Here is a 57,671-nt window from a genome sequence, read left to right on the forward strand (position 1 = left end):
GGACCAGGAGGGCCGACAGCGCATCGTAGGCGCCCGGAACAATCAACGGGCCGGGTCCCGTGAGGAGTTGGCGCAGTGCCCGACGAGCCATCATGCCTCCATTCCGGGCTGGATGACCGCCTTGATCGGCTCATGACGTCCGACAGCCTCGATTGCGCTCTGCGCGTCCTCCAGCCCGAATCGATGCGACACGACGTCGGTCAGTGGCAACTGCGCGTGGTAGCGCTGCGCCAGTTGGATCGTCTTGAAGATGTGCCGGGGCCGCGAGAGCGCGGATCCGATGATTCGGACGTTGTCGTTGTTGATCTTTCGAGGTTCCAGCATCGTTGTACCAGGGGCCGACCATAGGCCGACGATGAGGTAGCGGCCACCACGTGCAACCAGTTGGTTTCCCTCCCCGAACGCCGCGAGCTTTCCCGCGGCCTCGATCACGATGTCGGCGCCCCCGTCCATGATCTCCCTTGCTGCTGCAATGCGATCCGCGGAGGTGGCGTGCACGTCGAGGTCGATGGTCGATGTCGCCCCCAGTCGCTTTGCCATGTCGAGTCTCGACGCCGGGGCTCCGATCACGACCACCTCGCCGGCCCCGGACAGGCTGGCGACCAAAGTCGCTGCCAGGCCGACGGGCCCAGCGCCCTGGACAAGCACTCTGTCCCCGAAACGGATCTGGCCCAGGCGCTCCATGGCGTGCAGCACTGTCGGCATCGCGCAACCGAAGGCGATGACCGCCTCGGACGGGGTGTCCTCCGGAACCTTGAAGAAGGTCATCCCGTTCGGAAGAAGCGCGAAGTCGGTGTACGTCGCGAATGGCGTGAGCTTTGGATCCCGGAACCGGCCGGGGGACTGGTTAGGGCACAGGGACGTGTCTTCCAAGACCGTGCATGCGTGACACCGGTGACATGGTTTCAGGGGAACCCAGTAGACGCGGTCGCCCTTCGCGAGGGGATTACCGGCGCTGTCGGTTGTTGCTTCGGGCCCGCACTCGACCACTCTGCCGATGCCTTCGTGACCGAGGACCATCGGCCCGGGCATGGGCACTTCACCGAGATAGAAGTGGTAGTCAGTGCCGCACACTCCGGCCATTTCCACCGCCACCAGCACGTCGGCACCGGAGGGCGGGTCCACCGGGGACTCCCAGATCTCCAGGGGTTTGTTGGGCTCGACCAGGACGGCCCTTCTGCCAGTACGCATCTGCTGCATTACCGCCTTCTTCACGTGAGGTTTCAGATCGACAGGCCACCGTCAGCCACAATTGCGCTGCCGGTGATGTAGGAAGCGGCAGGGGATGCCAGGAAGCCGACAACCGAGGCGATCTCGCTCGGCTCGGCCATGCGCCCGAGGAGCACCCGCGACACGAGGCCCGCCGCTCCATCGGCTGCGCCCGTAGCATGCACGCGTTGCTCGCTCAACGAATTCATCATGCGCGTATCGACCGGCCCCGGGCAGACCGCGTTCACCCGAATGCCGTGAGGCGCCAAGTCACTGGCCGCCGATCGGGTGAGACCCAGGACAGCGTGCTTGCTCGCCACATAGGGCGCCAACAGCACCGACGAGCGGAGTGCGGCAACCGAGGCGACGTTGACGATGGAGCCGCCGTCCGCGAGCAGCAGCGGCACCACGTGCTTGATGTTGAGCCAGGTTCCGCGTGCGTTGACAGCCCACACCCGATCGAACTCTTCCTCGGAGTACTCATGGATCGCGCAGACGCGGCCCTCGATGCCTGCGTTGTTGACCAGAAGCCGGATCGGGCCGAGTTCGGCCCCCGCGCTCTGCACGTATTGCGCCACTGCCGCGCCATCCGTCACATCGGCGACGTACGTCCGGAGCTCCGCAGTCGGAACCTCTGCACGGACCAGATCCGCCACCCGATCCAACTGCTTCTGGTCGCGGTCGACGAGCGCCAGTGCGTAGCCGTCGTGGGCAAGTTGGACAGCGGTGGCGGTCCCGATGCCACCACCGGCACCGGTGAGGATCGCCCCGCGCGTACGTGCCGATTCAGATTCAGTCATTCAGTGTGTCCTCCGTATCATCGTTACTTGGTGTCCCAGTCGGTGAGTATCGAACGCAGCGCAGAGAGCGCCCGCTCCGGTGCGTCCCAGAAGACCATGTGGCCTGCCTCCGGCACTTTCACGAATCGCGCCTTCGGGTTCGACAGCGTGGCTTCTTCGATGGATTGCCCGGATGCCATGGGGCTGTCGGCCCCGTAGATCAGCACGGTCGGCGCTGGGACTCCCGGCCAGAAGTCGAAGAAGTCGTCGCTCTCGAAGCCCTCGTGCGTTCGAGCGATGGCTTCGTCTACGCAACTGGACAGCCAGCGAGCACGAAGTCCCAGTTCGCGTGGCGGCCAGGTCGGCCAGGTGCGCGCCATGTCCGCCGGGTCCAAGCCGCGCCTCGCCGCGGCGAGTTGGTCCTCGAAGTCGTGCAGCGTGACGGGGTACGGCCCGCGGCCCGGGCCGCTCGTCATCGGCGGGTCGACGAGGATGGTGCCGGCCAGTTTCTCCGCATCGAGGGATGCTGCGAGTCCTGCTACTCGAGCACCCATCGAGTGCCCGAACAGGATCGGTGATTCAAGATGCAGGGAATCGATCACCGCTCGCGTGTCATCGACATAGTCCTTCAAGGAGTACGACTCGGCGCTGTCCGAGAGTCCTCGCCCTCGCATGTCGACGACAACGGGGCGGACGAGGTCGAGCAGCTCGCTCGCCACGAAGTCCAGTGTGATTGCAGGACTGGTGATTCCGGGCAACATCACCATCGGCGGTTTGTTCCCGCCGTAGTCGAGCACGTGGAGTCTCAGTGTTCCTGTGTCGATCCAGCGGCTGGTCGCCCGCAACGATGCGAGGTCGGCGAGGGCCGTTTGGAGGACGGCCCTCGGGCGGCGGACTTTATCTGCGGACAACGGCTGCTCCTCGGCGGAGGTCGGGCGAACCCGAAGATAGTTTGTCCACTGATCATCTTGTGTGGCGCAGCCGTTGTCAACCCACATGTCCAGCGCTGGAGCGATTTTTCAGGGGCACAGGTGCGGAAGTTGTAGCCCCGTGCTGTGCAGGGACGGCCAGCCCACCCACGCAATGATCAGTACGCAGAGCAAACTCCGCTTGCGACCATCTGCGTTAGGCACTCGTCTTCGGACCGGCTCGGTTCGAAGACCTCTCGCATAAGAGACTTCCGAGGGGGGCATTCGCCGCCAAATCCTTCTAGACCTGCATAGATGCGCGATCGGACATGGCACAACGCCGCCTGGGCCCGGCTCGCGGGTCCCGTGTGAGCCTTCGGAGAATTGGTTGCCCGAATCCGCCCAGCATCCCTTGCGGTTGGAGATCGTCCGTGTTCCAATTACTTCCTCACGCTGCGAGACGTACATCACACAATTCGGGCGGGTGAAGGAAAGGCTGGCTACAACCAATGTCACAAACCGATCTTCCAAGGAGCGCCATGGCGACGGAATCAGCAGCGGCGAGGTCTGCACTCGAGTCCGGTCCCAGTGCCCGCAACCAGCGCCGCGCGTACCTGGCAAGTCTCATCGGCAGTGTCGTAGAGTTCTACGACTTCGCCATCTACGGGACTGCCGCAAGCCTGGTCTTCGGTTCGATCTTCTTCTCCGGCATGTCCCCGGCTGCTGGAGTGATCGCCTCGCTGGCGACATTCGCAGCCGGGTACCTGGCGCGTCCGCTCGGTGGGGTCGTGTTCGGTCACTTCGGCGACCGAACGGGACGAAAGTCCGTGCTGATGATCACCCTCGTCCTGATGGGTGTCTCCACGATGCTCATCGGACTCCTGCCGACTACTGCGCAGATCGGCAGCCTCGCGCCGGTACTGCTCGTGACCCTTCGCCTGATCCAGGGGCTTGCCGTCGGTGGCGAGTGGGGCGGTGCGGTGCTGATGTCGGTTGAAACCGGTCCGCAGAAGTCTCGCGGACTCTTCGGAAGCGCGACCGGAGTCGGAGCGGCGCTCGGGGCACTTCTCGCTACTGCGTCGTTCGCCGTCCTGGGACTTCTGAACGAGGATCAATTCATGACCTGGGGATGGCGCATCCCGTTCCTGGCTTCGGTGGTTCTGATTGCAGTCGGTGCCTACATTCGAATGAACGTCCAGGAGAGCCCGGTGTTCGAGGCTTCGGTCGACGAACGAGAGAATGAGACGAAGACCCGCAAGCAGGCACCCTTCGTCCACTTGATTCGCAACCACCCGGGACGGCTCGTGCTGGCGCTGTGTGTGTACGTCGGCCCCGTCATGGCTCAGTCCATCGTCAAGATCTTCGTCGTCTCGTGGGGAACGACCCACACCGACGCTTCGCGAGGACTCATGCTGAACGCCCTGACCGTGTCGCTAGCCGTGATGGTCGTCGGTGTGCCGCTCTTCGCCGCGCTTTCGGACAAGGTCGGGCGACGCGTTGTCTACGTGCCGGCAGCGATCCTGTTCGGAATCTTCTCGTTCTTGATCTTTCCCATGATCGGCTCGGGCTCTGCAGCACTCGTGTTCCTGGCCTTCTTCATCTCCATGGGTGTGATCGAATCCGCGTGCCTCGGTCCCGTCGGCGCGATCCTCAGTGAGGTGTTCCCGACCGAGTCTCGTTACACCGGTACGTCCTTGGCGTACCAGTTGTCCAGTATGATCGGCGGTGGATTCGGCCCCCTCGTCGCCGCGGCGTTGGCAACCACCCTTGATCTGGGCGTCATTGCCGTATCGCTAATGATTGCAGTGTTCTGCGCGATCAGTGCCGGCTCCACGATGATGCTCGGAGACACTCGAAAGGCCAACCTCACCAAGGTGTGAGCGTCCGGATCGTGACGCCCGAGAATTGACTCCCCACGTTAGTCCGTGTGCAGAATATTCTGACGGTCGAGCGACGGAGTCGGGCGGGCGCCGCGGGGACAAACCAAATCCAGCCTTCGAGAGGCTGCAATGCGCGATCACGGGAACCCGCGAGGTGGGGACGGCACACCTGCTGTTTCCTTCGTCGCGCTTTGTCACGACATGCCCGGACATACGGGCAGTATGAATTCATTCGAATAGACACAAGGGAGCTCGAGGAAAATGACGCACTGGTCTGCTGATTATGGTTGGCGTGGCAAGGTCGGGTTGATCTCTACACCGGTTATCGAGAACGCTCATGTCGAGCTCGCGCGTGTCGCTCCGGAGGGAGTGGGTGTATACCAGACCTTCCCGTACGTACCGAACTTCCGCGTGGATGCCACGAATATCAAGCGGGCAGTCGAGCAGCTCGAGACCTCCGCCGCTGCACTCGGCTCGGCCGGCGTCGATATCGTCGGCCAGGTCGGCACGCCGTTCTCGTTCGCCGGCGGTACGGGTCTCGAGTGGGCCGAGGACATTTCCAAAAAACTGGAAAAGGCGTCCGGGAAACCTGTCGCATTGATGGGCCTGTCCATCGTCGAGGCACTGCAGGAGCGGGGGTACAAAACCGTCGCCATCTCGTCGACCTACTACAGCCGAGAGCTGAGTGAGCGGTACACGCAATTCCTGGAGGCCGGTGGCATTCGCGTGCTGACCATCAAGAACTGGGTCGACCAGAAGCGCTTCCCCGACGAGGAGTCGGTGGACGGTAGGAACCTCTGGTACCCGGCCAGCTACGCGTACAAGAGTGCGCGTGAGGTCGCGGCCGAGGCTCCCGAGGCGGACTGCATCATCATGTCGGGCGCCGCTGTTCACACGATGGACATCATTGCGCCGCTCGAGGCAGATCTCGGGAAGCCCGTGATCTCCAGCGACTCCGCATTCTTCTGGAAGATCCTCAGTCTCCTCGGCGTTCGCGAGACCTCCGGTGGCTGGGGCTCCCTCCTGGACAGCCTCTGATGCGTGTGCGGCGCTTTACCATCCGTCCGTCATCGAGCGCGTGGACCGGTCGCTGACACGGAGGCCCGTCGGGCGACGACTCGGGAAGGAGTTGTGCCCGACGAGGCGACCCGGCTTGCCGTACACGATTGTGAGGATTGAAATACGTGTGTGTCAGGGCCAGGCCCGGGAACCAGTGACGTGCGCACGTCGGGTTCCGCTTGCGGGCGGAGATAGTGTGTGATCGGATTACCTCCGAATCGATTGCTGGTGAGCATGTCTCGATAGCCGCCTGGACAGATCGAATCAGGACATATCACGCCCCGTGTCAGGAGTAGCCGGGTGTCGTGGTGGCAATTGAAGGAGGCATTGCGTGGAAATCAATGACGCGCGGACGATCGAGCCCGAAGGGGAGAGGGTCGCGACCCCCCGTGGGCAGGCTGCCCGGATCTATGCCGCGAGTTTCGTCGGGACCACCATCGAGTTCTTCGACTTCATCGTCTACGGTACGGCGGCAGCGTTGGTGTTTCCCCAGGTCTTCTTTGCCGGGGTTCCCTCCGCCATGGGCATCGTGTTCTCCTTCGCGACGCTTGCGATCGGTTACGCTGCCCGACCGATGGGGGGCATCATCGGTGGTCACTACGGCGATCGGTACGGCCGCAAATCCGTGTTGGTCGCCACGATGGCCGTCATGGGTGTGAGCACGTTCCTCACCGGGTTGTTGCCACCGTCGACAAAGATCGGCATCCTGGCACCGATCCTTCTCATCGTGCTGCGCGTGGTGCAGGGTGTCGCGGTTGGTGGTGAGTGGGGCGGTGCTGTGCTGATGGCGGTCGAGCACGCCGGCAAGAAGAAGCGAGGGTTCTCCGCCACTGCCGTTGCCATGGGCTCGGCATGCGGTGTCTTCCTGGCCTACGCGTCGTTCGCTGCTCTGGGCTTCCTTTCCGAGGAGCAGTTCGAATCGTTCGGGTGGCGCATCCCGTTCGTGGCGTCGATCGCGCTGGTGATCGTCGGCATGTACATCCGACTGAAGGTCGAGGAGTCTCCGGTTTTCCTGGAAGCGAAGAAGGAGGCGCCGGCAGAGTCCGAGCGGCGGTTGCCGATTTTTTCCCTGATCAAGGAACAGCCAGGCCGCACCGTCGTCAGCATTCTGACCTACACGGGGCCGTTCATGGCGCAGGCGATCCTGACGACCTACGTAATTACCTATGCAACAACGGAGTTGGGGCTGCCGAGGCAGGTCTTCCTCAATGCCATGATGATCTCGTTGCTGGGGATGATGGCGATGGTCCCCGTGCTCGGTGCACTCTCCGACAGGATCGGACGGAGGGCGATCTACGTTCCGGCTTGCCTGGCCTTCGGTGTCTTCTCGTTCTTCACGTTCCCGATGGTGGGAACGGGCGAAACGTGGGTCATTTTCCTGCTCTTCATCGTGGGGATGAGCTTCCTGAACGCCGCAACGCTCGGCGTGGTCGGCTCGATTCTGTCCGAGGTGTTCCCCACCCGGCACCGGTACACCGGTGCGTCCGTGGCGTACCAGTTCGCCGGCCTGATCGGCGGTGGTCTGGGGCCGCTCGTCGCAGCGGCAATGGTCGGAAGCGGCATGCACGTGGTGTCGGTCGGAATCATGGTCGGGGTGTTCTGCATGATCAGCGCGATCGCCTGCTACAGCCTCGGCGACACCCGCAAGCATGAACTCGCGGACTAGTTGGAGGGCGACACGCCAAAGCCTCGAGTGCCCCGAGCCTAGTGGCTCGGGGCACTCGGGGTCGAAGGGCGGATGACATCGACGACGTGTTCGTCCTCAGGGCACTTCAGGAGAGCCCTAGCGCGAAGGTCCCTGGACGACTGGGCCGGCTACCGTGACGCCACCGGTCAGGTGTCCGGTCCGGAACCAAAGTGTTGACCTGCGATATCCCGGGTTGACACCGCATCAGACCTGTCGGTCCGCGACGTCCTCCCAGCGCTGCGCGAGGGAATCCATCATCGAAACGACGATGTCCATCCCCAGAGGACCGAAGCCCTCCATGAGCAAGCCGTCCAACTTCTGCGCACGTCCGACAAGATCCTTGACGGCAACCTTCCCCTCATCGGTGAGGTACAGGAGTCGCTTGCGGCCGTCGTCGGCCGGTCGGATCCGATTGATCAGTCCGCGCTCCTCCAAACGGGTGACGATGCTGGCCATGGTCGAGCGATCCAACGAGATCGACGCTCCGACCATCCCCTGTTCGACTCCCGGATAGGTGCGGATAGCCATGAGGACGGCGACCTGCGGTCCGGTTGTCGTCGTGTCGACATGAGCGAGCCAAGCCGCTTGGTACGCCTGGTTGAGGCGCCGAAGGAGGTGCCCCGGTGCCGACATCATGTCGGGTGGGGTCGGGTACTCACGCTTCTGATCGTGATGGTTCATAGCCGGAGTATCTCGCTGCTTGGCCATGGGCGGAGGGTACGCGCACCTGGTGCCTCAACTTTGGACCCGTCCACGGGCGAGTCGGTACCCGAGGGCGATCACCACTGTCGCCAGCGTCGCCAGTGCAGCCACACGGAGTACCGGGACCGCGGCAGCGCCGAGGATGTTGAGTGAATCCTCTTCCTCTGACGCACTGGATGAGGCTCCCGGCTCGCCCGTGGTCCCATTGAGCTTGTCGGCCAATCGTGCGGCGAACTGGCCGATGATCTTGTCGGCGACGTCCGACATGATGCCGCGGCCGAACTGCGCCGGCCGTCCTGTGATGTTGAGATCGGTCACCATGGTGACATTGGTCCGCGCGGCACCGGCGGACTCCATGGAGCCCGTGACGATCGCGCGCGCGGATCCATTGCCGCTGGTGTCTCGCCCCTCGGCCTCGATCACCAGGCGTCGGCTGGACTCGTCACGCTTGATGTAGACCCCGGCGCCTTTGTACTTCAGCGAGACCGGTCCGAGCTTGACTCGTACGCCTCCGGTGAACGAGTCACCCGTGTACTCGGTCAGGTCTGCTCCCGGGAAGCAGGGTGCGACGAACTCCGGATCGTTGAACGCCCTCCACACATCGTCGATCGGCGCCTCGATAGTGAACGTATTGGTCAGTTCCATGATGCTCTCCTGGGTCTTGTCGTATCAGCGACGCGATGCGGGCCGGAGCTCGGGGACCGCGAGGTCGCCTTTGTCGACGATCAGTTCGTCGTCGAGGTACAGCGAGCAGTTGCGCATCGGAATGTCCATGTGGCACGGCGTGTCGTTGGGGCCGCCGAGCTCGTTGTTGGGCCCGGTGGAGATCATTACGTTGCCATAGTACGAACGGGTCTCGACCCCGATCACGTTGGGATCCTGCACCATCCCATGCCAGCGCGCGCGTTCGTCGAGTCCCCAGCCCACATGGCTCATACCGAAGCCACGCGGATCGGCGAAACCGTCGATGTGTGCCTTGACGAAGTCGGAATCGAGGCCCGAATGACTGTCGATCCCGCGGATGTCCACGATGAAGCCATTCTCGATCGTGAACTTGACCGGCGACTGCACGTAGGTGTCGAAGGGGTGGATGATGTCACCCGGGCTGAGCACGATCGTGCCGTCCACACCGTCGTCGTAGGCGCCGGTGAAGGCGAACCCGCAGCCCCAGTGATCCCAGCGGCCAGGTGTGTCGGTGTAGCCGTACTCGGCCATCGCCGGGTACTTTCCGAGGCGGTAGGTGACATCGGTGCCGAGGTCATTGGTGATACGAAGGGACTTCGCCTCGGCCAGGTACTTCTGGGAGAGCTCGACGCGGTCTCGCAGTTCGTGCGTCGGGAAGAGACGTGCCAAGACCGGCACAGGTTCGATCGCGGAAAGGACGCGTGTGCCGGCGCCCTGGATCTCGAATTGCTCGGGGCTGAAGAGCATCAGCGCACAGTCGACGACCATGTCGGCCTTCTTCAATGCGTCGACGGCGAGCGGGTTGGAGCCGAGCCCCACGTCGCCGACCTGCCAGGCACCAGCCGGGTCGCTGGGGGCCGGCAAGCGCAAGTGGTATGTCTGGGCGCCCAGACGCTGCGCCGCCCACATGAAGGAGTCTGCGTAGGCGGTCCTCTCGTCACCGCGAGTCAGAACGGCGATCGTCTCTGACTCGTTCACTCCGCAAAGCTTCAGTTCCTCCAGGCAAAGCTCGTTGAAGGCAGTCGGATTCATCGTGAAGACCCCTCTCGTGAGGTAGTAATTCGTACACGGACTATCGCATTGGACCCGATGTTTGTTTGCCGTCAATGTTTTGTCAAGCGGTATGGCGGCCTGCTCGGAGTCTCCGCACTGTGAGGCGTGTTTCGGCGCGGTGAACTATGCGACGCCGGGAGAGTGGGCGGGTGGGGTTTTTCGTTCGAGGACGGCGAGTGCCGAGACACCTATTGCGAAACTCATCAGTGTGCGTACTATCTAGGTGAGATAGTCGTCCTAGGAGGTAGTCATCAGAACCTCGGCACGGCACCCACCTTGTTTCAGGAGGTTCCATTGAGCAATCACATCCACAGAGTTGTCATCGCGGGCGGAGGGCTGGGCGGCCTCACCGCGGCGTACCTGCTGCGCAGTGTCGGCATGAAGGTCACCGTGCTGGAGCAGGCCAACGAACTCGGGGAGGTCGGTGCCGGCATCCAGACTGCGCCCAACGCGAGCCGGATCCTGATCAACGCCGGACTGCGGCCCCAGCTCGAGGCGATCAAGACGCAACCGACCAGCCAGGTACGTCGACGGTGGAGTGACGGCAAGATCCTGGCCAGTCGGCCGCTCGGCGACACCCTGTGGCAAGAGTTCGGGGCGCCGTACTGGCACTTCCACCGCGCGGACCTTCACCAGATGCTCGTCGATGTGTGCTCGGATCCCACGCTGCCCGGACCTGTTGTCGACCTGCACACGAACTCGAAGGTGGCCACCGCCGACCAGTCGAACCCGGCGCTTCCGGTGGCAATCACCGAGGACGGCCGCCGATACGAGGGTGATGTCCTCATCGGGGCTGACGGTGTGCATTCCCGGGTGCGCGCCGCCATGGGTATGAGCGAGGAGGAGGACCTCCTCTTCTCCGGGCAGATGGTGTTCCGGGCGATGGTCCCGGGTGAGAAGTTGAAGGCGGACCCTGCTACCCGCTTCCTGTGGGACAGTTTCCATTCGACAATGTGGTACGGCCCTGGTCGGCATCTGGTCCACTACTTCATCCGTGGTGGTGAGTACCTGAACGTGGCCGCGGCCCTCTCCAGTGATGTGAATCTGGACAAGGGCTGGACCGAAGAGACGACCGCCGAGGAATTCATCAGGGCATTCGGCGATTGGGACTCGAGGATCGCTTCGATCCTGGAGAAGGCCGAGGGGCCGATCCTCAAGTGGGCCCTCTTCGCGCACCGGTGCAATCCGGTCTGGGTCCAGGGGCATGTCGGACTCCTCGGCGATGCCGCACATGCGATGGTGCCGTTCCAGGCTCAGGGTGCCTCGCAGGCGATAGAGGATGCGGCCGTGCTCGCAGAGGAACTCGCTGTCGTCGACAAGGACCAGATCTCGGCTGCTCTGCTGCGCTACGGCGCAAAGCGCGCCAAGCGTGCGGGGATGGTGCAGGAGGCTTCGGCGCAGAATGCCCACCTCTACCAGCTGCCCGACGGACCCGAGCAGGAGCTCCGGGATGAGAAGCTGGCAAGATTCGAGGGAGAGTCGGACGTCTCCTACGAGTGGCTCTGGAACGGAAGGCACGAGCCGATGTCTCCCGCGTATGTCTTCAGCAAGGGGGACCGCCCGGCTCTTGCAAGATTGCAGGACGAATGATCACTCCGTTTCATGCGACACTGCCTGTGTCGAGCGACCAGGCGCTCAACGCTCTCGCCGACCGAGAGTTTCTGGCCGAGTGCGTTCCTGACGTGAAGCTGGAAACCGGCGACGCTGATCAACTGCTGCGAGGCACCTTCACCAGCGACGACCCAGCAGCGGTGGCCACTTATCAGTTCGGGCTGCGCCTCATCGACTTCGACTCGGATGGACGCAGTCTGCGGTACGAGGCGCTGGCGCGTCAGATCGATGGACGGGGCCTTGCGTCCCTGATCGTGGACATGGATGTAACCGTCGAGGGCGAGGAGACTGCGCTCATGATGAATTCCTGTCTCAGCATGGCAGGAATCGGCCACCGCCGCTCCCACGCGGAGATCGAGCGGACCGTCTCCGACAGGCTCTCGGAATTCGGCACCAGGGCCGTTGCGCTGCTCGGCGAGGACACTGAAAGAACCTGGCGGGCTCCTGGCGCCACCGCGCCACAGAACCCGGCGCCACTCGAGGTGGCACCCAGGGCCGCGAAGGTTGTCATCGACCCCAGGCTGAAGCGGGTAATTCTCCCCCTCGGTGCCTTCGGAGGAACAGCCTTGTTCACCTACTTGATCTGGCGTGCGATCCGCACGGTTCGGGGCGAGGAACGATTGCGGGGTGCTGGCTCGTGAAGCCTTCAAGGTTCGATTACCTGAGGCCGGACAGCGTTGACGAAGCGCTCCGGATGCTCGCCGAGGATCCAGACGAGTCGAAGATCCTTGCCGGGGGCCAAAGCCTCATCCCGGTGCTGAACTTCCGTTTGGCGTCGCCTGAGCGACTGATCGACATCAATCGATTGACTGATCTCGCCTACCTCAGATCCGTTGACGGTGATCTGCACATAGGTGCTCTGACCAGGCATGCCACCCTGGAGAAATCCCGGCTGATCGAGCGCCGCTGGCCGCTCTTGAAAGAGGCCGTCCACTGGGTGGCGCACGCCGCGATCAGGAACAGGGGCACAATCGGCGGCAGCGTTTCGCACGCCGATTCGGCTGCCGAGCTGCCGGTCGCATTGATCGCCCTGAATGCGACCATCGTGGCGCGTTCCAGCAGCCGGGACGAGCGGTGCATCCCCGCGCAGGACTTCTTCGTGGGAACGATGACCACAGCTTTGGAGCCGGACGAACTACTCGTAGAGGTCCGTGTCCCTCCACTCCCTGCCGGTCACGGATACGCATTCGAAGAGATCTCACGACGGAACGGCGACTTCGGCCTTGCCGGTTCGGCCGTCGTCCTGACGGTCGACGAACAGGGCACGTGCTCGGAGGCCAGGATCTCACTCCTCGGGGCGGCACAGACACCATTACGGGTTCCCCGAGCCGAAGAACGCCTGACAGGAAGTGGCATCGACGATGCTGCTGTCGAGGCGGCTGTTCAACTTGCGCGCGAAGCCAGCGAACCTGCGGGAGATCTTCACGGTTCCGCCGAGTACCGACGATCACTCATCGGGGTGGTCGTGCGCCGGGCAATAAACAAGGCAGTCGAAAGAGCAAAGGAGGGCCGCGATGCAACTCCGCACCATGACCACTAGCTTGAACGGGAAAGACTTCACTGCAGAAGTCGAGCCGCGGACACTTCTATCGGATTTCATCAGGCACGAGGCCGGGCTTACCGGCACCCATGTCGGGTGCGAGCACGGCGTGTGCGGTGCGTGCACGGTGGAGGTCGATGGCTCGCCGGTTCGGTCGTGTCTGATGTTCGCAGTCCAGGCCGAAGGTTGCCACGTCAGAACGGTCGAGGCCGTGGCAGGCGCAGACGACGACTGGACTGTGCTCCAACAGGCCTTCCACGAGAATCATGCGCTTCAGTGTGGCTTTTGCACGCCAGGTTTCCTCATGGCCCTGCAGCCGCTGCTCCTCGAGAACAAGGAATTCACCGAGCAAGAAATTCGCGAGGCACTCTCGGGCAACCTCTGCCGGTGCACCGGATACGAGAGCATCGTGAAGGCAGTGACACAGGCTCTCGACACGCTGCGTGCCGCCCGAAAGTCGACCGGGTCCACGGATGGCCTTCCTTCCGAACAGGTTTCGGAGGAGTCGACGTCATGAATGCCCGACCTGAACAACCCTCGGGGATGGTGGGGCGGGCGACGCTTCGCGTCGAAGACCGCCCACTCCTCACCGGTACCGCAACCTTCCTGGACGATGTCCGATTGCCCGGCGACGTACTCCATGTCGTGTATGTGCGGAGCACCATCGCGCACGGCATCATCAACGAGATCCGGAGCGAGCATGCCGCAGCCATGGAAGGAGTGGTGGGTGTCTTCACGCGCGAAGACCTCGGCGACGTCCCCGACCTGGTGACGCCCGTCGCGAACGCGAGCAAGCCTCCGCGGCCCATTCTCCCGCACGAGCGGGTGCGTTACGTGGGCGAACCTATCGCCGCGGTCGTGGCGACCTCCCGCTACATTGCCGAAGATGCCGCCGGTCAGGTGGACGTCGACATCGAACCCTTACCGGTCGTGAGCCACATTGCCGATGCGCTGGATCCGTCCAAACCGATCCTGCACGAGTCCGAGGAGATCACCTCGAACGTGCTCTTCGATCGGCTGATCGAAGTGGGTGACCCGGACGGGGCCTTCGACGAGGCGGCCCATGTCGTCGAGCGCGTCTTCCGGCACCCGCGTGTTGTTCCGGCGCCGATGGAGGGGCGCGGTGCAGCGGCGTACGTCGACGACGGTGAAGTCGTGCTCTGGTCCTCGACCCAGTTCCCGCATGCGCTCATGGAATGCGTCAGGGACCTGTTCGGGTTCCGGGTGCGAGTCAAGTGCCCCGACATCGGAGGTGGATTCGGGCTCAAGAGTGTGGTCTCCCCCGAGGAGCTCGTGGTGGCCTGGCTGGCCGTCAAGCTCGATCGATCCGTCAAGTGGGTCGAGGATCGCGCGGAAAATCTCATCGCCTCGGCGCACGCACGCGACTTCGAGGTCAAGGTTCGTGCTGCGTCGGATGCAAACGGCAACTTGCTGGCGATCGAGTTGGACTCCTTGGGCAATGGCGGAGCGTACTCGGTCTTCCCGATCACCCACGTGCTCGAGACGGCCGGCGTGCTTTCCATGACGCCGGGCCCGTACCGTCTTTCGAACTATCGTGCCCGCGGCCGGGCCGTGACCACCAACACCTGTCCGGCGGGACCGTATCGTGGCGTGGGGCTACCCGTCTCCACGTTGATCCACGAGCGGATCATGGACCTTCTCGCCAAGGAGGTCGGGATCAGTCCCGTCGAGATCCGCCGGCGAAACCTGATCACGCCGGAGGAACTTCCCTACACGACGGTCACGGGTCAGAAGTACGACTGCGGCAACTACCCGGCTGCTCTCGAGGCCGCTGCCGAAATGCTGCGTGTGGACGACTTCGCGGCAGAGCAGGCGGCGGCTCGTGACGACGGGAAGATCCTGGGCCTGGGCATCGCCACCTATGTGGAGTGGACAGGGAACAACTCCAAGCTCTTCAAGCAGCGCGGCATGACGGCGATGAAGGGATGGGACAGCTGCCAGCTCAGCCTCGGGCAGGACGGGCGAGCCAGGATCTGGACGTCGAGCCCGTCCATCGGACAGGGCAGTGCGACGACATATTCGCAGGTCCTGGCCGACGCCAGCGGGATCGACTACGACGACATCGATGTGATCCAGAGTGACACGGGTTCCGGCGAGGTGGACGGAACAGGAACCGGCTCCTCGCGGAGTGCGTCAGTCACTTCCGGGGCGATCGTCAAGGCAGGCGAGGAACTCAAGGGTCGCCTGCTGGAGGACGCGGCGGAACTGCTCGATGTTCCGGTTGATCGCCTGCAGATCCGCACCGGTCTGGTCTCCGTGGTCGATGACCCGACGGTGTCCGAATCTGTTCGGAGTTTGGCGGCCAAGGCACCGGAGGGGCGCTACACGCTCGGCCGGACGTATGAGGCCGAGACCGTCCTGTACTCGTACGCCACACACGCTTGCCGCGTGGAGGTGGATCCCGAGACAGGCTTCGTGAAGATTCTCGACTGGGTCGTTGCCGAAGATTGTGGCCGGGTCATCAATCCTCTTGTCGTCGAAGGACAGACCAAGGGGGCCATCGCCCAGGGCATCGCCGGGGCCCTCTACGAGTCGTTCCAGTACGACAGTGAGGGACAGCCTCTGGCTGGGTCCTTCATGGACTACCTGATGCCGACGGCGAGCGAGATGACGAACGTCACCATCCGGCATCTTCCGGTCCCTGCGCCGGACGGCATCATCGGTGCGAAGGGAGTCGGCGAGGGTGGAACCATCGCGGCTGGCGCCTGCCTGGCGAATGCGGTCACGAATGCCCTGGAATCGGAGTTCAACGAACTCCCGTTGCATCCCGAGGGAGTACAGAAGCAGGCTCAGTTGCTGCTGAGCCGGCTGACCAGAGCGGAGACCGCGTCGTGACCCGAACCGAAAATGCCGCAACTGTTTCGCACACCGCACCCTTCTCCGGGCGGGTGGGATGGGGGCGCCGTCCGGCGTTCATCGTCGTGGATCTCGTGCACGCGTACACCGATGCGGATGGAATGTTTGCGCTGCCCGGGATGGAGGCAGTGGTCGAAGCGACGGAAACACTCGTCGGTGTCATGCGTCGAGCGGGCTTTCCTATCGTCTGGACGGATGTCAGGTACGACGAGACAATGTCGGACGCGGGGCTGTTCGGCAAGAAAGTGCCGGGACTGGCCGCATTCGCGAAGGGTGCTCCCGAGCGCTCTGGCCAACTCGTGCTGCAGCCCGAGCCCGGAGACGTCCGCATCACCAAGAACTATGCAAGTTCCTTCTTCGGAACCTCCTTGGCGTCGACTCTGCACACTGCCGGGGTGGACACCGTCCTCGTCGGCGGCGTATCCACATCCGGTTGCGTGCGGGCTACAGCCACGGATGCCCTCAACCACGGTTTCAGGCCCCAGGTGGTTCGCGAGACGTGCGCCGACCGGAGTCCGGAGTTGCACGAGTCGAACCTCCGCGACCTCGATGCGAAGTATGCGGATGTATGTCATCTGGATGAGGCCATCGCCCGGGTTTCCGCCCTGTCCGGACGTGAAGGCTAGAACCGCAACAGGGCAGTGAACGAGGGCGTGTCTCGGGCACGCCGCGACTGACAGCCGCGTATCTCGTTGACTGGCAGAGAGATCAGCTCTCACACATCGGTAGGCCCTTCCGTCACAAAGCGTGTCGTGTCATCTCGATGCCCTGATCCACGGCGTGGCGATGTTGTTCGCGCGCCATCCATATCGCGTCAAATTTCAATGTGTGCAGAATATTCAGCGAAAGGGAACAGCATGGCCAATATGTTGAGTCGGGAGACGGTACCGGCGCCTCGTCGGTTGCGACAGGCGCTCGAGGAGGCACCGCGAACCGGACCTGTGATCGCCCCCGGCGCATACGACGCACTCACGGCGCGGTTGATTGAACTCGCGGGATTCGACGCTGTCTACTTGACCGGTTTCGGTGCGACGGCGTCGCTGCTGGGGATGCCGGATGTCGGCTTGCTGACCGGAACCGAAATGGCTGATCAAACACGTCGCTTGGTTGCCGCCGTCGATATCCCTGTCATCGCTGATGCTGACACCGGATATGGGAATGTTGTCAACGTAGCTCGGACTGTGAGTGTCTATGAACAGGCCGGGGCCGCTGCGATTCAGCTCGAGGATCAGGTGAACCCGAAGAAGTGCGGGCACATGAGCGGCAAGGCACTCGTGTCGGCAGGCGAGATGATCGGCAAGATTCAGTCCGCCGTGGACGCACGGCGCAATCCGGACACGGTACTGATCGCACGTACTGACGCTATCGCAGTCGACGGTGTGGAAGCCGCAATCGCGCGAGCTAGGGCATACCATGCAGCCGGCGCTGACGCATTGTTTGTCGAGGCACCGACCAGCGAGGCAGACATCGAGCGACTGGCCGGAGAACTCGCGGCCGAGATGCCTCTTGTTTTCAATTGGGTCGAAGGCGGGAAAACGCCCCCTCTCACCTTGGAGCGAATGCGAGAACTTCAGTTCGCAATGGTTATTTATCCGATTGGAACCCTGCTCGCAGCAACCGCGCGTGCACGTTCCTACCTGGCGGACCTGAAGGAACACGGCACGCCTACGGCGGCGTCGTTGGCTGGACTTCCTAGCTTCGAGGATTTCACCTCTGTGGTTGGTTTGCAGGATGTGCGGGCTCTCGAGAACCGCTACGTGTCCGAGAAAGCAGTTTCCGCTGTGTAACAAAGACAATGGTGGGCTCTGCCCGAAGGTCTTGCTCCAGAAAACATCTGGAGATTGGAATCCGTCGCCTCATCCGCACGGTCATCGACAGATCCGGGCCGGCGAACAGAGATCATTTCCATCGAACGCGGGAATCGGCCCGCATCAGCCCCGTGCTCGGCGTTTGTGGCACAGGCGGCGGGCGGTGGTCACGGCGTCGGATGACCAACCGCCCGTCCCACGAGGGATCCGCAGTCGCCGCGGCGGGTACCGCCCTGCACCCGCGGTCGACTCCAGGTTGATGGCAGGTTGATTGTTTTCCATCAATACGACTATTGCGCTTGCTGTTACAGCCCTGTTCTATCGATGCACTCCACCAGGCGTCGCTGTGCACAGAGAACGGCTTGTCGGATATCTGCCGGTGGCGAGTTCGGAAACGGGTACCTCGGTGACTCCGTCGTCGGTGACCCTGTCGGCGGTGTCCGGCAGCAGCGCGGCGAGCGCGTCGAGGCACCGGACGCCGATCTCAGCGTCCGCATCTCCAGCCAACACGAACGGCTGGGATGAGATGGACGTCATTCTCGATGCTGATGCTGGTTTCAGCCACGCGACGCCCAACCGGAAGCACACAGGAGTTGGAAAATTCATGGCAGAGAAACGCGTTGCGAAAGCATTTGTTCTCAATGAAATAGGTTATGACGGACTCGTCGAAATCGCGCGCGAGGTACCGTCAGTGGGCCCGACGCAGATCTTGGTCGAGATGAGGGCCGCTTCGCTCAACTTCCGCGATCTCAAAATTCTCAAAGGCGTCTACGCTGTGAAGCCTGATTTGCCCATCGTGCCTTTGTCCGATGGGTCTGCGCAGGTGGTCGACACCGGAGTGGAGGTCAGTCGATTCAAGGCCGGTGACAGAGTTCTCCCGATTTACATGGAAGGGTGGTACAGCGGTCCCGCAACGAAGGATAGACGGGGTTGGAAAGCGAAGGCTGCCGATGTCGACGGTACGGCCATCCAGTATGCGGTTTATGAACAGGAAGACATACTCCCGATCCCCGCATCGCTTTCCTATGAGGACGCTGCATGCCTCCCCTGTGCCGGCGCTACGGCTTGGCAGGCATTGGTTTATGTCGGTCAAGTCAAGACCGGCGACACAGTGCTGATCATGGGCAGTGGCGGCGTTTCGGTGTTGGGTTTACAAATCGCAAAGATGAGCGGCGCGCGTGTGATCGCAACCTCCAGCGACGACGCGAAGCTTCAGCGCCTGGTTGACATGGGGGCCAGCGACGGTATTAATTACAAAAAGAACCCTAATTGGGAAGAAGACGTTCTGAGGCTGACCAGCGGTCGCGGCGTCGATCTCGTACTGGATGTGGTGGGCGCGGCGACGATCGGACAGTCGATGCGTGCGACGAAAGACGGGGGCTATGTCGGGATTGTCGGGAACTTGAGTGGGGAATTCTCATCGGCCGCCGCAACAGAGCGCGGAATTCGTGTCGCCACCATTCCTGTCGGCTCTCGCGAAATGACGGAAGACCTGACCGGAAAATGCCGAAGGTGGGTGGCAGGCGATAGCATCCGGCGTAGCTTGCGGAGCCGGATCAGTTTGTGAAGGTATGTGTTTGGGTTAGGCAGCGGGCATGACGGTGACCCGGTAGCCGAGGGCGGCGAGCTGGGCGAGGTGGCTGCGAAGCTTGCGTTCGGTGTTGATGTGGCGGGTGTGATAGTCGGCGCCGAGGTCGTGGAACCGGACGTTTGTGTCGATGAGCAGATGCCAGACCACGACGAGGATGGAGCGGGCGACGGCGACGAGGGCTTTGAGCTTGCCGCGACGTTTGACGATTCGCCGGTAGCGTTCGCCGAGGAAGGTGTTTGTTTTGGCGGCTGCGGCGGCGGCCTCGCCGAGCACTCCCTTGAGATAGGGATTGCCCTTGCCGGTTCGACCGCCGCGCTGGATCGGCCCGGACTGGATGGTGCGCGGGCACAGTTTCGCCCACGACACCAGGTGCGCAGCCGTGGGAAACACTGTCATGTCCGGTCCGACTTCGGCGAGAATGATCTGCGCGGCGCCACGCCCGACGCCGGGAATTTCGTCGAGCCGCTCGATCACAGTGAGTCCAGACCCGCCGCGCGCCGCGTCGTGGCCGTCGGCCGGCACCGTGTCACCGGGCTCGTCGATGCTGGTGACCAGCAGGTCGTCGATGCGGGTGGTGAGCCTCGCGATCTGTGCGTTGAGGGTGTCGATCTGGTCGAGCAGCATCCGGGCCAGCTCGGCGTGATGATCGTCGAACCGGCCGGTGAGGGCCTCGACGAGGGCGTTGTGCTTGGCTTTCATCGCGCCGCGGGCCAGACCGGCGAGCCGCCGCGGGTCACGCTCGCCCGCGATCAGCGCCTCCAGCATGTCGCGCACCGACAGGGTACCCAGACTGGAAGCCACCGACGACACCTTGATCAGCGCGTCCTCCAGCAGTTTCTCGAGTCGTTGCCAATAGCGGGTGCGATCACGGGTCAGATCGATCCGCAGCCGGGTGTAGTCGCGCAACTGCCGGATCGGTTGCGGCGGGACGAAACTCGGCCGCAGTAGACCTTTCTCGGTGAGTTTGGCGAGCCACACGGCGTCGAGCTTGTCCGTTTTCGGGCGTCCCGGCACGTTCTTCACATCGCGGGCGTTGACCAGCTGCACCGTCAACCCGGCCGATTCGAGCAGATAGAACCAGATCCGCCAGTAGTCCGAGGTCGATTCAACGGTGATCCTCTCGATCCCCGCCGCCACCAGCTGCTCGCCGAGATCCGTAATCGCGGCAGTCGTGGCCGAGACGTCCCACACCGTGCTGCCGCGCCGGCCTGGTCGTCTCGGATCCGGTGTCCGGGTGCACACCTTGCCCGAGGCCTTGGCCACGTCGATGGCGCACACACACTCGACCACCAGTTCGTGCTCAGCATCGGGAATCTGTTCCGGCAATGAATTCACTTCTGTTGTCCTCCTTCCGCATCCCACACGCATACACAACGGCGGGCCGCCTGGGGGCCTCGGTCAAGGGAACCGAAATTCTGACCGGCGTGCTCGGAGCAACAATGCGTGACCCTTCCAGGTCGGGGCCCCGGCGCCAGGCTAATGAACGAGCTCAGGCTCAAGGGAAAGTCGGCGTCGGCAGGCGACCCGATCCCATTTTCGCGCCTGCGAGGCGTCCCCGGGAGGATAGGTGGCTAATGAGGGCGCTTGATCTCCACAACGTGAAACCGGTCATCGACCGAAGTTTCCCGTTCAAACAATTGAAGGAAGCCCTGCAATACCTGGAAAAGGGCGAGCACTTTGGCAAAGTGGTCATATCTTTCTAGACACCGAGTCGACCCAGCCGGCGGTGGCGTACTCGACGTCGCCGATGGTCCGGGGCCTCGTGCGACACGGGCGGGTCATCTTGCGGCGGCCGTCGAGGCCCTCTGGGGTCATCTGACGCACGCCATCATGTTCGACCTTCCGTGCCCGGTCCCGGACTGGGTTGGTGACCGTCGCGTCACTAATGGTTCTCGCTGCGACCGGACGGTTGGTGTGTTCTCGGCTCAACACCGGAATCCTCCGTGTTCGGCTGAAAGGTTCGAAGATAATTCCGTAGGGCGAATTGCGTCGAGTATTTCCTTCACTGGAGGCCAGACTGCCCATTGCGAATACGCAAATGACGATAATGAGGGATAGCCGCCGCGGGTCTCGACGTCAGTCCTCGGCGATCGTCTCCCATTGGCATGCCAAAGACCTCAGTAGGTCGACAATAAGTTCTTGGCCGAGGGGCCCATATCCCTCCATGAGGAGGATGTCGAGCTCCTGAGCGCGTCGGACAATCGCGTCGATTGACTCATAGCCCGCGTCGGTGAGGAATAGCAGTCGCTTACGCCCATCTTCGGCGGGCCTCTTCCTCTCGAGCCAGCCCCGTTCCACAAGGCGCTTGACGATGCTTGCCATGGTTGATCGGTCGACGGCGACCGATGCCCCGAGAGCTCCCTGCTCTACGCCAGGGTTACTCCTCACGGCCATCAGTACGGCGACCTGGGGTCCGGTAGCGACCGGATCGACATGTTTCAGCCATGCCGACTGGTAGGCCTGGTAAAGCCGCCGCAGGAGATAACCGGGAGCGGAGACCATATCCGGAGGAGCCTCAAGCGCATTCCGATCGTTCGTCTTCAATGTGTTGTCAAATCTATCGATTGTCACGGGTTCAGCTAACCATGTGTGACGTACCGCGGGTCGGCTCGAGTCGCGGGTTCGGCAGTGGTTCGAGTGTCTGTGAGATCGGCGTGCAGGTTCGCGGCGACAGCACGCGACCACCTCAGCCTTGGATATGACTTTGGGCATCCTTCCATTCGGAGTCGCGAAGTTCGTTCTTGCGGGTCTTGCCTGTGGAGGTTTTGGGTAGTTCGACGAGGAATTCGACTGAACGGGGAGCCTTGTACGAGGCGATCCTGGTTTTGACATGGGCAACGAGTTCTTCGGTGCTGCCGACGCTACCGGGGTTGAGGACGACGAACGCTTTGGGGCGTTCTCCCCATTTATCGTCGGGAACCCCGATGACAGCGACGTCGGCGACGGCGGGGTGACTCATCAGCGCTTGTTCGACCTCGATGGTGGAGATGTTCTCGCCGCCCGAGATCACGACGTCCTTGGCACGGTCGAGTAGCTGCACATATCCGTCGGGATGCATGACCCCGAGGTCACCGGAGTGGAACCATCCACCTCTGAAGGCGGTATCGGTGCCGTCGGGGTCGCGGTAGTAACCCTTCATGACATTGTTGCCGCGCATGACGATTTCGCCCATCTCGACGCCATCGGAGTCCACATCGGTGAGAGTGCCGTCATCGGCCGGCTTCTCACGGACCACCCGCAGGTGGTCCGCCGTGAGGAAGCCGACGCCTTGCCGAGCCAGGAGACGGGATTGCCGCCCGGGGTCGAGGTCGGCCCATTCGGGCTTCTCCTCGCAGACCGAATAGGGTCCGTACGTTTCGGTGAGACCGTAGACATGCACTAACGTGGCTCCGAGGGAACGGATTTTATCGATCGTCGTGGGGCTTGGCGGTGCGCCAGCGGTGACGATGACCAACGGGCTCGCGAGTGGGTGCGCTTGTGGTGCGGACGCCAGCAGCGAAAGCACGGTGGGTGCGCCGGCCATGTGATTGATGTGCTCGGTGTTGATCAGCGTCCAGATCGCATCACCGCGGACCGCACGCAGGCAGACATGGGTGCCCGCCGCTGCGGTGACTGCCCAGGCCGAGCACCAGCCGTTGCAATGGAACATCGGCAGGGTCCACAGGTACTTGGTATCGAGCGCGAATCGCTGGTGATGTAGCTCGCCGAGCGCGTTGAGGTAGGCACCCCGATGGGTATACATGACGCCCTTGGGGCGGCCGGTAGTGCCGGAGGTGTAGTTGATCGCGATGGTGCGCGTCTCGTCGTCCACTTCCCATGCGATGGCCTCGCCGTGGCCGCGGGTCAACAGCCCCGTATAGCTGGTCGTGCCGGGCACCTGCTCGTAGGTGCCGTCCTGGCTGGGGGTTTCGACGATCTCTGCGACGGTGGCGAGATTCGGGTGTTCGCCGAGCCCCCGTAGAAAAGCGGCGTCACCGATGAGGATCCTGGCCTCGGAGTGATCGCAGATATAGGTGATCTCCTCGGCGGACAGCCGGGTATTGAGCGCGACGAGGATGCCGCCGGTCAGCGGAACGGCGAAATGGGCGAACAGCATTTCGGCGCTGTTGGACGCGAGATAGGCCACCCGGTCGCCGACACGGATTCCCGAGGCGCGCAGGGCGTGCGCGAGTTGGGTGACGTCGGCCGCGAATTCGGCGTACGTCCATGTGCGATCGCCGTCGATCACTGCGGTCTTGTTCGGGTGTACCTCCGCGGCCCGAGCGAGGAAACGAAGCGGGGTGAGAGGCGTATCGAGCCCAGACATAATTGATCCTTCGAAGTGGAGGTCCGGCAAATTCGTCTGTTGATTCCCAACGTTGTCCGCAGCGTCTGGATCAGCTCTACTGCGGGCGGGCCTGCGCGCATCAGGTGCGTAATGTCACCGCCGGATAGCGGGTGTGTAGGTCGATCGGCTCGCCTCGAACGCGGCGATATCGAACTCGTGTCGAAGAGTCAATCCTATGTCGTCGAGGCCCTCGATCAATCGCCACCGGGTGTAGTCGTCGATGGTGAAAGGCACAGTCAGATCATTCGTAGTGATCAGGCGCGTACCAAGATCGACCGTCAGTTCCGTACCCGGACTGTGCTCGAGCCTGCTCCACAGCAGTTCGACGTCAGCCTGTTCGACAGTCGCGGCAAGGAGCCCCACCTTTGATGCGTTTCCCTTGAAGATTTCACCGAAGCGGGACGCGATCACGACTCGAAACCCATAGTCCATCAGTGCCCACACCGCATGTTCGCGGGATGATCCGGTTCCGAAGTCGGGACCGGCGACGAGCACGCTCCCGCGAGAGAAGGGCTCGACGTTGAGGATGAATCCGGGGTCCGATCGCCAGGTGGCGAATAGTGCGTCCTCGAATCCGGTCCGGGTGACTCTCTTCAGATATTCACCGGGGAGAATTTGGTCGGTGTCGACATCGGACGCGCGTAGTGGTGTTCCGACTCCGGTGTGGGTGGTGAAGGCGTGCATCTTGTCTCCTGGACCTATCCGACGCGGATCGGTCGGTGAGTTTCGGCGTGGTTTAGGGGGACGAGGTCGGTCGGCGAGGAAAGCGTTCCGCGCACCGCCGTTGCGGCGGCCACGAGCGGTGAGACCAGATGGGTACGGGCAGACTTGCCCTGGCGCCCCTCGAAATTTCGGTTGGACGTGGACGCGCTGCGCTGACCTGGTGAAAGCTGGTCAGGGTTCATGCCGAGACACATCGAACAGCCGGCCGCACGCCATTCCGCGCCCGCTTCGGTGAACACTCGATCGAGGCCTTCCTCTTCGGCCTGGGCTTTGACCGACATTGATCCTGGAACAACAAGCATCCTGACGGAGTCGGCGATACGTCGGCCGGTGAGCACTGACGCGGCGGCACGCAGATCCTCGATGCGGGCATTGGTGCAGGATCCGATGAAGACGACGTCGATACCGATGTCGCGCAACGGGGTCCCCGGTGATAGACCCATGTAGTCGAGGGCCTTGCGGGCCGAGATTGCTTCACGCTCGTCCGTGATCTTCGCTGGATCGGGTACGACAGATTCGAGTGGAAGGCCCTGCGCGGGGTTGGTGCCCCAGGTGACAAACGGCGTCAACGAGGACGCGTCGATGTAGACGACTTGGTCGAATTCGGCGTCGTCGTCGGTGTGTAGCTCCCGCCACGTCTCGACTGCCCGATCCCAATCGTGGTCGCTCGGCGCGTAACGGCGGCCGCGAAGGTATGCGAAAGTGGTGTCATCGGGTGCAACCATCCCCGCTCGACCGCCCGCCTCGATAGTCATGTTGCACAGGGTCATCCGCGCTTCCATCGACATCTTCCTCACCGCCTCGCCTCGGTATTCGAGGACGTATCCGGCACCGCCGCCGGTACCGATCCGAGCGATGACGGCGAGGATGACGTCTTTGCTGGTCACGCCGGGAGGCAGTTCTCCTTCGATCTCGACGGCCATGGTCTTGAAGGGCCGGATCGACAGGGTCTGGGTAGCGAGGACGTGTTCGACCTCTGACGTCCCGATGCCGAAGGCGAGTGCGCCGAAGGCACCGTGCGTGGAGGTGTGTGAGTCGCCACAGACCACGGTGGTTCCTGGATGAGTGAGTCCAAGTTGTGGACCGATGACGTGCACGATGCCCTGCCCCTCGTGGCCCATCGAGAACAGTTTGATGCCGAACTCCTCACAGTTACGGCGCAGCGTTGCAATCTGTGTCGCGGAGATCGGGTCGGCGATCGGAGCAAGGATGTCGACGGTGGGAACGTTGTGATCCTCAGTGGCAATCGTGAGGTCGGGTCGTCGAACCGTGCGACCGGCGAGGCGAAGGCCTTCGAACGCTTGCGGGCTGGTGACCTCGTGCACGAGATGGAGATCGATGTACAGGAGGTCTGGTTCTTGACCGGGCCCCGGGCGAACCACGTGCCGTGACCAGACCTTTTCTGCAAGTGTTCGACCGGAACCACTCGTCGACGTGGGCTGTTTCATTCTCGGTCACCTTTCAGGGATCGCCAGTGAATACCTTCTCCGGAACGCGTCGACAGAGCGATCGGAAGCGAGCGGGGGAGAACTGCCGGGTTAGCGCGGGGTGTCAGGCGTCGCTGAGGTCGACGGTGCGGTTGTCGCCGATCCGGTATGCGCAGATGGCGCTGAGTGTGCAGAATGCTGCGAGCATGATCGAGACACCGATCGGTCCGATTCCGCCGGGGGCGACGAAGATCGAGGCGAGCAGTGGGCCGATGCCACCGCCGATGAGGCCGGCGAACTGGTACGCGACGCCGGCGCCGGTGTAGCGGAATTTGGTCGGGAAGAGCTCGGAAAGCAGGGTGGCGGAGGTTCCTGTCGCTGCCGAGTTGAGGATCGCCATTCCGATGATGAAGGTGGCCAGGATGATCAGCGGGGACCCCGATCCGACCATCGGGAACATCACGAACGCGAACACGGCGTAGCCGACCGCGGCGGGGATGAAGATCTGGCGCCGGCCGACCTTGTCGGAGATGAACGAGAAGAACGGGATGGTGAAGATCATGATGACCAGCGAGACGTTGAGCAGGGTCAGCAGGGTCGACCGGGACAATCCGTAGTGCGTGGCGGCGTACGAGATCAGGAAGGTCGACACGATCGCCTGGGACATGAAGGTGCCCGAGACGGTGCCGATGCCGAGCAGAACCTTGCCGGGTCGCTCACGGAAGACCTCGATGAGCGGGATGGGCGGCTTCTCCGTTGCCTCGGAACTGTGCTGTACGGATTCGAAGACCGGGCTTTCCTCGACCCGCAGCCGCACGTACAGACCGATGGCGACGACGACGACCGAGAAGAGGAACGGCAACCGCCATCCCCAGGTCAGGAAGGCCTCGTCGTCCAGGTTGTTGAGCAACGCGAACGCCCCGTAGGCCAGCAGTACTCCGGCTCCCGATCCTAAACTTGCCGCTCCGCCGAAGAATCCGCGTGATTTCTTGGGAGCGTGTTCGACGGCCATCAACACCGCGCCGCCCCATTCACCGCCCACGGCGATACCCTGGATGAGGCGGAGGGTGACCAGCAGGATCGGTGCGAGTACACCGATCTGCGCCGAGGACGGCAGGCATCCGATCAAGAAGGTGCTCAGTCCCATCAGAATCATCGTCCACAGCAGCGTCGACTTGCGGCCCACCCGGTCCCCGAAGTGACCGAAGATGATCCCGCCGAGCGGTCGAGCCGCGTACCCGATCGCGAGAATCGCGAACGAAAGGATCGTCCCGAGCGACTCGGACGTCGAATCGAAAAAGACCCGCCCGAACACCAGGCTCGCCGCCACCCCGAACACGATGAAGTCGTAGAACTCGACCGTCGTGCCGATCAGGCTGGCGAAATACACGCGTCTGAGTTGCCGTCGATTCCCGACGGCGTCCTCAGCCCTCGGGTGGGCCATATCTCGAGTGTCGGTCATGACTGCCTCTCCTTCACCACGAACGCGGTCGACGCGAATCGGATCGCCAGCGGCGAGCTGCAGTGAGCCGCTCGACTCACGCGTGGCATACGTGGCGGGTGCCTGTGAATTGATGGAGATAATACGAACACAGATGAAGTCTCCGCGCAAGGGTGCGACACCAGTTGTTAACACCGACCTCGGGAATTCATATAACTGCAGGTTAAGTCGCCGTGCGCACTGGCATGTCGAGTTCGACTGTGACCGGTAGCCGCCGGGGTGAGAAGCGACTCATCAGTAGTCAAACAAAAATATGGCTTACGGGCGATCAACGGTGGTACTGTCCGCACCTACATCGCCGAGCTGCTGAATGTCCTGGCAGGCACCGGGAGTCCGGTCGCGGCCGCTACATCTTCGCAACACGTGCGCAATAACCGTTCCGCGTCCGGAAGTCCGCCGTACTCGAGTGCTGCAACCAATTACCCTTCCTCATGGTTGCGGACGACTCCGGGTTCTCTTCGCTCCCGGGATGCCAGCGATCCGTGCGGTCGCGAGGAGTCGGCCTCGGGCAGGTCGTCGGTCCGAACAAGGGCAGCTGTCTTGGGGGCGGTGACCAGTTCCTTTGCAGGCATGGCGGTCCGGTGGCATCGGCGGTCATTGGCACCGCCGTCGGCGTATCGACTCGGCTTACTGGATTTATGTATGGAAGGGCGGCGCGATGACGGCAGTGGAGATGGGTATTCCCTCTGTGCGGTCGGACTCACTCGAAGGGCGCCCGGACGTCGCGCACCTCGTTGATCGTTTCGGCAGGGTGGCCAGGGACCTACGGGTGTCGATCACGGAGAAGTGCTCGCTGCGGTGCACATACTGTATGCCCGAGGAGGGCCTGCCCGCGATCCCGGCCGAGCGGTTGCTCACCGCAGGTGAGACCGTCCGGTTGGTCGAGATCGCCGTGCATCGACTGGGGGTGCGTGGGGTGCGGTTCACCGGTGGTGAGCCACTCATGCGCGCGGACCTCGAGCACATTATCGGCGGGTGCGCGGAGAAGGTGCCAGGCATTCCGCTGGCCATGACGACGAACGCGGTCGGGCTCGAGCACCGGGTGCGCAGGCTCGCCGACGCCGGCCTGACCCGGATCAACGTCTCCCTCGACACCATCGACCGTGACCACTTCGCGTCGTTGACCCGGCGGGATCGGCTGCCCTCGGTGCTCGCCGGGATCCGCGCCGCCGTCGCAGTCGGGCTCGCCCCGGTGAAGGTCAACGCGGTCCTCATGCCGGAGACGCTGAGCGGAGCGCCGGATCTGTTGCAGTGGTGCCTCGACGAGGGCGTCGCGCTGCGCTTCATCGAGGAGATGCCGCTCGACGCAGACCACGAATGGGCGCGGGGGAGCATGGTGCCGGCCGAGCGTCTGCTGTCGGTGCTTGGTGCGCGCTTCGATCTCGATGAGATCGGGCGGGACGACCCGTCCGCCCCGGCGGTCCAGTGGCGGGTGGACGGAGGCGCCGCGACGGTGGGGATCATCGCGTCGGTCACGCGGTCGTTCTGCGCCGACTGCGATCGCACTCGGCTCACCGCCGAGGGGACCGTTCGGTCGTGCCTGTTCAGCGACTCCGAGATCGATCTACGCGGTGCGTTGCGGTCCGGCGCGGGCGACGAGGAGTTGGCGCACTTGTGGCGTGGGGCTATGTGGAACAAGTCGGCGGGGCACGGCATCGACGCCGCTGGGTTCGTTCCGCCCGTGCGGAGTATGGGAGCGATCGGTGGCTGACACGGACTTTGCGGCAACGGAATCAGTCTCTGTCCGGCACTTTGCGGAGGCCGAGTCCGGATCGGGATTCTTCGGCTTCCAGGACTGCGGTAGGAGGCCGTCGATCGTGTCGGCGGCGGGGTTAGGTGTCGCCACCTTCATTGGGCCGCAGTGAGATTGGCACATCCACCGTACCCTGGCGGATCCCGGGTCGTCGGTGAGTGGATTGATAGATGCTGAGACACCGGAGTGTCTGGCTACACCGGCGATGTTCGCGGTCACCCGCCCGGTCTTGATTGAATTCGGATAATGAATCGCAAAGTTTAGTACTACTGCAGATTACATTCGATCGGCTCGTCCGGACCCCCGGGCAGGGTGCACACCGTGTGCTCGCGGGGTCCTGCGCCGACAGCGATCGACGGTCGGTGGATCGGGCCCGAGAGTAATCGGAGTTCTCCACCGGTACTTCCACGAATGGTCTTCATCATTTCGGCGAGAATCGACACTGCGGTTTCCTCGGGTGTCTGCGCGCCCAAGTCGAGCCCGATCGGCGAATGTAGGCGTGCAAGGTCGGCGGTGGAGAGTCCACGCTCCCGCAATGCCTCGACGCGGCGCTCATGGGTAGGCCGACTTCCCATCGCACCGATGTACGCGGCGTGCGAGCGGAGGGCACGCTCGAGGAGAGGAAGATCGAACTTCTCATCGTGGGTGAGCACTGCGATTACGGTCCGCCGGTCAATGGGCGCAGATTCGAGAAATTTGTGCGGCCACATCACCACGATGTCGTCAGCGTCCGGGAATCTGGCTGGGGTTGCGAACACCGGTCGGGCATCGATGACAGTTACGTGATAACCCGCGAATGCTCCGAGCCTACAGAGGGCGGCGGCGAAGTCGATGGCTCCGAAAATATACATTCGAGGCAGAGGCACGAAGACCTCCACCATAAGTGTGCGGGTCGAATTCGCCCGTCCCGGCACCTCGACTACGTATACAGCGGAGTCTCCTGAATCCAGGCCGCGCTTTACATCTGCAACGTCGTCACGAGCGATGGATAGATCGCCGAACTGCTCATGACGAGAAAGCACGCAGTGGCGGGTGGGATATTCGGCGCTTGTGTCGGTGACAACCGCCACCGGGTTTCCCTCACGGATTCGATCTGCGAGTTCGACGAATTGCGGAAAACTCGTACGATCGACGCGCTGGACAAAGACCTCGATGGTTCCACCGCAGGTCAGGCCGACGCCGAACGCATCATCGTCGGTGACACGAAATACGTCTGTCCGACTGCGTCCGTCAGCGAGCACCTCTAGGGCTGTCTCGTACAGGGCGCCCTCCACACAGCCGCCAGAAACACTGCCGATCACTTCGCCCGATTGCGATACCGCCATGGCCGCGCCGGGCGCGCGGGGTGACGACTTCCAAGTGCGCACTATGGTGGCGAGCGCGAACGGCACGTCGCGGTCGTACCAGGCTGTCAGCCCGGCCAAGATGTCGCGCATCGTTTGTTCTCCTCGGGTGTCTGTTGGCTGAGTACTGCCTGGCTGCGGCACGCCTCGTCGAGCACCTTGCCGTACATGATGCCTCGATCGAGCCATACTCGTCCAATGACGGACGAAATTTGACGTCTTCCGGATATTTGCCAATGCCTCGCATCATCTGCCGAGGGGCATTCGATGCCAACTACCAGGCATCTCCGACTTTCTGGGGCTTGTGTTAACAACTGGTGTCGCACCCTTGCGCGGAGACTTCATCTGTGTTCGTATTATCTCCATCAATTCACAGGCACCCGCCACGTATGCCACGCGTGAGTCGAGCGGCTCACTGCAGCTCGCCGCTGGCGATCCGATTCGCGTCGACCGCGTTCGTGGTGAAGGAGAGGCAGTCATGACCGACACTCGAGATATGGCCCACCCGAGGGCTGAGGACGCCGTCGGGAATCGACGGCAACTCAGACGCGTGTATTTCGCCAGCCTGATCGGCACGACGGTCGAGTTCTACGACTTCATCGTGTTCGGGGTGGCGGCGAGCCTGGTGTTCGGGCGGGTCTTTTTCGATTCGACGTCCGAGTCGCTCGGGACGATCCTTTCGTTCGCGATTCTCGCGATCGGGTACGCGGCTCGACCGCTCGGCGGGATCATCTTCGGTCACTTCGGGGACCGGGTGGGCCGCAAGTCGACGCTGCTGTGGACGATGATTCTGATGGGACTGAGCACCTTCTTGATCGGATGCCTGCCGTCCTCGGCGCAGATCGGTGTACTCGCACCGATCCTGCTGGTCACCCTCCGCCTCATCCAGGGTATCGCCGTGGGCGGTGAATGGGGCGGCGCGGTGTTGATGGCCGTCGAACACGCTCCCAAGAAATCACGCGGATTCTTCGGCGGAGCGGCAAGTTTAGGATCGGGAGCCGGAGTACTGCTGGCCTACGGGGCGTTCGCGTTGCTCAACAACCTGGACGACGAGGCCTTCCTGACCTGGGGATGGCGGTTGCCGTTCCTCTTCTCGGTCGTCGTCGTCGCCATCGGTCTGTACGTGCGGCTGCGGGTCGAGGAAAGCCCGGTCTTCGAATCCGTACAGCACAGTTCCGAGGCAACGGAGAAGCCGCCCATCCCGCTCATCGAGGTCTTCCGTGAGCGACCCGGCAAGGTTCTGCTCGGCATCGGCACCGTCTCGGGCACCTTCATGTCCCAGGCGATCGTGTCGACCTTCCTGATCTCGTACGCCGCCACGCACTACGGATTGTCCCGGTCGACCCTGCTGACCCTGCTCAACGTCTCGCTGGTCATCATGATCTTCACCATCCCGTTCTTCTCGTTCATCTCCGACAAGGTCGGCCGGCGCCAGATCTTCATCCCCGCCGCGGTCGGCTACGCCGTGTTCGCGTTCGTGATGTTCCCGATGGTCGGATCGGGGTCCCCGCTGATCATCCTGGCCACCTTCATCATCGGAATGGCGATCCTCAACTCGGCAGCGACAGGAACCTCCGCCACCCTGCTTTCCGAGCTCTTCCCGACCAAATTCCGCTACACCGGCGCCGGCGTCGCGTACCAGTTCGCCGGCCTCATCGGCGGTGGCATCGGCCCACTGCTCGCCTCGATCTTCGTCGCCCCCGGCGGAATCGGACCGATCGGTGTCTCGATCATGCTCGCAGCATTCTGCACACTCAGCGCCATCTGCGCATACCGGATCGGCGACAACCGCACCGTCGACCTCAGCGACGCCTGACACCCCGCGCTAACCCGGCAGCCGGCCGTCGTACACATCGAATGTGCTGCTGAAGTCAAAGTTGATCAGACGACAAACGATTGCAACAGAAGAGGGATAGATCATGACTCGCATGATGAATTTGATCGGATATCTGAAGACTGGCCCGACTGCGTTGCACTCGGGTGGATGGCGGCACCCCGAGGCGACTTTGGACGACATTTTCGATCCGGTCCGTTACGAACACATGGCCCAGACATTAGAGGCTGCGAAGTTCGATGGCGCATTCTTCGCCGACCTTTTCGGTGTGGCCGACACCTACAAGGGGCTCGAGATGTTTATTCGCTCGGGCGGACAGAACAGCTATCTCGATCCTCTTACGGTTCTTCCGATCATGGCGCGAGTTACGACGCGGCTTGGTCTGGGGGTGACAATCTCGACCAGCTTCCACAACGCATTCCATATCGCGCGCTCCCTAGCCTCGATCGACATGTTGAGCAAGGGGCGTGTGGCTTGGAATGTCGTAACATCCACCAGCGAACTCGAGGCAGCCAACGCCGGGCTCGACGGATTGCCTCCGCATGGTGAGCGCTACGACCGTGCGGACGAGGTACTGGAGGCATGTAGCGCTCTGTGGAACACGTGGGACGACGATCCGTTCATTTTCGACAAGCGTCGCGGAGTTTTCGGCGATACAGACAAGGTTCACTACGCCGATTATCAAGGCAAGTGGGTGAAGTCGCGCGGTCCGCTCCCGACACCACGCAGCCCTCAAGGACATCCGGTCATTATGCAGGCAGGTAGTTCTGATCGGGGACGGGAGTTCGCGGCTCGATGGGCGGAAGTCGTCTTCACTCGACCAGGCGGTCGAGCGGAGATGGTTGCCTTCTACGAAGATATGAAACGCCAGGTCGTGGAGGCCGGTCGAGATCCAATCTCATGCAAGATCCTTCCCGGAGTGACACCGATCCTGGGTGAGACCGACTCGATCGCTCGCGAACGTGCCGATTACCTGGATAGTCTGCAGCACAGCGAGTATGACCTGGCGTATGCGTCGCTGTCGGTCGGTGCCGACCTGAGCAAGCATCAGACCCTCGAAGAAGTCAGCAACGTTCGAGGAAACCAGGGCACCCGGGGCAGGACTGACGAGCTCAACCAGTTCGCAGAGAAGAGTGGGGTCACACTGGCGGAGGCAGCTGCAAAGCGCTCGCGCGGAGGTTCATTGGTCGGTACGCCAGAAAGCGTCGCCGATGAACTCCAGGACCTGTTCGAATCGGGCGCGTGCGACGGGTTCGTCATCATGCCGACAACCTTCCCCGGCTCGCATGAACAGTTCTGCCGCTCGGTCGTGCCCGAGCTTCAACGCCGCGGAGTGTTCCGCAAGGAGTACAGTGCGTCCACTCTCCGCGGGAACCTTCTCAGCTGATTCGCCCCGCTGGCGGTGGTGAAAGTTGGGTCGCTTTCACCACCCACCACCAACATCGGGTGGCTCCGGTGACCCCCACGCCCCGTGCCCACAGCACGCGCGTGACCACGACCTCCTCCTCCATCAGGTGTGCCCCTTCCCTTGGGGGCGCAACTACACCGACGGTGGACCCGACTCGGAAACGTGAGGTACATATACATGGAAACGACCGTGTTGACAGGCGACGCTATCCGGAAATCCTCCGGGAGGGAGCACGCATGATCGCGCAGTCGGCCCTGGACGGGCCAACCCTTCGAGAGGCGTTCGGCCAATACCCGAGTGGAGTGGTTGCGGTGTGTGCGGAGATCGGTGGTGAACGGATCGGTATGGCGGCGAGTAGCTTTGTCTCGGTGTCGCTGGACCCTCCGCTAGTTGCTGTCTGCCCGCAGAACACCTCGGCGACGTGGCCACGACTACAAGAATCGCCGCGCATTGGAATCAGCATTCTCGGGGAGACACACGATGGGGCGGTGCGATCACTGTCAGCGAAGATCGGAGACCGATTCGAGGGGTTGACCACTCAGACACATGAGGGCGGCGCCGTCTTCATCGAGGGAGCCAGTGTGTGGTTGAACACCTCGGTAGAGCAGGAACTTCCAGCAGGCGACCATACGATCATCGTGCTGCGCATCAACGATTTGAGTCTTCAGCCCAACGTCGCACCGATCGTGTTTCACCGCAGTGGTCTTCACCGGATCCAACAGGAATCAGCATGAGAGTCGACGCGGCGCTGGCCTCACTACGGGAGGGACGACCGGTGCTCACTGTTGATTCGACCGGTGCCGGCGCCGTAGTCCTGGCCGCACACGGGGTAGACATGAAGTGGGTTGCATGGACTGTGCGGCACACCTCTGGCCTGCTCTGCGCGCCGATGTCAGAAGCCCGAGCCGACGAGCTCGACCTTCCTCCGATGGTGCCGCGCAACCAAGTTACCCTCGACGACCAATACACCGTGAGCGTGGACGCCCGGCACGGAGTAACCACCGGGATCAGTGCCGTGGACCGCGCCCGCACGTTCCGCACGTTGGCGGCTCCCTGCACAAGCCCCGCCGACTTGGTTCGGCCGGGCCACGTGCTACCGCTGTGCACCCACTCGGGCGGCGTGTTCGAACGCCTCACGCATCCGGAAGCTGCCGTCGATCTGTGCACACTAGCCGGACTGCCCCAGGTCGCCGTACTGGCCACGCTCGTAGCCGACCAGGGTCACGTGCTGCCGCGGGCCGGAATCGAAGACCTCGCCGCCAAACACACCCTCCCCGTTCTGGACATCGCCGAGTTGATCACGTACCCCCGCCGGGCGGAGTATGCCCATCGAGGGGCCCGTCGTGCAGCGAGATTGGAGAACCGCGCCGTCCCCGCACACCTCTTCCCGTAATGCCCTTGCACGAGATGTCTTGTTCGACTTTGCCGGCCGCATGTGTCCCGCCTCCAGCTCGGGGGTTGCCACTCCGAAAGGCGATGCAGCGGCATTTTCAATCGGTATCAGGAAGCCGAGCCAGCGGCTCCAAGGCGCTGTGAGGTTCCAGTTGGTTTGATCGATATCCAAGAATACTTCGTACAGCGTGACGGGATCATTCCGTGACTCGTTTTCCTTGGTGCTGGGCACACCAGTGATGAGTCCGCCGAATACAACACAAGTCCCTGGCCGCGCGAATGTACAGTGCGACAGAATAGTGATGGAGAAACGCATGACCATTGACCTCGGCACGGCGAGAAGAATCATTGAGGCGGCTCGAACATGTGCCAACGACAAAGGGTTCGAGCCGCTCACAATTGTTGTTCTCGACGCAGGGGGACACGTGCTGGCAGCTGAACGCGAGGACGGGGCCTCGAACAGGAGATTTGACATCGCGTTCGGCAAGGCCCATGGAGCACTTGCACTCGGGATCGGCTCCCGTTCGCTCATGGGCAGGGCAGAGCAGCAGCCGTACTTTATTGCCGCGGCAACCGCCGCAATCGGTGGATCGCTGGTGCCTGTCCCTGGCGGCGTTCTCGTACGTGAGAGCGAGGGGTCCCTACTGGGTGCCGTCGGAGTTTCCGGGGACACCTCCGACAACGACGAGGCCGTCGCCGTAGCAGGCATTGAGGCCGCGGGTCTGGTCCCCCAACCTTGATCGGTCGCCAACCGACGCCTGTCAGTGGCGAACCAGCGAGTATCCGATTCCTGCCAACACGGCCGGCCGTAGGACGTGTCCACCCCGCGCGGCACTGGTGGCCCCGGACATACAATGACGATCCTTCACTGTTGCCACACGCCTGATCTGCGGCGGAAGTTCGACTATTTGACTACCTGGACATTCGGAGGTGCAAGTTGGACCAGATCACCACTGACGACGACGTTGTGGTATCGATGTCGGAGCGCTTCGTTGGGCAAGTCCCGCATCAGGTCTATGTACAGCACTGGCGTCCGTCTCCGGAAGCCAAGGTGTCAAGGGGCCCGCTCGTCATGGTCCATGGCGGCTTCCACACCGGGACCGCGTGGACGACGACTCCCGATGGTCGCGCAGGCTGGGCACCCAGGTTCGCTGCGTTTGGGTGGGACGTCTTCGTAGTCGACTGGCCGGGAACCGGGCGCTCGAGCGGCCTCACACTGGACAACGTCGCAGTTTCCGCCAACGACGTTGTTGACGGCCTCATTGCGCTTTTGGAACAGACAGGCCCGGTCGTGTTGGTCGGGCACAGCATCGGCGCCGCATTGTCTCTGAAAGTGGCCGAGCGTCACCCAGGCAAGATCCGTGCCATCGCAGCGCTTGCCCCGGCCTCCGTAGAGAGCCCTGTCGCAGGCTGGGATCCAGCTCCGCTGGACCAATGTGTGGTCTTCACAGATGAGATGGTTCGTTCGCTGTTCGCCAACAGCGAGTGCTTTCCACAGCAGGCGATTGGCAACTATCGATCATCACTCGTGCCGTTGCCCCCCCGAATCTTCAACGCATCCCTCGGGCTGAATATGGATTTGAAAACAGATCCCGCTGTCGCGCCAGGTTGGGGGAGTCAGATCCCCGTGCTCCTACTTGTCGCGGACCAAGATCAGCTCATACCAGAGGCGAGGGCGGAGGAGACGTCGACAGCGTTAGGGGTACCGATTACCCGACTTGCCACGGACTGGGGACTGTCGGGCCATGGGCACAACTTCATCATCGAGGTGGGGTCTGAGGAAATCGCACAGCGTGTCGATGCGTGGCTGAGTTCTGTCTGCTAATCGCGCAGTCGGTGGGTTGTGATCGTTGAGGCGAGGAGTACTCCGCCGGGGTTAGTGATGGCGTACTTGTCGTAGCGGGTTGAGAAACCGCGCCACTGTCCGAGTCGGTTCAAACCACGCTCGACGGTGTTGCGGTGACGGCAGAGCGCGGTATCGAAGGCCGGCGGTCGCCCACCTGGGGAGCCCTTCTCGCGCCGTGGTTCGGTCCGACTCCGTTTCGTTCAGGGGTTCCGCACCTAGGCAACGGGCAACGAGGACAAGCACGGTCCGTCGGATAAATATCCCACCCCTGGGTCGGAAGCCTTCAGGACGAAGACCTCGGCCGATTAGAGTGCATCTGAAAACTCTGGCTCGGGTCACGCCGTGCGGGCGAGTCGGCGTGACATGGTCGCGATCATGGCGATGTAGACCATCGCTTCGTGATGATCGGGCCTCGTCTCGTAGTCGCGGACGCAACGCCGGTGTTTACAGATCCACGCGAAGGTCCGCTCGACCACCCACCGACGGGGAAGAACCCTGAATCCTTTGACGTCGTCGGTGCGCTTGACGACCTGAACCATCAGTGACACAACTCGTTTCGACCAGTCGATCAGCCGTCCGGCATAGCCGCCGTCCGCCCAGACCAGGCTGATCGTCGAGAACTGGGCGCGCAGCGCAGCCAGCAGTCGGATGGCACCGTCGCGGTCCTGAATCCCGGCCATCGTCACCACGACCGCCAACAACAGCCCGCTCGAATCCACAGCGATGTGCCGTTTACGACCGTTCGTCTTCTTCCCCGCATCGTATCCACGACTCGACCCGGGCACGGTGTCGGAACCCTGCACCGATTGGGAGTCGACGATCGCCGCGGACGGCAGCGGGTGGCGGCCGCCCTGGACCCGCGCCCGATCGCGCAGCGCGTCGTGAATCCGCTGCCATACTCTTGCCCGGACCCAGCGGGCGAAGATCGCGTACACCGTGGTCGCGGGCGGGAACTCCGCCGGCAACTGCCGCCAGGCGATCCCACCTCGAACGACATAGAAGATCGCATCAAGTACCAGACGGCGGCAGTGCTTTTCGGGACGACCGCCACTGCCCGTAGTGTTGCCGGGTGGAGGAAGCAGTGGTTCAAGAATCGCCCATTGAGCGTCGGTCACCGAGGATGACGAGTACACCGCGCACCGATGCCCGATCCCCTGATCCGGGGTAGGGCATGACGGACACAGTGCGATGAGCGATGATGGCAAGTGAACTCCTGGTCGGGTCGTGGCGTAAGCACCTACTGACCTACCAGGAGTTCACCCATTCCTCACCAGTCACACGCCGATCACCCCGAGTTTTCAGATGCGCTCTCAGCTTGAGATTTAACCTCCGCGCCGCGTAGCGGCAGCCGAATCCGATGTTGTTCGGCGTGTCGGCGGGGTATGAGGCGGCCACCACCCGATGATTCTCGAGGTTCCGACCAAAGAACTGACGAGAGGAATACAGGTGGTGGCCGTGGAGACCAGTGTGCCCTATACCCAGGCGGATGCGAAAGCGCATCGCGAGAAGCACCGGGAAGATCGGGACGAGCTGGGACGGTTGCGGGATGAGTTCTATGACAGTCTGTCCGCCCGCGCGGATGCGTTGTTCGAACTGACCGACGCACTGCTGTGTGCGGGCGAGCCGGTCCGAACCCTGGTGGAGTTGTCGCTGACCGGTGAGCATCGTCGCGGGCACGGTGCCCTCTACGACGGACTGGGCTGCGGTCAAATCGATTTCGACCGACTACGACGCTCACTGAGCACGCTGACCCTACCCCGCGACCACGACGGCCGGATCGTACTGGCAGTCGATATCAGTGCGTGGCTGCGCCCGGATGCCCCGACCAGCCCGCAGCGGGCGTTCTGCCACGTTTACGGGCGCGGGAAGAATGCGGCGCAGCTGATCCCGGGGTGGCCGTACTCGTTCATCGCCGCCCTCGAACCCGGTCGTAGTTCGTGGACGGCAGTCCTCGACGCGGTGCGCCTGCACCCCGATGACAACGAAACAGCAGTAACCGCAATACAAATAGGTGACGTTGTCACCCGGTTGCAGGAATCCGGGCAGTGGAAAGAGGGTGACCCGGATGCTGATCTTCGATTCCGGCTACGAGTTGGCTCGGCTGGCGTTCCTGCTCGCCGACCTACCGGTGGTGGTGTTGGGGCGGATGCGGTCGGATCGGGTGCTGTGTTTCCCGGCACCACCGCCAGGTCGGACCGGGCGCCCACCCCGGCACGGGGCCGAGTTCCGTTTCGCCGAACAGCAGAGTTGGCCCACGCCGGCGGCCACCACCAACACCGGCACCGATCGGTACGGTACCGCCACCGCGCAGGCCTGGAATCGGTTGCACCCGACGATCACTCACAGTGGATCCTGGGCCGAGCATCCGGGGCCGACGCCGATCGTCGAAGGCACGGTCATCCGGCTTACCGTCGATCGTCTGCCCGGGGACCGCAATCCGACCCCGGTGTGGCTGTGGTGCTCGGACCCAGACGTCGGTGCTGGAGAACTCGACCGGTTGTGGCAGCTGTACCTGCGCCGCTTCGATCTCGAGCACACCTTCCGACTGTTCAAGCAAACCCTGGGCTGGACGGCACCGAAGATCCGCAGCCCCGAAGCCGCCGACCGCTGGACCTGGCTGGTGATCGTCGCCCACACCCAGTTGCGGCTGGCCCGCCCCCTCGCCGAGGACCTACGCCGGCCCTGGGAAAAACCGGCCCCACCTCAGAGGCTCACGCCGGCTCGGGTGCGGCGGGGGTTTCCACGCATCCGCCAGGCCATGCCCTGTCCGGCCAGTGCGCCGAAACCCACCAGGCCTGGTCCCGGACGCCCGACGGGGTCGAAGAACAGTCGCCTCGCCCAACGCTATGACGTGGGGAAACGACGCACCACCGACAACGACGGGTCGAAAAGAAGAAGGCGCACAGGATAAATCTCAAGCTCAGGCACGAGTGCGTTCTCCTTTGTCACGTGGGCTACGGTCTCCTTGCCTCTCATGCGCCTGTTCTGCCGGTTCGGTTGTTATCCCGTCGCCGACGAAATTAGGAGTCAATTGTCACGCGAGGCACCTCCGGCTCGCCAGTAATACGAACACAGACTATCTCCCTGGCGCAAGGGCAGCGGGCGGACAAACCCGTCGCCAAGTCGTCTGAAGCGGGGACTAGGTGTTCGGTTGCCAGGCCGGGGTGCGTCGCCCGCTCAGCTGCAGGCACCCGACGTGCCGGCCTCTGCAGATTGCGGCGGACGCGACGGAGACCGACCCCGCAAGTGGTCGTGCGGTGGCACCTCAGGGTCCGATTGATCGCGGTGAAACCGTCGCAGAGGTCTCGAAAGTAGTTGCGCGAAAACGCATATAGGACACGCACCGGGGTCTGAACACGGCGCCTGCGGTTCATGGACGGAAGGGCCGCCGAGAGGATTCGTCGGCTTGCTACTGGTTCCGCCGGGGCGTGCCCTGGGCGGCGCCACAGTAAGTTGGGCACCGCCGAGACTTCGCGATTCACGCCCGGAGTGATCGGGTTGTGGGGACTTCTTCGCGTGTTTCAGGCAGGAAAAATTCTGCACGGATCTGTTCAAACGCTTGCCACCGTGGATCGTCTGTGTTCGTATTATTGTCGAAGAGGGTGGCGACAACCCGAGCACTGGCTCGGCGCACCGGCTCCTTGGATGGGTTGTCAGGCAGCGGGAATCGATGTCTGACTGCTCCTGACAGGGACGTTCGTGCGGACGCTTCGTAAGAGGCGGGATGCACTTGCGGTTCGAGTACGCCGACCGATCGTTTCAACAAGTCAGCTCAGCATTCGTGAGCCGGCGACAACCAGCCAGGCCACGCAACCTCGTCTGCGCACACGCAGTACGGGAGGGGTCAGGCCCCGCACATCGGCGTGCAGGTCATCTGAAGCTTCGTTGTATTCCAATTCGAAAGGAAATCCGTGAAGCACATCACCAAGTCAGTCACTGCGGTTGTCGGGGCATTGAGCCTCGTTGCTCTGGCATCATGCGCGGGCGGCGGTTCTGACAGCCAAAGTTCGGCCGGAGCAGACACCAACGGGTCTTCCATTGCCCTCCCGGAGAGCGTCGAGGACAAGGGCGCGCTCGATGTCGCCGTGTACGTGCCTTACCCGCCGTACACCACGGTAGGCACCGATGGGGAGCCGGGAGGTCTGGAGCCTGACCTGTTGAGGGCTGTCGCAGAGAAGTTGGGGGTCACCCCGAAGTTTCATTCGATGAAGTTCGAAGCCATGATTCCGTCTGTTGTGAGCGGACGAAACGACGTCATGATCGGGGTCATGGCCGACACGGAGGAACGCCGAGAGGTGGTCAGCTTCACTGACCTGTACACCGCGGGTTTCAAAGTCGTCACGGCCGCGGGGAACCCAGCATCTATCGATGCAACCAACCTGTGTGGGGCGACGCTCGGCGAAGCACCGGTGAGCGTTCAGCACGACATCGTCAGCCGGCTCTCCGAGGACTGCGTCGCTGCCGGCAAACCGGCGATTGAGATCTTGGACCTGGTCAATCCCGCGGACAACCTGGTCACGATTACCAACGGGCGGACCGACGCCACGCTTATCGACGTCATCATGGCAGCGGATCTCGTCAAGACGAATGACGACTTCGAAGCCCTCGACGAGGTCATCGAGGGCCCGGATGTGTACACCGGTTGGCTGTACAAGAAGGACAATGCCGTCATGATCAACGCTGTGTGCGAGGCGGTTTCGTCGCTGATCGAGGATGGGACCTGGGCGGACATCATGGGGAAGTACGGAGCGGGCGAGGTGGCTCTGACCCCGATTCGCATCAACACCGAGACGGCGGACTGCTGATCATGATCAACAAAGTGGATGCGCCCTCGCCCTCCGCGAAGGAGGGGGTGGCAGACGTGCCATCGCCCGGCGATGCGACTCTTCCTATCGTCAAGCTAGGTCACCCGTACCGGTGGATGGCGGCTATGGTCATCCTGTTGCTGGCGGCTTGGTTCGTGCGGATCCTCGTGGTAACGCCGACGTTCGAGTGGGACGTAGTCTGGGACTACCTCTTCGACAAGGGCGTCCTCCTGGGTGTTCTCCGGACGCTTCAGATGACTGTTATCTGCATGGTAGTGGGAGTAATTCTCGGGACCGTCATCGCTATCATGCGTCTGTCGCCGAATCCGATCTTGAAGGGCGTTGCTTCATTCTACCAATGGTTCTTTCGGGGAACGCCCACCCTCATCCAACTTATCTTCTGGTTCAATCTCTCAAGCGTCTTCCCATCCATCGAATTCGAGTTGTTCGGGTTCACCTTCGTGAGTTGGAATACCAATGAACTCATGACGCCGTTCCTGGCGGCGGTGCTTGGACTCAGCCTGAATTTTGCGGCGTACCACTCGGAAATCGTCAGGGCGGGCATTCTTTCGGTCGACGAAGGGCAGTCCGATGCAGCCGACGCGTACGGGTTGAGTCGCGCTCAGACTCTGCGCTTCATCGTGCTGCCGCAAGCGATGCGAGTGATTATTCCCCCGACGGCGAACGAGACCATCGGGATGTTGAAGTGGACGTCACTCGCGAGCATCGTTTCGTACACGGAGCTTCTTACCACAGTAGGCAACATTTACAACACGACCTACCAAGTAATTCCGCTGCTGATCGTCGCCGCTCTCTGGTATCTGTTCATGACCACAATTCTCAGCATCGGCCAGATCTTCATCGAGAAGCGGTTTGCTCGCGGAACGACCAGGAGTGCCAAGAAATCTGCCATTGGGGACGTCCTCGGCAGTATGCGGAGAGGAGTGCGCGCATGAATCCCATGATTTCTGCCCGATCGATCAGTAAGCACTACGGTCATCAACAGGTTCTGAAGGATGTGTCCCTGGACGTTGCCAAGGGTGAGGTCTGCTGCTTGATCGGACCCTCCGGGGCCGGGAAGAGCACGCTGCTGCGCTGCGTCAATCACCTCGAGCACCTCGATGGCGGACGACTCATGGTGGACGGTGAGACCGTTGGATACCGCGAGCGCGGGGGCAAGCTGCGGGAGATGAAGGGGCGGGACGTGGCGAAGCAGCGTGCCAAGATTGGCATGGTGTTTCAGCACTTCAACCTATATCCGCACTTGACGGCGGAGCAAAACGTGAGTCTTGCACCCCTCACGGTCCACGGTAAGGAAAAGGGGGCGGCGCGGGCTAGGAGCGTCGAGTTGCTCGAGCGCGTCGGCCTGGGCTCGAAGACTGGCAAGTACCCGCGGCAGCTTTCCGGTGGCGAGCAGCAGCGAGTCGCGATCGCCCGCGCCTTGGCGATCGACCCGAAGTTGATCCTGTTCGATGAGCCTACGAGTGCGTTGGACCCGGAACTCGTGGGTGAGGTGTTGTCGGTCATTCGCGACGTCGCGGATGAGGGAATGACGTTGCTGGTCGTTACGCATGAGATTGCATTTGCTCGCGAGGTTGCCAACCGCGTGGTTTTCATGGATGGAGGAATGATCGTGGAGCAAGGCAGCCCGGAAGAGGTCACCCTGCGCCCCCGCGCCGAGCGTACCAAGGCCTTCTTGGAGCGCGTCCTATAGGCGTAATGAGTTGCACCGCCCCGCCCGCCACGCGGTCATGTAGTCAGGCGGCATCTCTACCCCGACTGGAGGAATCCCTTGTCAAATACCGATGTGCACATGAATCTAGTCTTGTTCTTCAATCCTGGAGGCAGGCTCCCATCGAGTTGGCGTCGGCCAGAAAGCCGCGTCGAAGATCTCTACAAGCTCGACTTCGCGATCGAGGTGGCGCAGCGAGCCGAGCGCGCCGGGTTCGACGCGCTCTTCTTGGCGGACGTCTTCTACGAGGCCCACCTCGGTAGGGACCCCTTCTCCACGGGCGCCGAGCCGTTGACGCTGATGAGCGCGCTCTGTCCAGTCACCACGCAAATCGGCCTGATCGGCACGGTGTCGACGTCGTTTGTGAATCCCTACAACCTTGCCCGCTACCTGGCCAGCATCGACCACATGAGCAAGGGCCGGGTCGGCTGGAATGTGGTGACGTCGTCCGCGGGTGGCGAGGTGTTCGGTGTCGAGCTGCCGCCGCGCGCGGAACGATACTTGCGCGCCGATGAGTTCGTGCGAGTAGCCGAAGAACTCTGGGACGCCTGGGACGACGATGCGGTCATGAACGATCGTGACGCCCGAGTCTGGGCCCGACGCGATGGTATTCACCCGGTCAACTTTCAGGGTGAGTACTTCAGCGTGCAAGGCCAGCTCAAGATGCCGCGATCACCCCAGGGCAGGCCGGTCATTGTTCAGGCGGGGCAGTCCAGCGACGGGATGGACTTCGCGGCACGCCATGCCGAGGTCGTCTTCACGGCTCAGACCGATATCGAAGAGGCGCAACAGTTCTACTCGGATGTCAAGGGCCGTGCGGCGGCCCTCGGACGCGATCCGTCGACGATCAAGATCCTTCCCGGCATAGCGCCGATCATCGGTGAAAGCTTCGCTGCGGCGCAGCAGATCGCGACGGAGCTGGCAACGCTTGTGGACATGGAGGTCGGCCGAAAGGCAATGGAGATCACCCTGCAAGGGGCAGACCTTACCGGTCTCCCGCTGGACGCACCGATCCCACCGGACCGCCTTGCGGATCCCGAGGTAGCAGGCTCGGCCGGAGGGCTCGGAGCGAGTCGGTACAAGAACTTCTACGCCATGGCGGTACGCGACAAGATGACGCTGAGGGATCTCATCTTCGAGAGTGAGCGAGGACTGGGTCACAGCACGGTGACTGACTCCGTGGCCCGGGTAGCAGACAGATTCGAGGAATGGTTCACCAAGGGGGCCTGCGATGGCTTCGCCATCACCCCCGTTTACATGCCGGACGGGCTCGACGTCATCTGCGACAGCCTTCTTCCTGAACTGCAGCGGCGAGGGCTGCATTCCTCGGAGTACACCGGGTCCACGCTGCGCGATCATCTTGGCCTCGCACGGCCCGAAGTCCTCCGGGGATCCGAAGACGACCCAGCACACCGTCGGCTCGCCTGATGGCGCAGCCAGCTCGTCTGCTGGCGACAGAGGAGCTGGCCTGCCATTACTACAAGGATGTACCCCGTCCGCTCTTTCACGATGAGCACATGAGCGATATCGCCGGCATTCGCGCCCAACATAGTTGACGGGCAGACCATTCGCCCAGCATTGGCGTACGGGCTCGGTCAAGCGGATCTCGAGGCGGTGTCGTCCTGACGCGAGCCAACGATGGCGAAGACGACGTTGCCGCCGACGTAGGCGGCCCGGAGCTGATCGAGCGAAAGCGACACCGTAGTGCTGCGGACCGCACCGAGTCGGGACCGTGCCACGGCAAGCGACTCGGAGGCGGTCGACATGCCCAGCGCCCACGGCGCCGACTCGACCGGTGTCAGTCCACACCGTTGGGAGTGGTCCGATCGCCGGCCGGTGGCACTGTCGAGCGCGGTGATCTGCGCGGAGTCCGCGTGGGGATCGGGGTCGGAGCCGGTGGAGAGCACCGGGTGGGGCCACATCAGCACGATCCCGGTGGACAGGTTCCGATGAATCGTCTCGGCCACCAGCCACGCCCCCAGATCGTGGCCCCCGCAGCGGTTCGGTGACGAACGCGATGTTCGGGATCAGGACCGCCTCGGTGATGACGGTCAGAGTCTCGACCCATAACCCGTGCGTGCGAACCGGGACCGAGCCGTGCCGGCGAACCCTTTCGCACTCCACGTGTACGCGACGTATCGGTCATTCGAGCGCACCGAAAAACGCGATGATGTCCTCTGCGAGCGCCTGCGGCTGTTCCAGCGCGGCGAAATGTCCGCCCTTCGTCATGCGGGTCCAGCGACGGATGTCGCCGAAGGATTGTTCCGCGAGCGAGCGCGGCGGCGTGAGGTTTTCGCGCGGGAATTCCGCGTACCCCATCGGAGCCGCGACGATCTCGCCCTCTGGCACCGGCCACGGGCTGTGCATGCGCGCGTAATACGGCCAGAACGACGAGCCGATCGCACCCGTGAACCAGTAGAGTGAAATGTTGGCGAGCATCTCGTCGCGTGTGACGGCGTCTTCGGGGTTGCCGTTGTTGTCGGTCCACGCGTGGAATTTCTCGACGATCCAGGCCGCGAGGCCGGCCGGCGAGTCGGTCAGGCCGAACGCAAGCGTCTGCGGTCGCGTTCCCTGTATCCACTGATAGCCCGTCTCCTCTTTGACGAAGTTGTCGAGCTGATCGAGGTACATTCTCTCTTCAGTATTCGGATTCGGCGGCATTTTCAGATCGCGCCGCAACGGAAGCATGTTGAGATGGATGCCGGACGTGCGGGCCGCGAAGCGATGGCCCAGTACCGAGGTAATGAAACTGCCCCAGTCGCCGCCCTGTGCGCCGAATCTTTCGTAGCCGAGCGCCGTCATCAGCTCGGCGAAGACTTCGGCGATTTCGACGAGGCCTAAGCGTTGCTGGCCTGGCGTGAACGACAGCGTATACCCGGGGAGCGAGGGTGCGACGACGGTGAAGTGCTCGGTGAGCAGCGGGATTATCTTGTGAAACTCGAACACCGAGCCTGGCCAGCCGTGTGACAGCAGCAGTGGCATCGCGCCGGGCTTCTTGCTCGGGGCGTGGATGAAATGTACCTCGATGCCGCGGACCGGCAGCGTGAACTGTGGAAACGAATTTAGCTTCGCTTCCCACGCGCGCCAGTCGAAGTCGTTCTGCCAGTGGTCGGTGAGCGATTTCAGATATGCGACGCTCGTCCCCGTGGACCATGGCGCAAGCGGCGGCTCGTCGGGAAAGCGCGTGCGTGCGAGCCGTTCGCGCAGGTCCGCGATCGCGGCGTCGGGGATGCGCAGGGTGAAGGGTTTGGAGGTGCTCATCGCTGAATCCTAGCCCGAACAATTCGTGAGGCAGCGATGGATCAGGGCGTGTACAGGAACGAAAGAGACTGTCCTGCAACGCGCCATTACAACAGCGCGGAACCCAATCAACTATGAAGGTGGATCGAAAGATTGAGGCTGGGTTCTGTCTGCTACTTGCGCAGTCGGTGAGGTGTGATTGTTGAGGCGAGGAGTATCCCAGGTAGGTGTGGCGGACTTGTCGTAGCGGGTTGCGACACCGCGCCAGTGCTCGAGTCGGTTGAAGCCCCGCTCGACGGTGTTGCGGTGTCGGTCGAGCGCGACATCGAAGGCCGGTGGTCCCCCACCTCGGGAGCCCTTCTCCTTCCGGCGTGTGATCTGATCGGATCGTTCCTGGATCGTGTGCGAGATGTGTTTGGTCCGCAGTAGTCCGAGTCGAGGGATGGGAGTACGCCTTGTCCGCGAGCAACCGCATGGTGCCACCGTGCCGATCTGGATAGATCTCGAGCAGCGGCGCCAGCTGTGGGTTGTCGCCGATCTGCCCGGCGGTCAGCAACATGCGACCGGAGCGCAGGTGCCGTCGACGAGGGCGTGGATCTTCGTGGTCCACCCGCCTCGGGAAGATCCCCGTGCGTGATCGGCGGGCTCGCTCGCAATCGTGTAATTCGACTCAGATCCCTGTGGGTCCCGCAGCCGCTGTACCCGCCGCGTGCTGGTGGGCCAGCACGCTGGTCGAGTCGATCGAGACCAGAGCCACGCACAAGCGAGCGAGAGAACACGCCCTGAACGGCCGACCATACTCCGCCCACTCGTCTGTGTTAGATCCTTCCTCACGCGCGAGAGGTGCTAGGCGTCAGAAGCGCCCGATCGTCCGTTTAGAACTAGTAGAGGGGCGCCGTCAAGCCGGAGGCGCTCAGCTATGAAGAAGCTGCTGGATCCAATGCCCTGCTGGAGGTCTCGGGCGCCCAGATATAGCCCACGACGCCCCCGGCCAGCAGAACTGCAACGCACATTGCCAACGCGGCCACGACCCCGAAGTTGCCAACCACGATCGGCATGAAGAAGGTCAGTGCGGATGCACCGAACCGGCTCGATGCCACCGCAAGACCAACCCCACGCCCCCTCAGCTCGGTCGAGAACAATTCAGACGGATATACATACCCAACTGTGCTGGTTGCCTTTGTGACCAGCGCGAAGGTAGCGAAGACGATGACAATGAACAGTGGACTCGCACCGGATATCATCAACGGAAGCAGGAGGAGCCCGGAAACAATGAAGCCGCCGAAGGCCATCGTTCTGCGTGAAAGGCGGTCTATCACAAGGAGTCCCAGGAAAGGTCCTATGGCGGCGCAATAGTAATACCCAAGTGAACCCGTATATGGGTTTTCTACCCCCAGTGTTTCTACGACACGTGGCAGGAACGTACCGAGAGCAAAGGTGGGCATGACTGCAACGGTATACACCAAACACGCTATGAAAGTGCTTCTCGCAGTGTCGGAACGGAAAAGCGCTCGCAGGCTCGGCTCGACCGACTTCGGGGCAGTTTCCGGTAAATTGTAGTTCGCACCCATCCGGCTAGTCACAATTTTTCGAGCCTCGGCCACACGTCCATTCTGGACAAGCCAACGAGGCGACTCGGGTGCGCCGATACGTAGAGCGAAACTAATGATTGATGGAATTGCAGATGTGGCGAGAATCCACTTCCAGGAATCAGGCCCTAGGTCGCGCATGAGTAGCCCGACAATGTAGGCGGCCGCGAATCCCAATGTCCATGCGAATCCGAGTGCGCCCAATGCTCGGCCACGCCAATGGCGTGGGGATACCTCCGCGAGCAGCGCTTTCGACGAAACGTAGTCTCCCCCGAGGAGAAGTCCCATGATGAATCGAACGATCAACAATGACCAATCGGGACTCGTCAGAAGCTGCAGGAGGGAGACGAGGGTGAAAATTAACATCAGGGGACCATAAAAAGGCTGTCGCCCGAAGCGGTCCACCAATCTTCCACAGATCAATGCGCCGAAAAATAGCCCGGCAAGTGTGGACGACCCGAGAAGTCCCTGCCACGTATCGCTGATGTCCATCGTGTCCGTTGCGACCGCCAACGCGATCCCGGTCACGCCGAGTACATAGCCGTCGGAAAACGAACCAGATGATGCGCTGAGGACGAGCCGCCTATGGAACGGTAGTACGGGGCCGGCGTCATAGTCGACCGTCCTGGTGGCAGTTTCTTCTGTCACTACAAAACCTTCCATCGTCTGCATCCTGTGTGAGCGAAGCATTCTGAGCTGGTGCGGCAGGTGCGGATTTGTGAAACCTACCGGTGCCTGTTGCAGTGTTTATACCGGGATGTCATCGGGCAAGCTAATACGGCTTTACAAGTAATTCCATACGAAAGTCGTATGCGTGCAGGTGGGGTGCCTGTAGAGGTGCGCGGTCAGGTTGCAGGCGTTTGAGCGGGGCAACCACCAGGGCTACGTTCACAACGCGCGTGAGTTGATCACATGGTCCGAGGAAGAATGGGTTGGCATCTAATATGTCTTTGCAACAGAAGTCCGTCGACTACCGTGGCTATCGGACGCCTGGAATAAGGCTTTCCGAGGGGCTTTGGACCGATAGGTTATTTACGTCTCGAAACCATGAACGAGCACCGTTGAAGTCGATTCTCGACTTCGATAAGGCCCACTTGGTGATGTTGGTGGAAAAGGGCCTGGTGGAGAAGGGCGACGGACGCAAGATGCTGGCTGAAATCCGTGATATCGAGGCGAATAGCGTTCTGCTCGGCGAATGGGACGGGGGGATGCATTGGACCGAGCAGCAGTTGATTCAGCGCCTCGGCGAGCAAATTGGGGGATGGATAAATCTAGGAAGGAGTACGGGCGATATATCAGAGGTTTCACGGAGGCTGAATACCAGGAGACTAGTTTTTTGCAATATTCACATGCTAAATAGTCTCCGGGAGGTGCTACTGAAACTTGCGATGAAGTTTGTCGAGACTGTCGTGCCCGGTCAGACATTTTTGCAGCATGCGCAACCGACAACGCTCGGTCACTGGCTGAGCATGTGGGCCGCGACACTCGATCGTGACGTTCAGCGGTATATGGAGCTCACAGTTCGGGTGAACCAGTCGCCGGCGGGTGCTGGGATATTGAGCACGACCGATTTCGAGATAGACCGAGAGCGTGTTTCAGAACTCTTGGGCTTCGACAGTCCCATCGCAAATAGCTTGGACGCGATCATGAGCCATGATGTAGGTCTGGAGACGATAAGCGTCGTGACGATCGCTGCTATGAACCTTGCGCGAATCGCCGATGATTTAGAACTTTGGATGTCTACCGAGTACCGATACGTGGACTTCCCGGACAGGTTCTGTGCGACCTCTAGCATTATGCCTCAGAAGAGGAACCCAAATATCCCGCAGCAGATCAAGGCGCAGTGCGCAAAGGCTATCGGCGCAATGTCTCTCGGAATCGCGTCTGAACGAGGTGCCACTGGTCAGCCGATGCTGGAGCGCTTCGAATGCGACGTAGTCCTCTGGGAGTTGCTCGAAGACCTGCCTCGGATCATGGGGGACTTGTCTACGATGCTTGATGCCATCGAGGTCGACGACAGGCGAATGCGTGAGAGTTCGGAACGTCACTGGGCCTCGGCTAGTGATCTGGCGTCATTGATCGTTACCGAATGCGGTCTGTCTTGGCGTACCGCGCATCAGATCTGCGCCATTGTCATCCGACTCTGCTACGAGCGTGGTCTTGAACCTCGGGATCTGACATCGGCGATAGTAGACGAAGCCGCGTGCATGTACAGAGGAGAGCCACTGTCGCTTTCGTTGAATTCTCTTCGTGCAGCGCTCGATCCGATCACATCAGTGCACCGGCGAACGGTACTTGGTGGCTCGGCACCGAGTGCGGTGTCTCGGGAGATCGCGTCTATGAAGGAACGCCTTGGGTACGACCTTCGTGCGGCATCGGTGTGCGAGCGTAATATCGCAGAATCTCAGGCAAGGCTCACCGAAGTGATCGACCGGATGCTTGCGGGATAGTTTGGACAAGTCTAACTATCCACAGAACCGAAAAGGTCGAGGTGCGCGATGAGCCTGACGCGTTTGAAGTACTTCGTTGTCGTCGCGGAGGAACTGAGCTTCACGAGGGCGTCCGCGCGTCTGCACATCTCCCAGCCGCCGCTCACGCAGCAGATCAGAACGTTGGAGCGTGAGGTCAACCAAGAGTTGTTCAAACGTAGTACGCGAAGAATTTCGTTGACCCCGGCCGGTGAAGCGCTGTTGCCCGAAGCTAGGCGGATCCTGGAACGGTATCAGCGCTTGCCTGGATTGTTGCACGAGGCTGCTACCGAGAGCACCCGAACTCTGACTGTGGGTTGTGTGGCGTCCGCTGTGATCGGACTTGTCCCACAGGTTCTATGCGAACTTGAGCGCGCGAATCCACGCGTTGCGGTGAGACTTCAGGAGGCGGGTGTCGAGACCCAAATGGACCGGCTGAGGTCCGGTGATCTGGACGCCGGTTTGTTGCGAGCCAGAGAGTTGGGCGAGGAGTGGTTCTGGGTGGACGCGGCGCCGGAATACTATTGTGCCGCAGTGCCGATATCGCATCCGTTGGCGCAACGGGAAACCATTCAATGGAGAGAGCTTGCGAATGAGGTCCTGGTAATCGCCGATCGGAGCCGCGCGTCTCTGGAATTCGATACCGTGATTGCGGCTTGCTCGAAGAATGGTTTTACACCAATCGTGGTCGCCGAGGCCATCGCCGGATACAACATCATTCCACTGATAGCAGGTAATCGTGGAATCGGGATTGTTCCCGAGCGCGTGTCCGCGTTCAAGATGGACGGGGTTGTGTACCGTCCGCTGAGCCCGCGTGTTGCAACTGTACCGATGCGGTTGGTTGTTCGGAAGAACAAAGTTGACGCAAGCATCAATCGACTCGGCGAGTTTGTTAGAACAGCGTCGGTGCCGCTGTGTAGGTCAGCTGTATAGCGAGGATTGCCGGCACGACGGATTGTGCTTCACACTCTGAGTCTTAGCCTTGTCTTAGCCTGGATCCACCGATGTCTTGTTGGTCGGGTAGTGGGTTCGGTTGCGTCCGTTGATTGCTGCTTGGGTGTGGGCGATCGTCTCCGTTCGTTTCCCCAGGGCCCCCGGGTGTGGGAGAGGCAGGGTTAGCCTGCGCGCTCGAGAACGCGATACGGGCTGGGAAGTCATCAGGGTCCTGCGGATGGTGGGGGTCGTCGCTATTGCCCGCCGTCTGCCGGTGATGGCTCGAATCGGTCTATCCGCCGCCGGTCCCCGGGGGATGTCAGGTTCGGTGGTCGCCCTGCCTCTGTCCGGGGGTGCTGTGCGTGGAGGGCTCGGATTCCGCGGGTGTGTGGGTGGTCGCGACCCAGCTGCGTAGCAGGTCGAGGGCGTCAGCCGACGGAGTTCCGGGGTCGGCAAGGTAGGTGGCAATTCGGACATCGGGGGTCGAGCCGAGAGCCAAGGTCTCGAATGCAACCGTGAGTTCACCCACCACGGGATGGCGGATCGATTTGGTTCCGCTGGTATGGACCGTGACCGTGTGCCCTGCCCACCAGGTGCGGAATTCGGGGCTGTGGGTGGCGAGCTCGCCGACGAGGGCCATGAGGGCACGGTCACCGGGGTCGCGGCCGGCGAGGAGGCGCAAACCCGACACACTCTGCCGGGCGCTGTGTTCCCAGTTGACGTAGAACTCCCGGGAGCGGTCGTCGAGGAAGAGATAGCGCGTGTGGTTGAGCGGTTCCCCGTTCTCGGGAAATAGATGTGGGAACAGCGCTCGTCCGAGGCTGTTGGCTCCGACCAAGTCGCCGATCCGTCCGAGCGCTACGGCCGGGACATCGCCCATCGCGTCGAGGAGTTGCGTTGCTCGCTGCGGTAGAGACGACTGGGGCTTGAAACGTGACGTTCGCGCGCCTTCGGATGCTCGTGCGAGGTCGAACAGATGCTGGGTCTCCACCTCGTTCATGTGCAATGTGCGGGCCAGCGATTGCAGCACGCTCTCAGATGCTCCACGGAGGTTCCCACGTTCCATCCTGGTGTAATACGTTGTGCTCACTCCGGCGAGCTGCGCGACCTCCTCGCGGCGGAGTCCGGGTACGCGGCGTTCGCCGCCGAAGATCGTCACACCTGCCTCCTCGGGAGTAAGGCGCGCCCGCATCCCGGTGAGGAATTGCTGTACTTCGCGGCGGAGATCCATGCAATCGACGGTAGCCCTCGCGGTGGGCTGCGTGGGAGTGCATGGAAGTGCCTGTCAGCGTGGACCGAGCTCGCTTCTGGGGGATAACGACAGTGACTCTCACACTGCTGGACGAGTACCTACTGTCGAGGCGTGCCCCAGAAGACGCTCACCTCGAACACCGGTGTCGAGATGCCGGCAATCGGGCTCGGTGTCTTCCAGACCCCGCCGGACTCCACGACCGCTGCGGTCGAGGAAGCTTTCCGCTCGGCTCCGCCACATCGACACGCCCGCCGCGTGCCTCAACGAGATGCCTCTCCGCATCGCCGAGGACTTCGACGTCTTCGCCTTGGAGCTCCCACCGAGCCGCTCGCCGCGATCGACGCGTTCGACACCGGAGTACGCGGCGGGCCGGAACCGGACAGCATCGCTCTCGAAACGAACGGCAGATATACCCGAGGCGTGAGTCCACGCCGTCGCCGACTGCGGTGACGACAAAGTTCAACAACTGACCAGGAGAGCGCAGTGCACAGCAACCCGACCGATCGCGGTCGCCGCAAGTTCTTGATGGGAGCGGCGGGGTTGGCCGCAGCCCCGCTGGTCGCCGGGATGGCGGCTAGCTGCACGTCGGCCGAGCAAACCCCGCAGTCCGGTGCCGTCGGCACGAGCGGCGCCAGCGACGGTGCGGGGCTGGTGACTGCGGCCACAACGGTCACCGGGCGCCGCACAATCGGGTCCTTGGAAGTCTCGAGCATCGGGCTCGGATGCCAAACCATGCCCGGCAAGCTCTACGGCCCCGTCAGTGGTCGTGCGGACATGATCACCCTCACTCGAGCAGCTGTCGACCAAGGAGTGACCTTCTTCGACACGGCCGAAGCGTATGGGCCGCTCGAGTCGGAGCGAATCGTCGGGGAAGCTCTTGAACCCGTCCGCGATCAGGTAGTGATCGCGACAAAGTTCGGGTTCGACTTCGACCCACAATCCGGTGAGAGACGCGGCGGCCCGAACAGCCGCCCGGACCACCTTCGGCAAGTGGTCGACGAGATGCTGCAGCGTCTGCGAACCGATCGCATCGACCTGCTCTACCAGCATCGAGTGGATCCCACGGTCCCGATCGAAGACGTGGCAGGCACTGTGAAAGATCTGATAGGCGAGGGCAAAGTCCTGCACTTCGGCCTGTCCGAACCAGGACCCGATACCATCCGCCGCGCACACGCGGTCCAGCCGCTCACCGCCATCCAAAACGAGTACTCGATGCTCTGGCGTGGACCCGAGGACGTAATCCTGCCGCTGTGCGAAGAGCTCGGGATCGGATTCGTATGCTGGGCACCTCTGGGAATGGGCGTCACGACCGGGACGATCAATCCCTACACCCGGTTCGCTGAGGGAGACTTCCGCGCTGAGGTGCCCCGGAACGCGCCCGACGCCTTGGCAGCGAACATGCCCCTGGTCCAGCTGATCCAGGAGTGGGCTGTGCGTAAGGGCGCCACCGCCGCGCAGATCTCCCTGGCTTGGCTGATGGCGCAGCGACCGTGGATCGTCCCGATTCCGAGCGCCACGAGAACCGCCCACCTTCTGGAGAATCTCGGAGCGGAAGAAGTCACCTTCAGCGATGACGAGCTTCAGGAGCTGAATACTTCTCTGGCAGGAATCACGATCCACGGCGACCGGCTACCACCGGCAATACTAGCCCAGACCGGTGTCGAAGCGCCCACTCGATAGTGACCTAGCGATACACCGGTGCACCAGTTTGCAAATCAGATGGCTGGGCCCTCGTTTCGGTGTCCGATGGACGCGCCCTGATCGGGGACCGCGTTACGACCTAACACAGCGTCACATTTGAGTGGCGGCGATACTCTTGAAGCATTCATCGAAAACGCCAACCAGTCACTGGTCGTGCCGTCGGGACCAGTGCGCGGAACCACGAGTCGACGGAGTGAGTAGACCGTCCGATGGGTGCAGGTGATCCGCTCGACACTCAGCGGTACCCGCCCTCCCCGGCCGCCGAACTCGGTGGAGCTGGTTTCGCTGATGTTCAGGAGATCGGCCGCGGCGGGTTCGGTGTCGTGTACCGCTGCACCCAACAGGACCTGGATCGCACGGTGGCGGTGAAGGTGCTCACCGTCGAACTCGACGACGAGAACCGCGCTCGATTCTTCCGGGAACAGCGGGCGATGGGGCGGCTGACCGGGCATCCGAACATCGTCAACATTCTGCAGGTCGGCGCCACCGACAGCGAACTTCCCTACATCGTGATGCCGTACCACCCGCAGGATTCACTGGAGGCCCGAGTCCGGCAGGGCGGTCCCCTGCCATTGGATCAGGTGCTTCGGTTGGGGGTGAAAATGGCCGGAGCGGTGGAGACGGCACACCGGCTCGGCATCCTGCATCGCGACATCAAACCCGCGAACATCCTGCTCACCGATTACGGCGAACCAGAACTGACCGATTTCGGCATCGCTCACATCAGCGGCGGCTTCGAGACCGCCACCGGCGCCGTCACCGGGTCGCCGGCGTACACCGCTCCAGAGGTGCTCGGCGGTGAACCACCGAGCCCGGCCGCCGACGTGTACGGACTTGGTGCCACCCTGTTCAGTACCCTGACCGGCCACGCCGCATTCGAACGCCGCAGCGGTGAGCAGGTCGTAGCGCAGTTCCTGCGGATCACCACGCAACCGGTCCCCGACCTGCGCGAGCACGGCATCCCGGACGATGTGTCCGCGGCGATCGCCCATGCGATGTCCCGCGAGCCCGACCAGCGCCCGGCCACCGCCGCCGACTTCGGAGAGGAGCTGCGAGCCCTGCAACGCGCCCACGGCTTCCCGGTCGACGAGATGGCGCTCCGCTCTGAACCCGGCGCAGAGATCGGTGGCCGAGCACTAGCGTCAGGCGGTCGGCACCTTCCCACAGAATCCGCCCGTCGGAGCACTACCGGGAATCTTCCCCTGGAGCTGACCAGTTTCGTCGGTCGTCGGCACGAGCTCGCCGAGGCGAAGAACCTGCTGGCCAGCTCCCGGCTGGTGACGTTGACCGGGATCGGCGGTGTCGGCAAGACGCGGCTGGCGATGCGGGTCGCGTCGGCTGTGCAGCGCGAGTACTCCGACGGTGCGCGCCTGGTGGAGTTGGGTGAACTGCACGACGAGTCGTCACTGGTCGACGCGGTGGCCGCCGCCGTCGGGGTGCGGGACCACTCGGGGAGGCCGCTGCGGGAGGCCCTTGTCGAGCACCTGGCGGCACAGGAGCTACTGCTCTTACTCGACAACTGTGAACACATGGTCGACGCCGCGGCGGAACTCGCCGAGACCCTGTTACGGGTATGCCCGGGGGTGAGGATCCTTGCCACCAGCCGCGAACCCCTGGTCATCGGCGGGGAGACCACGCTGCGTGTCCCCCCGCTGGCCGTCCCGGATTCCGGGCGGCGGACCTCCCTGCGCGGGCTACCCAAATACGATGCGGTGACTCTGTTCGCGGAACGCGGCGCTGCCGCGGTTCCTAATTTCGCGCTCACCGAGGAAAACGCGGCGGCGGTGGCGGGGATTTGTCATCGTCTCGACGGGTTGCCGCTGCCGATCGAATTGGCGGCGGCCCGGTTGCGGGCGATGTCGCCCGAGCAGATCCTCGAGCGGCTGACCGACCGCTATACCCTGCTGACCCGCGGCAGCCGGGGTGCGCCGACGCGGCAGCAGACGTTGCGGTTGTCTATCGATTGGAGTTTCGAGTTGTGCGCCGCTGAAGAGCAATTGGTGTGGGGGCGGGTGGCGGTGTTCGCGGGAAGCTTCGAACTCGATGCGGCGGAGCGGGTGTGTGGTGAGGGCCTCGACCCGGATGAGTTGTTGGACACGCTGACGTCGTTGGTGGAGAAGTCGATCCTGATCCGGGAGGAGTACGGGGCGGGGGTGCGGTTCCGGATGCTCGAGACTCTCCGCGAGTACGGTTTCGAGAAACTCGAGCAGACCGGTGCGGCTGTGGCTTTGCGCCGCCGCCATCGGGACTGGTACGAGGCGTTGGCGCTGGACGCGGAGGCCGAGTGGATCAGTGCCCGCCAGCTCGAGTGGATCGCCCGGCTGAAGCGGGAACAGCCGAATCTGCGGGAGGCTCTCGAATTCAGCGTCGGCGACGATCCCGCCGCCGGACTGCGCACGGCCGCAGCGCTCCATATGTTCTGGAGTTCCCAGGGCCTCTACAGCGAGGGTCGGCGCTGGCTCGACCAACTGCTCTCCCGACAGAGCGGCGCACCCACCCTCGAGTGGGCCAAGGGGCTCTACTGTGCCAGCGTGATGGCGAACGTCCAGGGCGACCTGAGGGCTGGGTCCGCACACGTGGCGGATGGGCGCACACTCGCAGCCCGGACCAGCGACCCCATGATGCGCGCGTTCGTTTCCTTCGCCGACGGAATGCTGGCCCTCTACAACGGTGATCTCGCGCGCGCGTGCCCTCACCTCGAAACCGCACTCGACGAGTTCACCCGACGTGAAGATTCAACGCTCGAAGTAACCGCACTGTACCCGTTAGGGACGGCATATGGATTGAACGGCGACACGGAGCAGGCTATCGAATGTCACGAGCGTCTTCTCGCGATCACGGAAAGGCACGGCGAGAAGATGTATCGGTCACACTCGCTGTGGGCCTTGGCAATTGCCGGATGGCAGCAAGGAGATACGGATCGTTCGGTGCAGCTCATCGAACAATCGCTGAAGCTGACCCGGCACGTGCGTGGTCCCCGCATCGCTGCAGCCTGCCTCGAGGCGCTGG

The 57,671-nt window shown here is 62.6% G+C and carries 47 protein-coding genes and 4 pseudogenes (2 of these 51 cut by a window edge); 30 read left to right on the forward strand and 21 right to left on the reverse strand.

All coding sequences use genetic code 11. The annotated features are described in order from the left end of the window. The 4 genes in view from CJ179_RS35675 to CJ179_RS35690 are tightly spaced (at most 23 nt apart) and all read right to left on the reverse strand, a layout consistent with a single transcriptional unit that may run on beyond the window. Positions 1-91: the 5' portion of an oxaloacetate decarboxylase gene (locus CJ179_RS35675; protein ID WP_257015947.1), read on the reverse strand. It extends 788 nt beyond the left edge of the window; the window shows 91 of its 879 coding nt (coding positions 1-91); the start codon lies at positions 89-91; its stop codon lies beyond the left edge, outside the window. Then, on the reverse strand, positions 91-1,200 hold the full coding sequence (locus tag CJ179_RS35680) for a zinc-binding dehydrogenase (RefSeq protein WP_095864531.1): 1,110 nt from the start codon (positions 1,198-1,200) through the stop codon (positions 91-93). Before CJ179_RS35680 ends, CJ179_RS35675 begins: the two co-directional genes overlap by 1 nt. 23 nt (positions 1,201-1,223) lie before the next feature. Continuing rightward, the gene (locus CJ179_RS35685) at positions 1,224-2,009 is read right to left on the reverse strand and encodes an SDR family NAD(P)-dependent oxidoreductase (protein ID WP_095864532.1); all 786 of its coding nucleotides are present in this window, start codon (positions 2,007-2,009) and stop codon (positions 1,224-1,226) included. Between the two features lie 23 nt (positions 2,010-2,032). Next, a complete protein-coding gene (locus CJ179_RS35690) occupies positions 2,033-2,899 on the reverse strand; it encodes an alpha/beta fold hydrolase (RefSeq protein WP_095864533.1) in 867 nt (288 codons plus the stop codon). Between the two features lie 536 nt (positions 2,900-3,435). Between CJ179_RS35690 and CJ179_RS35695 the strand changes: the two genes are divergently transcribed. The 3 genes from CJ179_RS35695 (at position 3,436) to CJ179_RS35705 (ending at position 7,501) form a co-directional block, all read left to right on the forward strand. Further along, entirely contained in the window at positions 3,436-4,776 is a 1,341-nt protein-coding gene (locus tag CJ179_RS35695; RefSeq protein ID WP_257015948.1) for an MFS transporter, read from the forward strand. 261 nt (positions 4,777-5,037) lie between these two features. After that, positions 5,038-5,814 carry a hypothetical protein gene (locus CJ179_RS35700; RefSeq protein WP_218834877.1) on the forward strand — a complete coding sequence of 259 codons (777 nt, stop codon included), beginning with the start codon at positions 5,038-5,040 and terminating at the stop codon, positions 5,812-5,814. Between the two features lie 352 nt (positions 5,815-6,166). Beyond that, on the forward strand, positions 6,167-7,501 hold the full coding sequence (locus tag CJ179_RS35705) for an MFS transporter (RefSeq protein ID WP_095864536.1): 1,335 nt from the start codon (positions 6,167-6,169) through the stop codon (positions 7,499-7,501). A 225-nt stretch (positions 7,502-7,726) separates the two neighbouring features. On the opposite strand, the gene CJ179_RS35710 is transcribed toward CJ179_RS35705, so the two are convergent. The 3 genes from CJ179_RS35710 to CJ179_RS35720 are packed head-to-tail and all read right to left on the reverse strand — an operon-like array spanning position 7,727 to position 9,886. After that, on the reverse strand, positions 7,727-8,203 hold the full coding sequence (locus CJ179_RS35710) for a MarR family winged helix-turn-helix transcriptional regulator (RefSeq protein ID WP_095864537.1): 477 nt from the start codon (positions 8,201-8,203) through the stop codon (positions 7,727-7,729). 54 nt (positions 8,204-8,257) lie between these two features. Beyond that, positions 8,258-8,869 carry an SRPBCC family protein gene (locus CJ179_RS35715; protein ID WP_095864538.1) on the reverse strand — a complete coding sequence of 204 codons (612 nt, stop codon included), beginning with the start codon at positions 8,867-8,869 and terminating at the stop codon, positions 8,258-8,260. A gap of 24 nt (positions 8,870-8,893) precedes the next feature. Next, positions 8,894-9,886, reverse strand: coding sequence for a leucyl aminopeptidase (locus CJ179_RS35720; RefSeq protein WP_257015949.1), 993 nt, complete (start codon positions 9,884-9,886; stop codon positions 8,894-8,896). A 369-nt stretch (positions 9,887-10,255) separates the two neighbouring features. Here CJ179_RS35720 and CJ179_RS35725 point away from each other — a divergent pair, with 369 nt between their 5' ends. From CJ179_RS35725 to CJ179_RS35760, 8 genes are all read left to right on the forward strand, one after another. After that, positions 10,256-11,551, forward strand: coding sequence for an FAD-dependent monooxygenase (locus tag CJ179_RS35725; RefSeq protein ID WP_025433441.1), 1,296 nt, complete (start codon positions 10,256-10,258; stop codon positions 11,549-11,551). Between the two features lie 26 nt (positions 11,552-11,577). Further along, positions 11,578-12,213, forward strand: a complete 636-nt coding sequence (locus tag CJ179_RS35730) for a hypothetical protein (protein WP_095864540.1) — start codon at positions 11,578-11,580, stop codon at positions 12,211-12,213. After that, a complete protein-coding gene (locus tag CJ179_RS35735; protein WP_095864541.1) occupies positions 12,210-13,112 on the forward strand; it encodes a xanthine dehydrogenase family protein subunit M in 903 nt (300 codons plus the stop codon). Before CJ179_RS35730 ends, CJ179_RS35735 begins: the two co-directional genes overlap by 4 nt. Further along, entirely contained in the window at positions 13,087-13,629 is a 543-nt protein-coding gene (locus tag CJ179_RS35740; protein ID WP_095864816.1) for a (2Fe-2S)-binding protein, read from the forward strand. Before CJ179_RS35735 ends, CJ179_RS35740 begins: the two co-directional genes overlap by 26 nt. Then, on the forward strand, positions 13,626-15,968 hold the full coding sequence (locus CJ179_RS35745) for a xanthine dehydrogenase family protein molybdopterin-binding subunit (RefSeq protein ID WP_095864542.1): 2,343 nt from the start codon (positions 13,626-13,628) through the stop codon (positions 15,966-15,968). Before CJ179_RS35740 ends, CJ179_RS35745 begins: the two co-directional genes overlap by 4 nt. Next, positions 15,965-16,615: an isochorismatase family protein gene (locus CJ179_RS35750; protein WP_095864543.1), complete on the forward strand. Its 651-nt coding sequence runs from the start codon at positions 15,965-15,967 to the stop codon at positions 16,613-16,615. The genes CJ179_RS35745 and CJ179_RS35750 overlap by 4 nt, the downstream gene beginning before the upstream one ends. 231 nt (positions 16,616-16,846) lie before the next feature. Next, the gene (locus CJ179_RS35755; RefSeq protein WP_095864544.1) at positions 16,847-17,776 is read left to right on the forward strand and encodes an oxaloacetate decarboxylase; all 930 of its coding nucleotides are present in this window, start codon (positions 16,847-16,849) and stop codon (positions 17,774-17,776) included. Between the two features lie 625 nt (positions 17,777-18,401). Then, entirely contained in the window at positions 18,402-19,364 is a 963-nt protein-coding gene (locus CJ179_RS35760) for an NAD(P)-dependent alcohol dehydrogenase (protein ID WP_257015981.1), read from the forward strand. Positions 19,365-19,379: 15 nt separating this feature from the next. Here CJ179_RS35760 and CJ179_RS35765 read toward each other — a convergent pair whose 3' ends face one another. After that, positions 19,380-20,714, reverse strand: coding sequence for an IS110 family transposase (locus CJ179_RS35765; protein ID WP_373560178.1), 1,335 nt, complete (start codon positions 20,712-20,714; stop codon positions 19,380-19,382). A 113-nt stretch (positions 20,715-20,827) separates the two neighbouring features. Between CJ179_RS35765 and CJ179_RS54185 the strand changes: the two genes are divergently transcribed. Both CJ179_RS54185 and CJ179_RS54190 read left to right on the forward strand, forming a co-directional pair. After that, positions 20,828-21,091, forward strand: coding sequence for a zinc-binding dehydrogenase (locus tag CJ179_RS54185; protein WP_373560179.1), 264 nt, complete (start codon positions 20,828-20,830; stop codon positions 21,089-21,091). A gap of 155 nt (positions 21,092-21,246) precedes the next feature. After that, positions 21,247-21,366, forward strand: a pseudogene (locus CJ179_RS54190) (hypothetical protein); the annotation flags it as partial. A gap of 98 nt (positions 21,367-21,464) precedes the next feature. Here the strand turns inward: CJ179_RS54190 and CJ179_RS35775 are convergent. The 5 genes from CJ179_RS35775 to CJ179_RS35795 all read right to left on the reverse strand — a co-directional run bounded on the left by CJ179_RS35775 (position 21,465) and on the right by CJ179_RS35795 (position 27,327). Further along, a complete protein-coding gene (locus tag CJ179_RS35775) occupies positions 21,465-21,959 on the reverse strand; it encodes a MarR family winged helix-turn-helix transcriptional regulator (protein WP_257015951.1) in 495 nt (164 codons plus the stop codon). A gap of 115 nt (positions 21,960-22,074) precedes the next feature. Continuing rightward, on the reverse strand, positions 22,075-23,694 hold the full coding sequence (locus tag CJ179_RS35780; RefSeq protein ID WP_095864548.1) for an AMP-binding protein: 1,620 nt from the start codon (positions 23,692-23,694) through the stop codon (positions 22,075-22,077). Positions 23,695-23,808: 114 nt separating this feature from the next. Continuing rightward, a complete protein-coding gene (gene leuD, locus CJ179_RS35785; protein WP_095864549.1) occupies positions 23,809-24,399 on the reverse strand; it encodes a 3-isopropylmalate dehydratase small subunit in 591 nt (196 codons plus the stop codon). 14 nt (positions 24,400-24,413) lie between these two features. Continuing rightward, on the reverse strand, positions 24,414-25,886 hold the full coding sequence (gene leuC / locus CJ179_RS35790) for a 3-isopropylmalate dehydratase large subunit (RefSeq protein ID WP_095864550.1): 1,473 nt from the start codon (positions 25,884-25,886) through the stop codon (positions 24,414-24,416). 103 nt (positions 25,887-25,989) lie between these two features. Then, positions 25,990-27,327, reverse strand: coding sequence for an MFS transporter (locus CJ179_RS35795; protein ID WP_095864551.1), 1,338 nt, complete (start codon positions 27,325-27,327; stop codon positions 25,990-25,992). Between the two features lie 697 nt (positions 27,328-28,024). On the opposite strand from CJ179_RS35795, the gene moaA reads away from it, so the two are divergent. Continuing rightward, positions 28,025-29,077 (forward strand): GTP 3',8-cyclase MoaA, encoded by a 1,053-nt coding sequence (moaA, locus tag CJ179_RS35805; RefSeq protein ID WP_095864552.1) that lies wholly within the window; start codon positions 28,025-28,027, stop codon positions 29,075-29,077. Positions 29,078-29,385: 308 nt separating this feature from the next. On the opposite strand, the gene CJ179_RS35810 is transcribed toward moaA, so the two are convergent. Continuing rightward, entirely contained in the window at positions 29,386-30,555 is a 1,170-nt protein-coding gene (locus tag CJ179_RS35810) for an XdhC family protein (RefSeq protein ID WP_005250330.1), read from the reverse strand. 385 nt (positions 30,556-30,940) lie between these two features. On the opposite strand from CJ179_RS35810, the gene CJ179_RS35815 reads away from it, so the two are divergent. The 6 genes from CJ179_RS35815 to CJ179_RS35840 all read left to right on the forward strand — a co-directional run bounded on the left by CJ179_RS35815 (position 30,941) and on the right by CJ179_RS35840 (position 36,921). Continuing rightward, positions 30,941-32,278 carry an MFS transporter gene (locus tag CJ179_RS35815; RefSeq protein WP_095864551.1) on the forward strand — a complete coding sequence of 446 codons (1,338 nt, stop codon included), beginning with the start codon at positions 30,941-30,943 and terminating at the stop codon, positions 32,276-32,278. Positions 32,279-32,390: 112 nt separating this feature from the next. Beyond that, a complete protein-coding gene (locus CJ179_RS35820; protein WP_197436375.1) occupies positions 32,391-33,683 on the forward strand; it encodes an LLM class flavin-dependent oxidoreductase in 1,293 nt (430 codons plus the stop codon). 257 nt (positions 33,684-33,940) lie between these two features. Further along, positions 33,941-34,438 carry a flavin reductase family protein gene (locus CJ179_RS35825; RefSeq protein ID WP_005250333.1) on the forward strand — a complete coding sequence of 166 codons (498 nt, stop codon included), beginning with the start codon at positions 33,941-33,943 and terminating at the stop codon, positions 34,436-34,438. After that, a complete protein-coding gene (locus CJ179_RS35830; protein ID WP_095864553.1) occupies positions 34,435-35,097 on the forward strand; it encodes a 3,4-dihydroxy-2-butanone-4-phosphate synthase in 663 nt (220 codons plus the stop codon). The genes CJ179_RS35825 and CJ179_RS35830 overlap by 4 nt, the downstream gene beginning before the upstream one ends. Positions 35,098-35,410: 313 nt before the next feature. Continuing rightward, on the forward strand, positions 35,411-35,836 hold the full coding sequence (locus CJ179_RS35835; RefSeq protein WP_095864554.1) for a heme-binding protein: 426 nt from the start codon (positions 35,411-35,413) through the stop codon (positions 35,834-35,836). Positions 35,837-36,033: 197 nt separating this feature from the next. Continuing rightward, positions 36,034-36,921: an alpha/beta fold hydrolase gene (locus tag CJ179_RS35840; protein ID WP_143548961.1), complete on the forward strand. Its 888-nt coding sequence runs from the start codon at positions 36,034-36,036 to the stop codon at positions 36,919-36,921. 356 nt (positions 36,922-37,277) lie between these two features. Here CJ179_RS35840 and CJ179_RS35850 read toward each other — a convergent pair whose 3' ends face one another. Both CJ179_RS35850 and CJ179_RS54195 read right to left on the reverse strand, forming a co-directional pair. After that, entirely contained in the window at positions 37,278-38,093 is an 816-nt protein-coding gene (locus tag CJ179_RS35850; protein WP_179377805.1) for an IS5 family transposase, read from the reverse strand. Between the two features lie 94 nt (positions 38,094-38,187). Next, entirely contained in the window at positions 38,188-38,619 is a 432-nt protein-coding gene (locus CJ179_RS54195) for a hypothetical protein (RefSeq protein WP_257015985.1), read from the reverse strand. Here CJ179_RS54195 and CJ179_RS53220 point away from each other — a divergent pair. From CJ179_RS53220 to CJ179_RS35880, 5 genes and pseudogenes are all read left to right on the forward strand, one after another. After that, positions 38,527-39,853: pseudogene (locus tag CJ179_RS53220) on the forward strand (NF041680 family putative transposase). The gene CJ179_RS54195 and the pseudogene CJ179_RS53220 overlap by 93 nt on opposite strands. 1,000 nt (positions 39,854-40,853) lie before the next feature. Further along, entirely contained in the window at positions 40,854-41,747 is an 894-nt protein-coding gene (locus CJ179_RS35865) for a transporter substrate-binding domain-containing protein (RefSeq protein ID WP_095864557.1), read from the forward strand. A gap of 2 nt (positions 41,748-41,749) precedes the next feature. Continuing rightward, positions 41,750-42,703 (forward strand): amino acid ABC transporter permease, encoded by a 954-nt coding sequence (locus CJ179_RS35870; protein WP_095864558.1) that lies wholly within the window; start codon positions 41,750-41,752, stop codon positions 42,701-42,703. A gap of 5 nt (positions 42,704-42,708) precedes the next feature. Then, positions 42,709-43,461 carry an amino acid ABC transporter ATP-binding protein gene (locus CJ179_RS35875; RefSeq protein WP_179377806.1) on the forward strand — a complete coding sequence of 251 codons (753 nt, stop codon included), beginning with the start codon at positions 42,709-42,711 and terminating at the stop codon, positions 43,459-43,461. Between the two features lie 111 nt (positions 43,462-43,572). After that, entirely contained in the window at positions 43,573-44,907 is a 1,335-nt protein-coding gene (locus CJ179_RS35880) for an NtaA/DmoA family FMN-dependent monooxygenase (protein ID WP_179377767.1), read from the forward strand. 167 nt (positions 44,908-45,074) lie between these two features. Here the strand turns inward: CJ179_RS35880 and CJ179_RS35885 are convergent, their stop codons facing one another. The 4 genes and pseudogenes from CJ179_RS35885 to CJ179_RS35900 all read right to left on the reverse strand — a co-directional run bounded on the left by CJ179_RS35885 (position 45,075) and on the right by CJ179_RS35900 (position 48,980). Further along, complete coding sequence (locus CJ179_RS35885) at positions 45,075-45,446, reverse strand: hypothetical protein (protein ID WP_257015952.1); 372 nt, start codon at positions 45,444-45,446, stop codon at positions 45,075-45,077. Positions 45,447-45,621: 175 nt separating this feature from the next. Continuing rightward, a complete protein-coding gene (locus tag CJ179_RS35890; RefSeq protein ID WP_095864561.1) occupies positions 45,622-46,740 on the reverse strand; it encodes an epoxide hydrolase family protein in 1,119 nt (372 codons plus the stop codon). Between the two features lie 210 nt (positions 46,741-46,950). After that, positions 46,951-47,470 (reverse strand): annotated as a pseudogene (locus CJ179_RS53225) (IS5 family transposase); the annotation flags it as partial. A 166-nt stretch (positions 47,471-47,636) separates the two neighbouring features. After that, the gene (locus CJ179_RS35900; RefSeq protein WP_218834881.1) at positions 47,637-48,980 is read right to left on the reverse strand and encodes an MFS transporter; all 1,344 of its coding nucleotides are present in this window, start codon (positions 48,978-48,980) and stop codon (positions 47,637-47,639) included. Positions 48,981-49,369: 389 nt separating this feature from the next. On the opposite strand from CJ179_RS35900, the gene argH reads away from it, so the two are divergent. Then, complete coding sequence (gene argH, locus CJ179_RS35905; RefSeq protein WP_179377771.1) at positions 49,370-50,758, forward strand: argininosuccinate lyase; 1,389 nt, start codon at positions 49,370-49,372, stop codon at positions 50,756-50,758. A 48-nt stretch (positions 50,759-50,806) separates the two neighbouring features. Beyond that, complete coding sequence (locus tag CJ179_RS35910) at positions 50,807-51,709, forward strand: LysR family transcriptional regulator (protein ID WP_095864565.1); 903 nt, start codon at positions 50,807-50,809, stop codon at positions 51,707-51,709. Positions 51,710-52,028: 319 nt separating this feature from the next. Here the strand turns inward: CJ179_RS35910 and CJ179_RS35915 are convergent, their stop codons facing one another. Then, positions 52,029-52,940, reverse strand: coding sequence for a helix-turn-helix domain-containing protein (locus tag CJ179_RS35915; protein ID WP_095864566.1), 912 nt, complete (start codon positions 52,938-52,940; stop codon positions 52,029-52,031). A gap of 292 nt (positions 52,941-53,232) precedes the next feature. Between CJ179_RS35915 and CJ179_RS54200 the strand changes: the two are divergent. The 3 genes and pseudogenes from CJ179_RS54200 to CJ179_RS35930 form a co-directional block, all read left to right on the forward strand. Next, positions 53,233-53,385 (forward strand): annotated as a pseudogene (locus CJ179_RS54200) (aldo/keto reductase); the annotation flags it as partial. Positions 53,386-53,444: 59 nt separating this feature from the next. Further along, positions 53,445-54,641 (forward strand): aldo/keto reductase, encoded by a 1,197-nt coding sequence (locus tag CJ179_RS35925; protein ID WP_095864567.1) that lies wholly within the window; start codon positions 53,445-53,447, stop codon positions 54,639-54,641. Between the two features lie 230 nt (positions 54,642-54,871). Then, positions 54,872-57,671, forward strand: partial view of a protein kinase gene (locus tag CJ179_RS35930; protein ID WP_095864568.1) — the 5' portion only. 467 nt of this gene lie beyond the right edge of the window; 2,800 of the gene's 3,267 nt are visible here — the first part of the coding sequence; it begins with the start codon at positions 54,872-54,874; its stop codon lies off the right edge, out of view.

It is taken from the genome of Rhodococcus sp. ACS1 (genome assembly GCF_002300155.1).
Classification (GTDB): domain Bacteria; phylum Actinomycetota; class Actinomycetes; order Mycobacteriales; family Mycobacteriaceae; genus Rhodococcus_F; species Rhodococcus_F koreensis.

Bases quoted from the DNA above. Each gene is read 5' to 3' on its own strand.
- CJ179_RS35715 (WP_095864538.1), bottom strand. From the start codon at position 8,869: ATGGAACTGACCAATACGTTCACTATCGAGGCGCCGATCGACGATGTG.
- CJ179_RS35745 (WP_095864542.1), top strand. From the start codon at position 13,626: ATGAATGCCCGACCTGAACAACCCTCGGGGATGGTGGGGCGGGCGACG.
- CJ179_RS35685 (WP_095864532.1), bottom strand. From the start codon at position 2,009: ATGACTGAATCTGAATCGGCACGTACGCGCGGGGCGATCCTCACCGGT.
- leuC (WP_095864550.1), bottom strand. From the start codon at position 25,886: ATGAAACAGCCCACGTCGACGAGTGGTTCCGGTCGAACACTTGCAGAA.
- CJ179_RS35680 (WP_095864531.1), bottom strand. From the start codon at position 1,200: ATGCAGCAGATGCGTACTGGCAGAAGGGCCGTCCTGGTCGAGCCCAAC.
- CJ179_RS54185 (WP_373560179.1), top strand. From the start codon at position 20,828: ATGCGTGACCCTTCCAGGTCGGGGCCCCGGCGCCAGGCTAATGAACGA.
- CJ179_RS35870 (WP_095864558.1), top strand. From the start codon at position 41,750: ATGATCAACAAAGTGGATGCGCCCTCGCCCTCCGCGAAGGAGGGGGTG.
- CJ179_RS35915 (WP_095864566.1), bottom strand. From the start codon at position 52,940: ATGGATCTCCGCCGCGAAGTACAGCAATTCCTCACCGGGATGCGGGCG.
- CJ179_RS35900 (WP_218834881.1), bottom strand. From the start codon at position 48,980: ATGCAGACGATGGAAGGTTTTGTAGTGACAGAAGAAACTGCCACCAGG.
- CJ179_RS35755 (WP_095864544.1), top strand. From the start codon at position 16,847: ATGGCCAATATGTTGAGTCGGGAGACGGTACCGGCGCCTCGTCGGTTG.
- CJ179_RS35740 (WP_095864816.1), top strand. From the start codon at position 13,087: ATGCAACTCCGCACCATGACCACTAGCTTGAACGGGAAAGACTTCACT.
- CJ179_RS35760 (WP_257015981.1), top strand. From the start codon at position 18,402: ATGGCAGAGAAACGCGTTGCGAAAGCATTTGTTCTCAATGAAATAGGT.
- CJ179_RS35875 (WP_179377806.1), top strand. From the start codon at position 42,709: ATGATTTCTGCCCGATCGATCAGTAAGCACTACGGTCATCAACAGGTT.
- CJ179_RS35695 (WP_257015948.1), top strand. From the start codon at position 3,436: ATGGCGACGGAATCAGCAGCGGCGAGGTCTGCACTCGAGTCCGGTCCC.
- CJ179_RS35780 (WP_095864548.1), bottom strand. From the start codon at position 23,694: ATGTCTGGGCTCGATACGCCTCTCACCCCGCTTCGTTTCCTCGCTCGG.
- CJ179_RS35825 (WP_005250333.1), top strand. From the start codon at position 33,941: ATGATCGCGCAGTCGGCCCTGGACGGGCCAACCCTTCGAGAGGCGTTC.
- CJ179_RS35815 (WP_095864551.1), top strand. From the start codon at position 30,941: ATGACCGACACTCGAGATATGGCCCACCCGAGGGCTGAGGACGCCGTC.
- leuD (WP_095864549.1), bottom strand. From the start codon at position 24,399: ATGCACGCCTTCACCACCCACACCGGAGTCGGAACACCACTACGCGCG.
- CJ179_RS35910 (WP_095864565.1), top strand. From the start codon at position 50,807: ATGAGCCTGACGCGTTTGAAGTACTTCGTTGTCGTCGCGGAGGAACTG.
- CJ179_RS35810 (WP_005250330.1), bottom strand. From the start codon at position 30,555: ATGCGCGACATCTTGGCCGGGCTGACAGCCTGGTACGACCGCGACGTG.
- CJ179_RS35835 (WP_095864554.1), top strand. From the start codon at position 35,411: ATGACCATTGACCTCGGCACGGCGAGAAGAATCATTGAGGCGGCTCGA.
- CJ179_RS35890 (WP_095864561.1), bottom strand. From the start codon at position 46,740: ATGAGCACCTCCAAACCCTTCACCCTGCGCATCCCCGACGCCGCGATC.
- CJ179_RS35700 (WP_218834877.1), top strand. From the start codon at position 5,038: ATGACGCACTGGTCTGCTGATTATGGTTGGCGTGGCAAGGTCGGGTTG.
- CJ179_RS35795 (WP_095864551.1), bottom strand. From the start codon at position 27,327: ATGACCGACACTCGAGATATGGCCCACCCGAGGGCTGAGGACGCCGTC.
- CJ179_RS35820 (WP_197436375.1), top strand. From the start codon at position 32,391: ATGATGAATTTGATCGGATATCTGAAGACTGGCCCGACTGCGTTGCAC.
- CJ179_RS35830 (WP_095864553.1), top strand. From the start codon at position 34,435: ATGAGAGTCGACGCGGCGCTGGCCTCACTACGGGAGGGACGACCGGTG.
- CJ179_RS35710 (WP_095864537.1), bottom strand. From the start codon at position 8,203: ATGAACCATCACGATCAGAAGCGTGAGTACCCGACCCCACCCGACATG.
- moaA (WP_095864552.1), top strand. From the start codon at position 28,025: ATGACGGCAGTGGAGATGGGTATTCCCTCTGTGCGGTCGGACTCACTC.